Source organism: Kitasatospora sp. NPDC101447, from assembly GCF_044767225.1.
Taxonomy (GTDB): Bacteria; Actinomycetota; Actinomycetes; order Streptomycetales; family Streptomycetaceae; genus Kitasatospora.
The window spans coordinates 63,339-121,009 of record NZ_JBIWNL010000017.1 but is presented as its reverse complement, the minus strand read 5'-3'; the positions used below and the strand labels follow the sequence as shown (position 1 = coordinate 121,009).

Sequence of the window (57,671 nt, the reverse complement as noted above, 5' to 3'; positions counted from 1 at the left end):
CATCTTCGAGCTGCTGAACGTCGATCCGGTGCGGCTCGTGCTCCCGGGGGCGGAGGCCGAGGAGGTGCCCGTCCGGGTCCGCTCGGCGAAGTTCGGGCTGATGGTGACGCTGGAGTCCACCACCTCGGGGACCATCGGCAACGTCGAGTACCGGGCCGACCGCTACGACGCCGCGCACATCGCCCGGTTCGTCGAGCACTACCTGTCGCTCCTCGCGGCCGTGGTGCGGGATCCGGAACTGCCGGCCGACGGGTGGCTGCCCGTCGGGGAGCCGGTCGCGCCGGACCGGGCCGCCGGGGCCCCGCTCGGCGAGGACCGGGCCGCCGGGGCCCCGCTCAACGGGGCCCCGCTCGGCGAGGCCCCGACCCACGAGGACCCGGCCGCCGGTCCGGCCCCGGCCTCCGGGCGGCGCGCGGCCCTCGAAACCGTCCTGGCCGACATCTGGGCCGACGAGCTGGGTGTGGAGGCCGTCGGCGCCGACCAGGACTTCTTCGCGCTCGGCGGCTACTCGCTGACCGCGACCCGGATCGTGGCGCGGCTGCGGCGCGAACTGTCCGTCACGGTGCCGCTGCGCGTCCTGCTGGTCGACGGGACGGTCGCCGCGCTGGCGGCGCACATCGAGGCGCACGAGCCCGACCTGCCGGGCCTGCACAGGACCGTCAGGGTCATCCGGCTGGCGCGGGCGGACGAGCACCGGCAGCGGCAGACCGCCGATCAGGAAAGAGGTGCGGCGTCATGACCCACTCGACCCACTCGCTACCCGTGTCGCCGACCCAGCAGAGCATCTGGCTGGCCGAGCAGGTCAACCCGGGGCAGCCGGTGTACAACGTGCCGGTCGCGCTGCGCCTGCGGGGCGAGCTGTCCACGGACGGGCTGCGGGACGCCGTCGCGGCGCTCGTGCGCCGCCACCGCGCGCTGCGGACGAGGTTCTCCTCCGCCGCCGGCCTCCCCCGCCGGACCGTCCTCGACCACGGCGACGTCCCCGTCCGCGAGCTCCGGCTGACCGACGAGGCGGCCGCCCGGCGGGCCATGGCCGAGGAGATCGCGCGTCCCTTCGCCGTCGACGGCGACGCCCTGCTGCGGGTGACCGCCCTGCGGTACGCCGAGGACGAGTGCTTCCTGCTGCTGGTGTCCCACCACCTCGTGAGCGACGGCTGGTCGGTGGACGTCCTGCTGGAGGACCTCGCCACCCACTACCGGCCCGGCGCGGACCGCACGCCCGGACCCGACGAGGCGCCGCAGGAGCCCGAGCTCCGGCCGCTCGACGCCGCCACGGCCGAGGAGAACCTCGCCTTCTGGGAGCGGACGCTGCGCGACGCCCCCGCGGCGACGGAGCTGTTCGGCTCCGGCCGCCGGGCGACGGCCCGCACCAACCGGGGCACGACGTCCCGGTTCACCCTGCCCGACTCGCTCTGCGCCGCCGTGCGCGCCTTCGGCCGCACCCACCGGGTGAGCCCCGCCGTGACGCTCCTCGCCGGGTTCGCCGCGCTGCTCACCCGCTACAGCGGGCAGCCGGACGTCGTCATCGGGACGTCGCTGGCAGGCCGGGACGATCCGCGGACGGACCGGCTGGTGGACTGTCTGGTCAAGGTCGTCCCGCTGCGGATCGCCGCCCGCCCCGGCACCGACTTCACCGGGCTGCTCGACACCGCCCGGGACGCGTTCATCGACGCCCTGGAGCACCAGGACGTCGCCCTGGAGGACCTCGCCCGGCGGCTCGGCACCGACCGGGACGGCTCGCCGCTGTTCCGGATCCTGTTCGGCTACGCCCGCGGCCATGCGGCGCCCCCGATGGCGGGGCTGGAGACCGCCCACGTCCCGGTGAACACCGCGACCGCCAAGTTCGACCTCACCTGGAACGTCAACGACGACGGCGAGCGGATCGAGATCGAGGTCGAACACCGGACCGAGCTGATCGACGCGGAGCTGGTCGAGCGCCTGGTCGGGCACTGGCGCCGGCTGCTCGCAGCCCTCCTGGCCGAGCCGGACGCACCCGTGGCGCGCGCCGAACTGCTGTCGGCCGAGGAGCGGGCGCAGCTCGCCGGGACGGCTCCGGCGCCGCAGGTGCGGCCGTCGGCGCCGGAGCGGTTCGCCGCGCAGGTCGCGGCGGCCGGTGACCGCGTCGCGGTCACCGACGGCACCGGCGCACGGCTGACCTACCGCGGGCTCGACGAGCGCGCCGCCCGGCTCGCCGCGCTGCTCGCCGGGGCCGGGGTCGGGCGCGGGGACCGCGTCGGGCTCTGCCTCGGCCGCGGCGCCGACATGGTCGCCGCCGTCCTCGCCGCCTGGCGCCTCGGCGCCGCCTACGTCCCCGTCGACCCCGACAACCCCGCGGACCGGATCGCCTACGTCCTCGACGACGCCGGTGTCCGGCTCGTCCTCGCCGACCCGGACACCGTCGGCCGGGTCCCCGCCGGCGGCCGGCGCACGCTCCTCACCACCGCAGCGCCGGACGACCCCCGGCCCGGAGCCGTCCACCCCGGAGCCGTCCGCCCGGAGCCCGGCGAACCCGCCTACGTCATCTACACCTCGGGCTCCACCGGCCGGCCGAAGGGCGTCGAGGTCACCCACGGCAACCTGGCCGCGCTGCTGGACGCCGGCGAGCAGACCGTCGGCCTGCGCGACACCGACGTCTGGTCGCTGTTCCACTCGGTCGCCTTCGACTTCTCGGTCTGGGAGATCTGGGGCGCCCTCGCCCACGGCGGGCGCCTGGTGGTCGTCCCGCGCGACGTGACACGCGACCCGGCGGCCTTCCTCGACCTGCTGGTCCGCGAGCGCGTCACCGTCCTGAACCAGACGCCGTCCGCGTTCCGCCAGCTCGCGGCCGAGGCGGAACGCCGCCCGGAGGCCGAACCGAGCCTGCGCCTGGTCGTGTTCGGCGGCGAGGCGCTCGACCCGGCCGCGGTCCGCACCTGGTGGCGCCGACGGCAGCCCGGCCACCCCGTCCTCGTCAACATGTACGGCATCACCGAGACCACCGTGCACGTCACCTGGCAGGTCCTGGACGAGGAGCGGATCGAGGCCGGCAGCAGCCCGATCGGCCGTGCCCTTCCGGGCTACCGGGCGCTCGTCCTGGACGCCCACGGCGAGCCGGTACCGGTCGGCGTGCAGGGCGAACTGTACGTCGGCGGCGAGGCCGTGGCCCGCGGCTACCTCGGACGCCCGGACCTCACCGCCCAGCGCTTCGTCCCGGACCCGTTCGGCGGCGTGCCCGGCGCCCGTCTGTACCGCAGCGGCGACCTCGCCCGGTGGAACGCCCGCGGCGAACTCGAATACCTCGGTCGCAACGACGACCAGGTGAAGATCCGCGGCTTCCGGATCGAACTCGGCGAAGTGGCGGCCGCGATCGGCCGGCACCCGTCCGTCTGCGGCGCCACCGCGGTCGTCCGCGAGGACACCCCCGGCGACCGCCGGCTCGTCGCCTACGCGGCCTGCCCCGACGGAACCGACTCCCGTGCGCTGCGCGACTTCGCCGCCGCCCACCTGCCCGCCCACATGGTCCCCGCCGCGGTCGTCGTCCTGGACGCCCTGCCGCTGACCCGCAACGGCAAGGTCGACCGCGCCGCCCTGCCCGCACCGGACGTCTCCGGCGACGCCGCCTCCTACGTGGCACCGCGCACCCCGGCCGAGGAGGTCCTCGCCGAGGTCTGGGCCGAGGTCCTCCGGGTCGAGCGGGTCGGCGCCGACGACGGCTTCTTCGACCTCGGCGGCGACTCCATCCGCGCCGTGCAGGTGGCCGCCCTCGCCCGCGGGCGCGGACTCGGCATCGCCGTCGCCCAGATCTACCGGCACCGCACCCTCGCCGACCTCGCCGCCGCCGCCGACACGGCCGGCGACCGCGCGCGCACCGAGCCCTTCGGGCTGCTCTCCGCGGCCGACCGGGCCCGGATCGCCGACGGCCCCGGAGCCGACCTCGACGACGCCTACCCCATGACGGCCCTCCAGGTCGGAATGATCTACCACATGGCGTCCGACCTGCAGGCGCTGCCCTACGTCAACGCGGCGAGCTACCGCCTGCCGTACCGGTTCGACGAGGAGGCGTTCCGCCGCGCCGTCCGGGCCGTGGTCGCCCGGCACCCCGTCCTGCGGACCGGCTTCGACCTGACGGGCTACGACGAGCCGCTGCAGCTCGTCCACCGCGAGGCCGACGTGCCGCTCGTCGTCGAGGACCTGCGGGCGCTGAACCCGGCCGAGCAGGACCGGGCCGTCGACGAGCTGCTGGAGCGGGAGCGCCGCCCGTTCGACCTGGAGCGGCCGCCGATGCTGCGCCTGGGCGTCCAGGTGCTCACCGACGACAGCTTCCAGTGGACGCTGGTCGAGCACCACTCCATCCTCGACGGCTGGAGCCTGTGGTCGACGATCACCGAGATCCTCCTGCACTACACCCGGCTCCTGGACGGCGCGGGCCCGGCCGAACTCCCGCCCCCGGCCTCGGCCTACCGCGACTTCGTCGCCTTGGAGCAGCGCGCGTCGGCCTCGCCCGAGGCCGGGCGGTTCTGGTCCGAGACGCTCGCCGGGCACACCCTGCCGCAGCTCCCCGCGCTCGCCGAACAGGCGCCCCGGCCCGCCGGGCAGGCCCTGCGCGGCGACGGCGCCAGCGGCGTGGTCGACGGGTACGGCTGGCGCGACGCGCACCTGCCGGCCGGCCTCGGTCCGCGGGTCGGGGCGCTCGCCAGGCGCCTCGGCGTACCGGAGAAGACCGTCCTGCTCGCCGCGCACCTCCAGGTGATCGCGGCGCAGACCGGCCTCGACGACGTCTGCTGCGGCGTCACGCTCAACGGCCGGCTGGAGGAGACCGGCGGGACGGAGGCCCGCGGGCTGTTCCTCAACACCGTCCCGTTCCGGCTCGCGGTGGGCGGCGGGCGCCGGTCCGACCTGGTCCGCCGGGTCTTCGAGGCGGAGGCCGGGATCCTGCCCCACCGCCGGATGCCGTTGGCCCGGATCCGGCAACTCGCCGGCGGGCGCGACCTGTTCACCACCAACTTCACCTTCAACAACTTCCACGTCATGCGCGACACCATGGGCGACGGCGCGCACGCGGACCTGCTCAGCGGCCTGGGCGAACTGACCGCCAGCCGCCGGGTGGAGCCGGCCGACGTCCCGCTCACCGTCACGTTCTTCCGCAACCCGCTGACCGACGGCCTGCAGCTGTGCATCGACTACGACGCCCACCGGCTGACCCCGGCCCAGGTCGAGGAGATCGCCGGGCAGCACGTCCGGGCCGTCGAGGCCCTGGTCACCGACCCGGAGGGGGAGCTCGCCGGACCGGCCGCGGCCCCGGCCGCGGCACGCACCGCGACCCCCGCGCCGCAGGGCGTCCTGGCCCGGTTCGCGGCGCAGGTCGCGGCGAACGGCGACGCCACCGCCGTCGCCGACGCGGCGGGCGGACGGCTGACCTACCGCGGGCTCGACGAACGCGCGGCCCGGCTGGCCACCCTGCTCGCCGGGGCCGGGATCGGGCGCGGCGACCGCGTCGGGCTCTGCCTCGGCCGCGGCGCGGACATGGTCGCCGCCGTCCTCGCCGTGTGGCGCCTCGGCGCCGCCCACGTCCCGATCGACCCCGACCACCCGGCGAGCCGGATCGAGTTCGTCCTCAAGGACGCGGACGTCCCGCTCGTCCTCACCGACCCGGGCACCACCGGCCGCGTCCCGGACGGCCCCTGGCGCACGCTCGTCACCAGCAGGGCGGGGAACGCCGACCAGGCGCCGAACGCCGACCTCGGCGGAACCGTCCGCCCCGAGGGCGCCGAACTCGCCTACGTCATCTACACCTCGGGCTCCACCGGCACGCCCAAGGGGGTCGAGGTCGACTGGCGGTCGCTGGACAACCTGGTGGCCGTCACGGACGAGGTCATGGCCCTGCGCCCGGACGACCGGCTCCTCCAGTTCGCGTCGCTGAGCTTCGACGTGTCCGTCGCCGACCTGGTGTCCGCCCTCACCACCGGCGCCACCTTCGTCGTCTCCCCCGGCGGGGCCGACCGCGTCGGCGAGGGGCTGGTCGCGGCGATCCGCGCGCACCGGCCGACCGTCCTGTCGATGCCGCCGAGCGTCCTGGCCGGCCTGGACCCCGGCGACCTGCCCGCGCTGCGCCGGGTCGTCGTGGCGGGCGAGGCGCTCCCGGCGCCCCTGGCCGCGCGCTGGGCCGCGGCGGCCGAGCTGGTCAACGCCTACGGCCCGACCGAGGCCACCGTCTACGCGACCGCCCACCGCTGCGCCGCGGAGGGCGACGTCCTGATCGGCCGGGCCGTTCCCGGCGCCGTCGCCCACGTCCTGGACGGGGCGGGCCGGCCGGTGCCGCCCGGTGTCCGCGGGGAGCTCTGCATCGGCGGCGTCGGCGTGGCCCGCGGCTACCTCGGCCGCCCCGCGCTGACCGCCGAGCGCTTCGTGCCCGACCCGACCGGCGACGCGCCCGGGGCACGCCTGTACCGGACCGGCGACGTGGCCCGGTGGACGCCCGCCGGCGAGCTCGAATACCTGGGGCGCACCGACGACCAGGTGAAGGTCCGCGGTCTGCGGATCGAGCTCGGCGAGGTCGAGGCGCACCTGCGGGCGCACCCCGGGGTCGCCGCCGGTGCCGCCGCCGCGCTCGGCGAGGGCGCGGAGCGCCGGCTGGTGGGGTACGTCGTCCCGGCCGCCTCCGCCGCGGTCTCGGCCGACGAGGTGCGCGCCTGGCTGGGCCGCCGGCTGCCGGCGTCCCTGGTGCCGTCCGCGGTGGTGGTGCTGGACGCGCTGCCGCTGTCGCCGAGCGGCAAGGTGGACCGCGCCGCGCTGCCCGCACCCGTCCGCTCCGCCGCCGCGGCCGGGCACGTGGCGCCGCACACCCCGCTGGAGGAGGCCCTGGCCCGCGTGTGGGCGGAGATCCTCAAGGTGGAGCGCGTCGGCGCGGAGGACGACTTCTTCGACCTCGGCGGGGACTCCGTCCGGGCCGTGCAGATCGCCTTCCGGATCAAACGCGAACTCGGCCTCCCGCTCAAGCCGGTCGACGTCCAGCTCCACCCCACGGTCGCGGAACTCGCGCGCCACCTGTCGGCCTGACGTTCCCGACACCCCGCCAGCACACGGCGGGACCCGCACCATCCGTCATCCCAACCCCTTTCCCCCTGTGGAGGTCTGCCATGTCCGACGACGAACTCGACCTGGACTACAAGGTCGTGGTGAACGACGAGGAGCAGTACTCGATCTGGCCCCAGGACCGGGAGAACCCGCCCGGCTGGCAGGACGCCGGGGCCCGGGGCAAGAAGCCGGACTGCCTGGAGTGGATCGAGCGGAACTGGACCGACATGCGGCCCAAGAGCCTGCGCAGCGCCTAGTCACGGTCGTACGGGACGGAGTTGGAGGTACATCGGATGTCACACGGTCTGGACGCCCGGGAAGACGGGTCGACTCCCGCCCCGGCACCCCTGTCGCCGGACGCACCCGCCGCGGCGGGTGCCGGCCGGCTGCCGCTGTCACCGGCGCAGCAGCGGCTGTGGTTCCTTTCCAGGCTCGGGGAGTACCGGGCCGGGTACAACATGCCCCGGGTGGTGCGGATCTCCGGCCCGCTCGACCGGACCGCGCTCACGGCGGCGCTCGGCGACGTCGTACGGCGCCACGCGGCGCTGCGGACGGTGTTCCCGGAGATCGCGGGCGAGCCGTGGCAGCAGGTCGTGCCGCCCGGCGACGTCGCCGGGCGGTTCACGGTGGAGTCCGCCGAGTGCGCCGCCGGGGAGGTGCCGGGCCGGGTCGACCTCGCCTGCCGGCACGAGTTCGACCTGACCTCCGAACTCCCCGTCCGGGCATGGCTGTTCGCGACCGGCCCGGCGCAGCACGTGCTGGTGCTGGTGCTGCACCACATCGCGGCGGACGGCTGGTCCCTCGGGCTCGTGGAGCGCGACCTCGGGACGGCCTACGCGGCGCGCCTGGCCGGTGCCGAGCCGGCCTGGCCCGCCCTGCCCCTGGAGTACCCGGAGCACGCGGTGCGCCAGCGCTCGGCGCTCGGCGCGGAGGACGATCCGCAGAGCCTGGTCTCCCGGCAACTCGACCACTGGCGCGAGGAGTTGCGTGGCGCGCCGCAGGAGCTGGTGCTTCCCCGGGACCGGCCGAGGCCGCCCACGGCGGGCTCCTCGCCGGCCGGGACGGTGCACTTCGAGGTCGACGCCGACACCCACCGGGCGCTGACGCGGCTGGCCCGCGAGCACCGGGTCACGCCGTTCGTGGCGCTGCAGGCGGCGTTCGCGGCGCTGCTGAGCCGGCTGGGCGCGGGCACCGACATCCCGATCGGCTCGCCGGTGGACGGCCGGACGGACGAGGACCTGCAGGAGCTCGTCGGGTTCTTCGTCAACACCCTGGTGTTCCGGGTCGACTGCTCGGGCGACCCGACCTTCGGCGAGCTCCTGAAGCGGGTGCGCCGCACGGCCCTGACGGCGTTCGCCCACCAGGACGTCCCCTTCGACCGGGTGGTCGAGGCCGTCAACCCCGTCCGCACCGCGAGCGGCAACCCCCTGTTCCAGGTGAGCTTCTCGCTGGAGGCCGGCGGGGAGGGCGGCCTGGTCCTGCCCGGCCTGACGGTCGCCGAGGAGCCGTTCGGCGCCGGGGCGGCCAAGTTCGACCTCAGCCTCGGCCTGACCGAACACCGCGAGGACGGGCAGCCGGCCGGCCTGAGCGGCGTGCTGGAGTACGCGGAGGACGTCTTCGACCGGGCCACCGCGCAGGCCGTGGCCCGCCGCTGGCAGCTGCTGCTCGCCGGGGCGCTGGCCGATCCGGACCGGCCGGTCGGCGAACTCCCGGTGACGGACCGGGCCGAGCGGCAGCGGCTGCTCGACCTCGGCGGACCGGCGGGCGCGCTGCCCGACGTGCGGCCCTCGGCGGTCGAGCGCTTCGCGGCGCAGGTCGCGGCCGTCGGCGGGAACACCGCCGTCACCGACGGCAGTGGCACCCGGCTGACCTACCGTCAACTCGACGAACGCGCCGCCCGGATCGCCGCGCTGCTGGCCGGCGCCGGCGTCCGGCGGGGCGACCGGGTCGCGGTCTGCCTCGGCCGCTCCGTCGACATGGTCGCCTCCGTGCTCGCCGTCCTGCGGCTCGGCGCCGCCTACGTCCCCGTCGACCCGGACTACCCGCCGGCCCGCCTGCGGTTCATCCTCGACGACGCCCGGGTGCCGCTCGTCCTCACCGACCCCGGTACCGCTGCCCGCGTCCCGGACGGGCCGTGGCGCACCCTCGACGCCACCGGAACGACGGACGCGACCGGAACGACGGATGCCACCGGAACGACCGGCGCCGCCGACCCGGCCGACGCCCCCGGGCCTGCGCCCGTACGGCCCGGGCCGGCCGAACTCGCCTACGTCATCTACACCTCCGGCTCCACCGGCCGGCCCAAGGGCGTCGAGGTCACCCACGGCAACCTCGCCGCGTTCCTGGCCTCCGTCCAGGGCCTCGCGGACCCGTCGGACACCGACGTGTGGACGCTGTTCCACTCGCTCGCCTTCGACTTCTCGGTCTGGGAGATCTGGGGCGCGCTGGCCTTCGGCGGCCGCCTGGTCGTCGTGCCCCGCGAGGCGGGGATGGACCCGGACGCGCTACACGGGGTGCTGGCCCGCGAGCAGGTCACCGTCCTGAGCCAGACGCCGTCCGCCTTCCGGCAGTTCGTGGCCCGGGAAGCACAGCACCCGCTGGGCGCGCTGCGGCTGCGGCTGGTCGTGCTCGGCGGCGAGGCGCTCGACCTCGCGACCGTCGGCAGGTGGCAGCGCCGGCACCCGGCGGACTCCACCCGGCTGGTGAACGCCTACGGCGCCACCGAGAACACCGTGTTGACGACCTGGCGGGTGCTGGCCCCCGTCGGGACCGGGCCCGCCGCCGCGGCCGAGGGGAACGTCTCCCCCATCGACGGCACGATCCCGGGCTGGCGGCTGGTCGTCCTGGACGCCCGCGGCGAGCCGGTGCCCACCGGGGTCGTCGGCGAGATCCACGTCGGCGGTCCCGGTGTGGCCCGCGGCTACCTCGGCCGCCCCGCGCTGACGGCCGAGCGCTACCTCCCGGACCCGTTCGGCGACGTGCCCGGCGGCCGCCTCTACCGCACCGGCGACCTGGGCCGCTGGAACGCCGCCGGCGAACTGGAGTACTGCGGCCGCACCGACGACCAGGTGAAGATCCGCGGCTTCCGGATCGAACTCGGCGAGGTCGAGGCCGCGATCGGCCGGCACCCGTCCGTCCGGGGCGCCGCCGTGCTCGTCCGCGAGGACACCCCCGGCGACCGCCGGCTCGTCGCCTACGCGGCCTGCCCCGACGGGACGGACTCCCGCGCACTGCGCGACTTCGCCGCCGCCCACCTGCCCGCCCACATGGTCCCCGCCGCGATCGTCGTCCTGGACGCCCTCCCGCTGACCCGCAACGGCAAGGTCGACCGCGCCGCCCTGCCCGCACCGGACGTCTCCGCCGGGCCCGCCGGCCGCGAACCCGCGAACGCCACCGAGGAGGCGCTGTGCGGACTGTTCGCCGACGTCCTCGACCTGGAGCGGGTCGGCGTCGAGGACGCCTTCTTCGAGCTCGGCGGGCACTCGCTGCTGGTCATCCGGCTGGTGGACCGGATCCGCGCCGCCCTCGGCGTGGAACTGTCCATCCGGGCCGTCTTCGAGGCCCCGACCCCGGCCGGCCTGGCCGCCACCGCCGCCCTCGCGCAGCAGGCCCGCACGGCCGTGCGCCCCGCGGTGCGCCCGGAGCGCCTGCCGCTGTCCTTCGCCCAGCGCCGCCTCTGGTTCCTCAACGAGCTCGACGGCGGGGCCGCCTACAACATCCCGTACGCGGCGCGCCTCACGGGCGCCCTGGACGTCGAGGCACTGAACGCCGCCCTGGGCGACGTCGTCGACCGGCACGAGTCGCTGCGCACCGTCCTGCCCACCGAGGACGGCCACCCCTGGCAGAAGGTCCTGACCGGCCCGGAGGCCCGGACCGCCCTGACCGTCACCGACACCACCCCGGAGGCATTGGAGGCCGAACTCGCCGGGGAGAGCGGGAAGGTCTTCCGGCTCACCACCGAACCCGCCCTGCGCGCCCGCCTCTTCCGTCTCGCCCCGGACGAGCACGTCCTGCTGCTGGTGGTCCACCACGTGGCCTGCGACGGCTGGTCGCTGGAGCCGCTGCTCGACGACCTCGCCGAGGCGTACGCGGCACGCCGCACCGGCACGGCCCCGGCGTGGCCGCCGCTGCCCGTCCAGTACGCCGACTTCACGCTGTGGCAGCGGGACCTCCTCGGCGCCGAGGACGACCCGGCGAGCCGGCTCTCGCAGCAGACCGAGTACTGGCGCCGGACCCTCGCCGGCATCCCCGACCAGCTCGCGCTGCCCTTCGACCGGCCGCGCTCGGGCACGGTCGGCCTGCGCGGCGGGGAGGTCGCGGTCGAGGTCGGCCCGGCGCTGCACGCCGCCCTGGCCGCCACCGCACGGGCCCACGACTGCACCGTGTTCATGGCCCTGCAGGCCGCGGTCGCCGTGGTGCTCTCCCGCTGCGGCGCCGGGCCCGACATCCCGCTGGGCACGGCCACCTCCGGGCGCGCCGACGCCGTGCTGGACGGTCTGGTGGGCTTCTTCGCCAGCACCCTGGTGCTGCGCACCGACGTCTCGGGCGACCCGACCTTCGCCGAACTCCTCGGCCGGATCCGGGAGGCCGACCTCGGCGCCTACGCCCACCAGGACGTCCCGTTCGAGACCCTGGTCGAGGCGCTCAACCCGGCCCGGGTACCCGGCGCCAACCCCCTGTTCCAGGTGAGCGTCTCGATGCTGAACAGCATCAGCGCGGAACTCGCCCTCCCGGGGCTGGCGGTCGCCCCCCACGACCTGAGCATGGGCATCTCGGCCTTCGACCTGTCCTTCGTGTTCGGCGAGCGTCCGGGCTCCGACGACGCGTCCGGGCCGGCCGCCGGCCTGGTCGCCGCGATCGGGTACGACGCCGACCTGTTCGACCACGCCACCGTCGAGGGCATCGCCGACCGGCTGGTGCTGGTGCTGGAGGCGCTGGCCGCCGACCCGGGCCGCCGCATCGGCGAGGTCGGGCTGCTCTCCGCCCGGGAGCACCGGCAGGTCCTCCGGGACTGGAACGACACCACCACCGAGGTACCGGCGGGGACGCTGCCCGAGCTCTTCGCCGCCCGGGCCGCGCACACCCCCGCGGCCCCGGCGGTCCGCTGCCTCGGCACCGAGCTGACGTACGCCGAACTCGACGCCGGCGCCAACCGGCTGGCGCACGAGCTGATCGCCCGCGGCATCGGGCCGGGCCGCCTGGTGGCCCTCGCCCTGCCCCGCTCGGAGCAGGGCGTGGTGGCCCTGCTCGCGGTCCTGAAGGCCGGGGCGGCCTACCTGCCGGTCGACCCGTCCTACCCCGCCGACCGCGTCGCCTTCATGCTCCGGGACGCGGCCCCGGCGTGTGTGCTCAGCACCGGCGAGGTCGCCGCCGCCCTGCCCACCGCCCCCGGCCTGCCGGTCCTGGCGCTGGACGACGAACAGCTGCGGCGCTCGGTCGCGGACCGGCCGGCCGCGGCGCCCACCGACGCGGACCGGACCGCGCCGCTGCTCCCCGCCCACCCGGCGTACGTGATCTACACCTCCGGGTCGACGGGCCGTCCGAAGGGCGTGGTGGTCTCCCACCGCGGCGTCCCGAGCATGGTGCACGCCCAGGCGGCGACGCTCGGCGTCGACGCCGACAGCCGGGTGCTGCAGTTCGCCTCGACGAGCTTCGACGCCTCCGTCTGGGACACCTGGATGGCGCTGCTGACCGGCGGGTGCCTGGTCGTCGTCCCGGAGTCGGACCGCGTCCCGGGCCCGGCCCTGGCGGACTTCCTGCGCGTCCACGGCATCACCCACGCCACCCTGCCGCCGGCCGTGGTCCTCGCCACCGAGTTCGACGAGGACGTCGCCTGCGTCACGCTGATCACCGCCGGCGAGGCCTGCACCCCCGCCGTCCTCGACGCGGCCCGGCACTTCGCGAAGGTGGTCAACGCCTACGGCCCCACCGAGTCCACGGTGTGCGCGACCATGCGCACCGTCGACGGGGTGCCGCAGGCCGTCCCGATCGGCCGACCGGTGGCGAACACCCGGGTGTACGTGCTGGACGCGCGGCAGCGCCCCGTCCCGCCCGGCGTGCCCGGGGAGCTGTACCTCGCGGGCGCCGGGCTGGCCATCGGCTACCTGAACCGGCCCGCGCTGACGGCGGAGCGCTTCCTGCCCGACCCGTTCGGCGCTCCCGGCGAGCGCCTGTACCGCACCGGCGACCTGGTGCGCTGGACCACGGACGGCGAGCTGGTCTTCCTCGGCCGGACGGACGAGCAGATCAAGATCCGGGGCTTCCGGGTCGAGCCCGGCGAGGTCGAGGCGGTGCTCACCGGCCACCCGGAGGTCGCCCACGCCGCGGTGGTCGCCCGTGAGGACCGCCCGGGGGACGTCCGGCTGGTCGCCTACGCCGTCCTGGCGGCCGGCCTGCAGCCGCAGGACCGGGACCCCGCCGGCGCCCTGCGCCGGTACGCGGCCGAGCACCTGCCCGAGTACCTCGTCCCCGGCGATGTGGTGGTCCTCGACCGGCTGCCGCTGACCCCGAGCGGGAAGCTCGACCGCAAGGCCCTGCCCGCGCCGTCGGTGAGCGGCCCCGCCGCCGACGGCCGGGCCGGCGAGGACGCCCCGGACGACCCGCGCACAGCCGTGCTGGTCCGGCTCTTCGCGCAGGAGCTCGGCCTGGACCGGGTCGGCCCGGACGACTCGTTCTTCGAGCTGGGCGGTCACTCGCTGCTGGCGACCCGGCTGATCGGCCGGATCCGCGCCCTGCTCGGCGCCGAGATCGGCATCGCGACGCTGTTCGAGGCGCCCACCGCCGCGGGGCTCGCCGCCCGACTGGACGAGGCCCCGACCGACCCGTACGCCAGCGTCATCGAGCTCCGGCGCGGCCGGGCGAGCAGCCGCCCGGTCTTCTGCATCCACCCCATCGGCGGGCTCAGCTGGTGCTACAGCTCCGTCCTGCCCCACCTGGAGCGGGACCAGCCGGTCTACGGGATCCAGGTGACGGAGAGCCACGGCCGCTTCAAGGCGGTCGAGTCGCTCGACGCGCTGGCCCGGCGCTACGCGGACCTGATCACCGCGACGCACCCCGACGGCCCGTACGTCGTCATGGGCTGGTCGCTCGGCGGGGTCCTGTCCTACGAGGTCGCCCGCCTGCTGGAGGCCTCCGGACGGACGGTCGACCTGGTCGTCCTCTACGACGCCTGGCCGTACGAACGCCCGGTGACGCCCGAGGAGCTGGACGGCGACTTCGCCGCGTGGGTGACCGGCGAGGTCATCGCCGGCCCGTCCGCCGACGGCGCCCTCGACGCCCGCCAGAGCCGGGCCCTGGTCCGCGCGGCCAAGGGCGTCGCCGCCCTCCTCGGGCCGCCGCACCCGGACGGCTACCACGGGCGGGTCCTGAGCATCGCCGCCGCCAAGACCGTCGCCGAGCGGGGCTCCGCGGCGCAGGCCTGGCAGCCGTACCTCACCGCGGCCGAGCACCACGTGGTGGACTCCGACCACGACGCGATGATGACGCCCGCCGTCATGGAGCAGTCGGGGCCGCTGGTGACGGCCGCCCTGCGGGCCCCGCGGGACGACCGGGCGGCCGCACCGGAGGCCCGCCGTGACTGACCACCACGCCCCCGGGCCCGACGCCGACCCCGACCTCGACCCCGACCTGGACGTCCCGGACCCCCGCGATCCGCGTCCGCTCGGCGACGACCGCCTCGTCTTCATCCGCCCGGTGCTCGAACCGGACGGCAAGGTCGTCGCCGGGAACTTCTCCTACTACGACGCCTCCGAGGACACCGCCGGGTTCGAGGAGGCCCGGGTCCGCTACGCGTTCGGCACCGAGCGCCTGTTCATCGGCCGCTACTGCTCCATCGCCGCGGGCGTGACCTTCGTGATGGCCGGCGCGAACCACGTCTTCGACGGTCCGACGGGCTATCCGTTCCTCAGCTTCGAGGGCGACTGGCGCGACAGCCTGCTCGACGACCTGATCGCCCGGGGGCCGGGCCGCAAGGGCGACACCCGGATCGGCAACGACGTCTGGATCGGCCGCGGCGCCACCATCATGCCCGGGGTGACCGTCGGCGACGGCGCCATCATCGGCGCAGGCGCCCTGGTCGCCTCCGACGTGGCGCCGTACCGGATCGTGGGCGGCAACCCGGCCCGGGTGATCCGCGCCCGCTACGGCCCCGAGGACGTCGAGCGGCTGCTCACGGCCCGCTGGTGGGACTGGCCGGTGGCGGCCGTCTCCCGGCACCTCCCGGAGCTGGTCCTCGGCCGGCCCGAACGGATCCTGTCCATCGCGCGGGCCGAGCAGCTGCTCGGCCCGGCGCCGGCCACCACCCAGGGAAGCGCGTCATGACGAAAGCAACCGGCATCCCCGGCGCCCCGACGGTCGACCTCGCCGACCCGGCCCTGTACGGGGCCGGCGACCCGGAGGCGGTGTGGGCCGGACTGCGCCGCGACCACCCTGTCCACTGGAACGAGTCCCCGGACGGCGGCGGCTTCTGGGCCGTCACCCGGCACGCCGACGTCCAGCGGGTGCTCAAGGACACCGCGACCTTCACCTCCGCCCAGGGCATGCGGATCGGCCACAACCCGACCGCCACCGCCGAGGCCGCCGGGAAGATGCTCATCGTCACGGACGCGCCCCGGCACGCGAAGATCCGGCGGGTGATCAGCTCCGCGTTCACGCCGCGCACGGTCGCCCGCCTGGAACAGAACATGCGGACGATCGTCCGCGAGGAACTGGAGCCGGTGCTGGCCGGCGAGCCCTGCGAGTTCACCGACTTCGCCGCCGTCCTGCCGGTGGCCGTGATCTGCGACCTGCTGGGCGTGCCGAAGAGCGACTGGCGCTTCATGCTCGACTCCACCCGGGCCGCCTTCGGCGCCTCCGACGTCGACCCGATCGCCCGGCTCGAAGCACACGCCGGCATGCTCGCCTACTACGCCGACCTCGTCGACTTCCGCCGCGAGGAACCGGGCGAGGACGTCATCAGCGCCATGGTCAACGGCCTCGTCGACGGCGAGCCGCTCACCGACGAGGAGATCTTCCTCAACTGCGACGGCCTCATCTCGGGCGGCAACGAGACCACCCGGCACGCCACCGTCGGCGGACTCCTCGCCTTCGCCGCCGACCCCGACCAGTGGCGGCTCGCGGCCGCCTCCCCCGACCGGATGGACGGCGTCGTCGACGAGGTCCTGCGCTTCACCAGCCCGGCGATGCACGTGCTGCGCACGGCCTCCCGGGACGTCGAGATCGCCGGCCGCTCGATCCGGGCCGGCGACCCGGTGACGGTCTGGATGCCGTCGGCGAACCGGGACGAGACGGTCTTCGAGGCGCCCGAGCGCTTCGACGTCCGGCGCACGCCCAACCCGCACGTCTCCTTCGGCGTCGGCCCGCACTTCTGCCTGGGCGGGGCCCTCGCCCGCACCGAACTGCGGGTCCTGTTCACCGAGTTGCTCGCCCGCGCCGAAGGCGCCGAACCGGCCGGCCCGGCCCGCAGGCTGCACTCCAACCTCATCCGGGGCCACGAGTCCGCACCCGTCCTGCTGCACCCCCGCGACGGCCGGGAGAGGCGGTGAAGCCGCTCGCGGACCCCCGGTTCCGCCGCCTGCTCATCGGCCAGGCGCTCTCCGGCTTCGGCAGCAGCGCCCTGTTCCTGACCCTGGGCATCTGGGCCAAGGACCTCACCGGCAGCAACGCCGCCGCCGGTGGGGTCGAGGCCGCCCTCGGCGCGCCCATGGTGCTGTCGCCGCTCTTCGGTCACCTCGCCGACCGGGTGCGGCGGCGTCCGCTGCTCATGGCCACCAACGCCCTGATGGCGCTGGCCGTGCTGTCCCTGCTCGCGGTGCACGGCGGCGAACAGCTCTGGATCATCTACCTGGTGGCGGTCTGCTACGGCGTCGCCTTCGGCGTCCTCGGCGCCGCGTCCGCCGGAATCCGCCGCGACCTCCTCCCCGACGACCAGCTGACCGGCGCCAACGCCCTGCTGCAGACCGTCGCCCAGGGGCTGCGCATCATCGCCCCGCTGGTCGGCGTGGCGGTCTACGCGGCCGCCGGGGCCGGAACGCTCGCCGTGCTCAACTCCCTCACCTTCCTGGCCGCGATCCTGGCGCTCGCCGGCCTGCGGGTCGAGGAGTCGGTCGGACCGGAGTCGCCACGGGAGCCGTTCCTCCGCAGCGCCCTCGCGGGCGTGCGGCACATCGGCGCCACACCGGTGCTGGCCCGGATCGGCTACGCGGCGGCCTGCGCGTTCTGCGTCATCGGCCTGAGCCAGACCGTGATGTTCGCGGTGGTGGACGAGGGGCTCGGCCGGCCACCGTCGGCGCTCGGCCCGCTGAACGCCGTCCAGGGCGTCGGTGCGGTGGTCGGCGGGCTCACGGTCTCCGCGCTGATCCGGCGGGTCGGCATGGCGCGCACCGCCGGCCTCGGGATCGGCGCGTTCACGGTGGCGGCGCTCGCCTACTGCGCGCCGAACCTGGCGTTCGTCGTCGCGGGCGAGGTCGCGGACGGGATCGCCATCACCTGGATCATGGTGGTGCTGTCGTCCGCGGCGCAGCTCCACACGCCGTCCCGGCTCCAGGGCCGCGTCAACGCCATCTGCACGATGCTGGTGCTGGTCCCGCAGTCGCTGTCGCTGGCCGCCGGCACGGTCCTCATCGACCGCTTCGACTACCGGACGCTGCTGATCGCGATGGCGGCGGTCACCGCGGCCTGCGCCGCCGCGCTGGTGCTGAGGCCGGTCCCCGCGGTCACCGAGCGGACGTTCGTGACCTCGGCGCCGACCGGCCCGGCCGACCGGGCCGACACTGCAGACCGGGACACCGCCGGCTCCGGTCCCCCGGCGCAGCGCTGAGGCCGCCGACCGGGCCCGGACGCCACCCCGCGGGGGAGTCGCGTCCGGGCCCGGTCGGCGTTCGACCGCCGGCATGCCGCGGCGACACCCGCCGCGCCGACACGCCGCGTACTCGCCGTATCGACGGAGCGCCACCGCACCGCCGCCGCCCGCCCGTCCATGCGAAGCGGCCGTTCTCGGCACCCCGCACCGCCCGCCGGAGTTACTCGCGATCCCAACTGTGCTGCTGGGCAAGCGAATTGACCGGATCCACACCCACCGGAGATCGGCTCCACGAGGACCCGCCCCGACCGACTCGATCGTATGCTCTTGCGGTCCTCTGCAAATCTATGCCAGAGTTCGGGGCATCGGATCGAGTACGCCGAATCCCGTCACACAACGCTGAATCAGGGGCCCGCCCGCGCGGGTCATAGGGTGCATCCATGTCGAAGGTCTTGAGCAAGCTGCCGGTCGGTGAACGGATCGGCATCGCATTCTCCGGTGGGTTGGACACCTCCGTCGCCGTCGCGTGGATGCGCGAGCACGGTGCCTTCCCGTACGCCTACACGGCCGACATCGGCCAGTACGACGAGCCGAACCTCGCCGACGTCCCCGCCCGCGGCCGCGCGTACGGCGCCGAGCAGGCCCGGCTGGTCGACTGCCGGGCCCCGCTGGTCGAGGAGGGCCTGGCCGCCCTCGCCTGCGGCGCCTTCCACATCCGCTCCGCCGGGCAGACGTACTTCAACACCACCCCCCTCGGCCGCGCCGTGACCGGCACCCTGCTGGTCCGCGCCATGCAGGAGGACGGGGTGTCCATCTGGGGCGACGGCTCCACCTACAAGGGCAACGACATCGAGCGGTTCTACCGCTACGGCCTGCTTGCCAACCCCAGCCTGCGGATCTACAAGCCGTGGCTGGACCAGGCGTTCGTCGACCAGCTCGGCGGCCGCAAGGAGATGTCCGAGTGGCTCGCCGAGCGCGACCTGCCCTACCGGGACTCCGCCGAGAAGGCCTACTCCACCGACGCCAACATCTGGGGCGCCACCCACGAGGCCAAGCGGCTGGAGTACCTGGACACCTCGATGGAGATCGTCAGCCCGATCATGGGCGTGGCCTTCTGGGACCCCGAGGTCGAGATCCCGACCGAGGACATCACCGTCGAGTTCGAGTTCGGCCGCCCGGTCCGGATCAACGGCCAGGAGTTCGCCAGTGCCGTCGACCTCGTCCACGAGGCCAACACCATCGGCGGGCGCCACGGCCTCGGCATGTCGGACCAGATCGAGAACCGGATCATCGAGGCCAAGAGCCGCGGCATCTACGAGGCCCCCGGCATGGCGCTGCTGCACATCGCCTACGAGCGGCTGCTCAACGCCATCCACAACGAGGACACCCTCGCCACCTACCACACCCAGGGCCGCCGCCTCGGCCGGCTGCTGTACGAGGGCCGGTGGTTCGACCCGCAGTCGCTCATGCTCCGGGACAGCATGCAGCGCTGGATCGGCCACCCGGTCACCGGCAGCGTCACGCTGCGGCTGCGGCGGGGCCAGGACTACTCGGTCATCGACACCCAGGGCCCCAACTTCAGCTACCACCCGGAGAAGCTGTCGATGGAGCGCAGCGTCGACGCCGCGTTCGTCCCCGACGACCGCATCGGCCAGCTGACCATGCGCAACCTCGACATCGCCGACTCGCGCAGCAAGCTGGAGCAGTACGCGGTCCACGGCCAGCTGGCGCCGTGGAGCGGCCTGATCGGCGAGCTCGCCCCCGGCGGGGCCGCGCCCATCGCCGCGGGCAACGGCGACGCGGAGGAGTCCACCGCGCTCGACCACGCCGCGATCGAGTCCGGCACCGACTGACGCGTCGGCCCGGCCGACACGTCCGGCCCGACCGACGCGCCCGGCCCGACCGACGGCCCGGAGTCGCCCACGGAGGCCGCCGCACCACACCGGTGCGGCGGCCTCCGCCGTCCCCGACCGACCCGACGGCCCCACCCGCCCCGCCGTAGGATGACGGACGTGCGCCCGGCGACGGGAAGGCAGGACCCGCCATGGGTGAAGCGGTCGGTTCGATGCTGGCCTCCGCGGTGGCGCTCGCGATCAGTCCGCTGCCGCTCATCACCGTGATCCTCGTCCTGGCCACCCCGCGCGGGCGGACGAAGGGCCTCGCCTTCGCGGCCGGCTGGGTGCTCGGCCTCGCCGTGCCGGTGATCCTCGTCCTGGTGGCCGGACGCGCACTGGGCGGGGTCGGGGCCGCCCCCACCTGGCCGTCCTGGCTGAAGCTCGCCCTCGGCACGCTGCTCCTGCTGTCGGCCGCGCGGCAGTGGCACGACCGGCCGCGCGCGGGCCACGTCACGGCGCCGCCCGCCTGGCTGCAGTCGATCGAGCGCTACTCGCCCGCGAGGTCCGCCGGCCTCGCCCTCACACTCGTCGCGAGCGGCCCGAACACCCTGCTCCCGGCCGTCGGCGGCGCCGCTTCGATCGCGGGCACCGCGGCCGGCCCCGGCACGTGGGCGGTGGCAGCGGCCCTGTTGGTGTCGATCGGCTCGCTCGGCTCCCTCGTGCCCCTGGCGGTCCGGATGCGCGGCGGAGCCCGGACCCTCGGCGAGTGGCGGGCCTGGACGGCCGCCCACCAGGCCGCGATCGTGACCACCGTCGCTGCCGTGCTCGGCGCCGGGTACCTGGGCGACGCCGTCTCCGCGCTCGGGTGACCGAAGGCTGTCCTCGGACTCGGACTCGGGCTCGGACTCGGACTCGGGCTCGGACTCGGGCTCGGACTCGGACTCGGACTCGGACTCGGACTCGGGCTCGGACTTGGGCTCGGGCTTGGGCTCGGGCTCGGACTCGGCTGACGGCAGGCCGCCCCCTTCACCGGATCCGCACCACCCCGCGCCCTCGGACCGCGCGGACGCCCAACCGCGCGGGATCCGCCCTCGGCCGCGCCGCGACCGCGTCCCGGAGCGTCAGCAGGATCTCCCCGTCGTAGCGTTCCGCCAGCACCCGGGCCAGCTCGGCCGGACCGCCCGGCCGCACCTCCGGCGCCAGATCGGGCAGCCGCCCCGGGGCGCTGAGGTCCTGTGCCTGGGCGGCCCAGCGTGCCGCGTCGCGCCGCTCGCCCTCGGCGCTGTAGTGCACGGCCAGGCAGTGCACGGCCAGCTGGTCGCCGTACTGGGCGGCGATCCGCCACCAGAAGACGCCGTCCGCCGTGCGGCCCATCCCGTACAGCAGGCAGCCGAGGGTGCGGAAGGCGGTCTTCTCGGCGAGTTCGAGGTCCAGGGCCAGTTCTCCGGGCTTCGCGGCGCCCGCCACGCCGGCGCACAGGTGCCGCAGGTCCCTGCGGAGCTCCGCCCGTCCGCCGGCCCAGGGGGACTGCGCGGTCCCCGTGCCCGCGCCGGTGCCCGGCACCCCGCCCGGGAGCGAGCTCCAGGCCTGCCCCGGGCCCGGCCCCGGACCGCCTCCCGATCCCAGCCCCGCCCCCGGGCCGGCCCCCGAGGCCGGTGCGTGCGGTGGCCGGGCTCCGGCCGGCGGACGGGCGGGGCGTTCGCGCACGGCCGGGGCGGGCCGACGGGCGGCGGCGAGCCGCTCGGCCAGCCGCCGGGTGAACGCCACCGGATCGTGGTCGTCGAACTCCCGGTCCAGCTCGGCGGATTGCGCGCGCAGCAGGTCCCCGACCCTCATGTCTCCGCCCTCATGCGTCCGCCCTCACGTCACGGCCCTCACGTCACGGCCCCCATGTCACGGCCCTCATGTCTCCGCTCCGTCGTCTCCCGGGTGTTCCAGCAGGTACTCCAGGTGGCGCCGCCCGAGGCTGTAGTAGGTCCGGGCGGTGGTGTGCGCGATGCCGAGCGACCGGCCGATGTCGGGGTACGACAGGCCCGCCTGGCGCAGCCGGACGACGTCCGCCTGGACCGGCGCGGCCCGTGCGAGTTCGTCCATCGCCCAGTCCAGGGCGTCCAGTTCGGCGAGTTCGTCCAGCTCGTCCTGGCTGGTGTCGGGGCGGCGCTGGGCGATCACCCGCAGCCGCTTGCGTTCGGTGCGCCGGCGGTCGCGCAGGACGTCCACCACCGCGTCTTTCACGACTTTGAAGGCGAAGGCCTGCGGATCGGCGCTGGCCAGGGCGCGACGCCAGTTCTTGTAGAGCGTCGTGCCGGCGTTCTGGACCGCGTCCTGCGCGTCCTCGCGGTGCCGCAGGCGTTGCTGGGCGTAGCGGAGGTAGCCGGAGTTCTCGCGGGTGAAGAAGGCCTCGAAGTCGTTCGGCAGGTCGCCGAGCGGGTCCGCCCGGAGGCCCCGCTCCTCGCCCGGCCCGGGAGTGTTCACGCACGCCCCCCTTTTCGTGGGTCAGCTGGCCGGCCCACCGGGTGGCACGCCGACGGCCCCTTGGGGGCTCGTGGTGTAACCGTCCGGGAGGCGCGGGATGTTGACCGGATCGGGCGGACAATTGGCGAACGTTTCCGCCCACTTTTGAACAGCGCCACTGACCTGCCGATTCGGGCCCACCGACGTCCTCGGCAGGCCGGGCGAGTGACCCAGATCACACCGCGCGCGACGCCGGCTTGACAAGCCCCCCGCCACCGACCACACACCCACCCCACGGGGCCACCCCCGCGCCACCGGCACCGTGCCACCGCCCGGGCAGCACAGGTCTCGCCGCACTCACCCCGCAGCACACGCCGCGCGACGTCGGTACCGCCGCACCTACGGCGCCGGTTCCACCGCCGCCGAGTCCAGTGCGGCGGTCACCCGCTCCAGCAGCCCGCGCAGCTCCGCCAAGTCCTCGACCGGCAGCCCGGTCGCGGCGAGCAGCCGACGCGGGACCTGCCCGGCCCGCTCGCGCAGCGCCGACCCCTCGGCCGTGAGCGCGACGGTGACGGACCGCTCGTCCTGCGCGCTGCGCTCGCGGCGCACCAGCCCGGCCGCCTCCAGCCGCTTGAGCAGCGGGGAGAGCGTGCCGGAGTCGAGCCGCAGGCGCTCGCCGATCCGCTTGACGGACAGTTCGCCGTCCTCCCAGAGCACCAGCATCACCAGGTACTGCGGGTAGGTCAGCCCGAGGTCGCGGAGCAGCACCCGGTAGACGCCGCCGAAGGCCCGCGAGGCCGCGTTGAGCGAGAAGCAGATCTGCTGGTCGAGGCGGAGCAGCTCCTCGTCCGCCATGCCGAAAAGCGTGGTCATGGCTCCATGGTACCGATCACACTCGCACCATTGAGTTGTGCGCAATTGAATTGCGTGCTCTACTTGTCGCAGGGCGGGAACCCGGGCGGGTCGCGGAAACGAAGGCGACGCACCCCGGACCCACCCGCATCCGAGCAACCGAAGCACCACGAAGGGGACCGACCATGGACGCGCTCTACACCGCAGCCGCCACCGCCAACGGCCGGGAGGGCCGTGCCGTCAGCTCCGACGGGCAGCTGGACCTCGCGCTGGCGATGCCGCCGGCGCTCGGCGGCAACGGCCAGGGCACCAACCCCGAGCAGCTGTTCGCGGCCGGCTACGCCGCCTGCTTCGCGAGCGCCCTCGGCCTGGTCGGCCGGCAGGCCCGGGTCGACACCAGCGAGGTCTCGGTGACCGCCGAGGTCTCCATCGGCAAGGACGGCGCGGGCTTCGGCCTCGCGGTCGTGCTGCGCGTCGAGCTGCCCGAGTCCCTGTCGGGCGAGACCGGCGAGCTGCTGGTCAAGCAGGCGCACGAGGTCTGCCCCTACTCCCGCGCCACCCGCGGCAACATCCCGGTCGAGCTCGTCGTCGAGTAGTCGCCCGGGGCACGGGGACGCCGGTCGCCACGACCGCGTCGAAGCCCCCTCGCAGGCGCGCACCGGGCCCGCCGCACACCCCGTGCGGCGGGCCCGCCCCGTTTCCCGGGCCGGCGCCCCTACCCCGCCGCGCCGGGCGGAGGCCCACCACCCGCCGGGCCGGCCACACCCGGTCCGCCGGCACCCGGTCCGGCACTGCCGGGCCATCCGCCGCCCGGCCCTGCGCCACCGTGCCCGCTCGCCGAGCGCAGCGTCTCCAGTCTGTGTCGGTACTCCTCCGCGTCGATCTCACCCCGCGCGAACCGATCCGCGAGCACCTGCTCCGCGGGCGGTCCCGCCCCCCAGCCGCCGGGGCCGCCCGGCCCCTGCCCGCCCACACCCGGTGCCGCCGGACGGCCGGGCGGGACCGGCTGCCGCGAGCGCGAGACGTACCGGAAGAGGGCGACGGCGAGGAGCACGAGCAGGGCCAGGACCAGCAGCGTCCCGATCACCATCAGCCCGATGCCCCAGCCGCTCATGCCGTGGCCGTGCCCGTATCCGTGCCAGTGCCTCATCAGGACCTCCTCCTCCGGCCCCACCTGGGGCCGAGGTGATCAGCGCCTTACCACCATCCTGCGCCCGGCACCGGTGAAAGCGCTGTGAAGAAAGCCTGAGAAAACGTTCCGGCGCACGAGCGCGCATCCACGGGGTAGCGTGCCGCTCGTGACCCGGCACCCGCGCATGACCCACCACCCGCCCGACGACGCCCGCTCCCCCGAGCAGCTCGTCGCCGCCGGAGTGCTGCGGCGCCACGCCGACCCCAGCCCCCACCCGACGCTCGGCCACTCCCCGATCGCCTACGTCGCCACCGCGCTCTGGGCCGAACTCACCGCGCTCGCCATCGCGCCGTCCGCCGCCGAGGCCACCGCCACCGCCCTGCTGCACGCGCTCGCGGACCGGGCCGTGGACGCGGCCCTCGCCCCGGGCAACGAGCGCGCCCCGCACGACGACCTGTACGTGACCGATCCCGCCCACATCGGCCGGAACCGCCGCACGGTGTGGTTCCAGCGCTACGGCCCGCACGGCCCGATCACCGCCGCCTTCGCGCCGTGAACCCCACGCGCGGAGCCGGCCCTCGGTACCGGCGGCCTCAGCGCTCGACCTGCAGGCTGTGGCAGACCCAGCTGAGCCGGTCCGGCCCGGAGACCGGCGGCCGGGCGTGGTACGTCCCGTCCGCCACCGACAGGTTGACGATCAGGTAGGCGTGCCAGCCCGGCCCCACGCCGTGCAGGTCCGCGTAGACGAGCTCGTCCTCGACGTACCAGTCCACCGAGTTCGCGCCGAGCACCACCCGCAGGCCGAAGGTCGCCCCCGGGCCGATCCCGGCGCCGCCGCCGTGCCAGTACCGGTAGCCGCCCCGGACGTGGTTGGAGATCTCCAGCAGGTCGGGGTTGTCGGGGTGGTACTCGAAGACGTCCACCTCGTTGCCGCCGTCCCGCCAGGTCCAGATCGCCGGCCAGGCGCCCAGCCCGGTGGGCAGCGTCACGCGCGCCGACAGCACGTCCCCGGTGCGGACCTGGAACCCGTCCGGACTGCCCTCGGTGGTCAGCAGGTTGCAGCTCCACAGCCCGCCGCTGTGCCGCCGGGTGGCGGTGAACACCCCGCCCGGGCAGTACCCGCGGACGAGGTAGTCGAGCTTGTGGTCGCTCCGGTTGGTCGGCCCCATCCGGGGGTAGGCGCTGCTACGCCCGGTGATCCACTGCCTGGTCGAAGTGAAGTCCGCGTCGAAAACGACGGTCACGGCCGCCTCCCCGGTGCTCCGGCGCCCCGGCAGTCGGATCGGCCGGGCACACAGAGTGAGTTACCCGGTACGGTCCGCTGTATGCGAAGCGGACCCCCCGGGTCCGTGCCGGGACCGGGCGGACCCCTGAGGCGACGGTCGGCCGCGGGGCCCGGGCCGGCTCAGCCGACCGCCGCCGCACCCCCGGCGCCGAGCCGGTCGGTCACCGAGACCACGCCGTCCACCGCGCGGCACAGGTTGAGCACGATCGGCACCAGGTGCGGCTCGGGCACGGTGCCGCTGAGCACCACCCGGCCCTGGTTGACCTCCACCCCGATCTCCGCCGGGCTCACGCCCTCGATCCGGCCGAGCACCTCCTCGACGATCTCCCGCCGGATCACCCCGTCCTCGCGCAGGAACACCCGCAGCAGGTCCCCGCGGCTGACCATGCCGACGACCCGCCCCTCCTCGTCCAGCACCGGCAGCCGCTTGAGCCCGTGCCGGCTCATCGTGCGGGCCGCCGCGACCACGCTGGTGCCGGGCGAGGTGCAGACCGGTTGGCCGGTCATCAGGTCGGCGGCGGTGACCTCGCCGTTCGGGCCGGCCTGCGGCGACTCCGGCGCCGGCAGCAGACTGCCCGGGTCCTCCTGCGCGGCCAGGGTGCGCAGCAGGTCGGCCTCCGACACGACGCCGAGCGGCCGCCCTTCCGGGTCCACCACCGGTACTCCGGTGATGTCGTACTCGCTCAGCAGCGTCACGATCTCCCGGAACCCGGTCTCGGGGGAGACCAGGACCACGGGGCTGGTCATCACGGATTCGACGGTGGCATGCCGCACGCCGGTTCACCTCGTCCAACGGTGCTGGTCCGACCGGGCGCGGATCGTCCCGGCCGGTTACCGGCAGCATGGCGCGCGGCGGCGCGGATCGCCAGGGGCCAAGGGGCCGAACGGGTGGGTCCTTGGACCCCGGTGCACGAACACGCCTCCGACGGGCCGGACCGGGGGCGGGACGTGCACCGTCGCCCCGCGGGCGGGGGCGGCGGGCGGCCGGAGGACCCGTCGCGCGCCTCCCGGTGGCACGCCGGTCGCCCGGACAGCGCAACCATCACATGATCGACTCGTTGGACCGTCCACCACTCCAGCACCACGCACGGTTCCCGGGAGGACCCTTTGCCAGGACGGACGGTGGGCGCGGCGGCGCCGGCCCAGAGGGTCGCCGCGCGTCCGGTGGCCCGGGCGGAGGCGGTGCTGGTGCGCCACTACCGCAGGCTGGTCCGCCTCGCGTACCTGGCGCTGCCGGCCGGCCGGGACCGGCACAGCCGGGTGCTCGCCGCCCACGCCGCCGTCCACCGCGCCCTGCCCTTCCGCTGGACCCGCCGTGACGAGGGGGCCCGCCACGACGGCACGACCCTCCAGGACGGCACAACCCGCCACGACGCACCGGGCGCCGACGGACCGGTCGCCGCCGGGGCGGACCCGCTGTACGCCGCCCTGCGCCTGCGGGTCCTGCGCACCGCGCTCCGCCCGCACCCGGCCGCCCGTCTGCTGGCGCCCCGGGTCTGGGGGCTGCGGTTGTTCACCCCGCACGGCGGCGAGGAGGACGCGGGGCTCGACCACGCGCTCGCCGCGCTCGACGCCCCGGCCCGGGCCGCGTTCGCCCTGCGGACCGTGGAGGAGCTGTCCGCCGGGCAGGCGGCCGAGGTGCTGCGGCAGGCCGGGGTGGCCCGGCCTGACGACGCGGTCGCCGCAGCCGCGGCCGTCCCCTGCGGCGGGGACCGGGAGCCGCCCGCCTTCGACCCGTGCGCGGTCCGGGTGCAGCCCACCGACCTGCTGCGCCGCCGTCGCACGCTCACCGCGGCGCTGGCGGTCGGCGTGCTCGGGCTCACCACCACGGCCGCCGTACTGGGCGGTTCCGGCCCGGCAGCGCCGGCAGGTCCGGCGTCCGGTGGCGCGCCGGGTGCCGCCGATCCGGCCCGGCTGGTCCGGGTGGCGCCCGACGCCTGGCAGCACACCGCACGGGTCGACTTCTCCGCCTGGCCCGCCCGGGGCGACCGCCGCGAGGACGGCGCACTGCTCGGCCGCGCCCTGGCCGCCTGGGCGCAGCCCGGCCCGCAGACCCGCGCCGAGCCGGGTACGGACCCCGCCCCACCCGTCGAGCCACCGCAGCTGCTGTTCGCGGGGACGGTGGAGGGCACCGGTGTGGTGGTGCTGTACGACGGCCGGCGCCTGGCGCGCTACACCGACGGTCGCGACGGCGGTCTGGACCTCGCCCGGGCCGACGACTCGGACCTCACCACGGCGGGCGCGGTGGCGCTGCGCCGTCGGGGCTCCGACGTCCGGTACCTGCTGGCGCCCTGGGTGGAATCCGCCGAGACCCGCCGGATCGACCAACCCGACGCCCCGGCCCGCCCGTTGGAGCACCCCGAGGGCGTCACCGCGCCGGCTCCCGGGGGTGGGCTCGCCGACTGCCAGGGCGCCACCCTGCTCCAGCTGCGGTCCTCCCCCGTGGTCGCCGAGAAGCACGCCTTCCTGCTGGCCGACCTGGGCGGCCTCGTCCCCGCGCACCTCACCTACCTCCCGCCGCCGGACCGCTCCCCCTCCGCGCAGTCCGCCCAGTCGGCGCAGTCGGCCCGCGAGCCCCGCGAGGCGACCGCCCAGGACGCGCTGCAGGCCTGGGCCCGGGCGGGCTGCGCCGTCCCGGACGGCAGGCCGGGCGTCAAGCAGCTCGACCTGTGGGCCTTCGCGGTGCAGCCGCTGCCGCAGAACGCGGGCTCGGCCGCCTGGGTCTGTCTGCGCGCCGACCGCTGGAACGGCGAGGGCAGCGCGGCCACCGCCGTCGTCCTGCCGACCGCCCGCGGCCCGCAGCGCACCGGCGGCGGTCCGGGCCGGGCGTGCAGCCGGTTCGAGCGGGACACGGTGGCCTGGACGTGGTGGCGCTCCCCGCAGGGCACCGAGTACCTGCTCGCGGCGGGCAGCCGCCGGGTCACCCGGCTCACCGTCAAGGGCCCGGACTGGTCCGCCGACCGGCCCGTCGCGGACCACACCCTCGCCGTCGAGCGCCCCGCCCGCTCGGCCGTCCGGGTGGAGGCGGTCCTCGACGGCGGCAGCCACATCGGCCCGCCGCCGTGAGCCCCGCCCCGGCGCGTGCAGCCGCGCACCGTTTCGCCGCCCGGTCCGCTCAGCCCGCCCGGCCCGCACGGCCGATCGTGCCCGACAACTCCGCCTCGTAGTCCGGCAGTTCGACGCTGCTGACCTCCTTCCCCAGCTCCAGCATCTTGTCCAGCGCCCACCGCCGGTTCAGCAGCGCATTGCGGAACCGCAGCCCGGTCGCGGTGCGCGGCGCCAGGAACGGCCCGGTGCGGTCGCCGCCCTTCTGGCAGCCCTGGGCGTAGCCGCGCAGCAGCCGCTCGTACCGCTCGAAGGCGGTGCGGTGGTCACCGCGTGCCCGGGCCAGCTCGCCCGCCAGGACGTACGCGGCCACCACCGCCGTCCCGGTGCCCATGCCGCCGATGGTCGCGCCGCAGGCGGCGTCGCCGATGAGGGCGATCCGGCCGTTCGACCAGGCGGGCACATCGGCCCGGCTGATGGAGTCGAAGTACAGCTCGGGGGCGGCGTCCAGGCTCTCCAGCAGCTGCGGGACCCGCCAGCCGAGGCCCGTGAAGGCGGCTCGGACGAGCGCCTTCTGCTGCGCCTGGTCGTGGCGGTCGTAGCGCAGCTCGGGCGAGGCGAACAGGGCGAAGGCGCCAGCCCGGCTCGGGTCCCGGTGGCCGGCGCCGACCGACATCAGCCGGCCGGGGACGTTCAGCCCCACCGAGCCGACGGGCAGCCCGAGGTCGTTCGGCAGCTGCCAGGTGGCCGCGTAGTAGCCGAGGTGGCGCACGTAGCGCTGCTCCGGGCCGAAGGCGAGTCGGCGGACGTTGGAGTGCAGCCCGTCGGCGCCGATCACCAGGTCGAACTCCCGCGGTGCGGCGTGCCGGAAGGCGGCCCGGACCCCGCTCGGAGTCTCCTCCAGCGCGGTGATCGAGTCACCGAAGAGGTACTCGGCCCGGGCGCTGCTGTGCCGGTGCAGCAACCGGGCGAGTTCCCCGCGCGGGACCTCCACGTCGCCGCCCGCGAACTCGGCGGGCAGGTGCAGCAGGCGGCGCCCGTCGGCGGCCACGAAGGTCATCGGGCTGCCGCCGGTGCCGAGTGCGCGCAACTCGTCCAGCACGCCCATCCGTTCCAGCACGGTCAGGTGGGTGCGGCCGCGGAAGTCGACGTCCTGGCCGCCGTCGCGCAGCGCGGGCGCCGGCTCGACCACGGTCACCTCGAAGCCGTACCTGCCCAGCCAGTGGGCCAGCGCGGGGCCGGCGATGCTCGCGCCCGAGATCAGGATCCTGGTGCTCATGGGAACCGCTCCGTCCGTCGATCGAGAAACTGTGTCTCGCAGACACGGTTTGTTGCTGTGTACGGTAGACACAGTTGGCGCGCGGGGCAACCCCCGAGGCAGGAGCCGACGACGAGCCGGGGACGACCCCCGGCGGACCCGATACGGAACCCCAGGACGGGAGCGGACGATGGGCGAGGCGGCGAACGACACGGTGCGGCTGCTCTGGGGGCCGCCGGCCAAGCCGACCCGGGGGCCGAAGCCGGCCCTCACCCTGGAGCGGATCGCCGCGGCGGGCGTCGAGGTCGCCGACGCCGAGGGCCTGGCCGCGGTCTCGATGCAGAAGGTGGCCGGGCTGCTCGACTTCACCAAGATGTCGCTGTACCGCTACGTCCCGGGCAAGGCCGAACTGATCGCCCTGATGGTCGAGTCGGCCGTCGACGAGCCGCCGCGCCCTGCCGAGGGCACCGGCTGGCGGGAACAACTCACCGCCTGGTCGGGCCACTTGGCCGACTCCTTCGCCCGGCACCCGTGGCTGCTGGACGCCACCGTCGGCCCCCGCGTGGTCGGCCCGAAGGAACTCACCTGGCTGGAGCGGGTGGTGTCCGCGCTCGACGGCCACGGACTGACCGGCCCCGAGCGGATGGACGCCGCCGTCCTCCTCGCCGGACACGTGCGCGGGATCGCCGCGCAGTCCCGCGCCACCGGGCCCGCCGGCTCCCCCGAGGCCGAATTCCTCACCGTCTTCGGCCTCGTGATGCAGCAGCACGCCGACCGCTACCCCGCCGTCGCGGCCGCCGTGGCCGAACCGGGTGGGCGCGACCAGGCACTCGACTTCGGCCTGGAACGCATCCTGGACGGCCTGGCCGCCCTGATCGAGCGCCGCACGGCGCAGCCCTGACGCCGCGGCGCGGCCCCGGTCGCCGGCGCACCCGCGCGTCATCGCGCCTTCGCGCCTTCGCGCCTTCGCGCCTTCGCGCCTTCGCGCCTTCGCGCCTTCGCGCCTTCGCGCCTTCGCGCCTTCGCGCCTTCGCGCCCGGAAAACCCTTCGGAGCCACGCCCGCCCGGGCGCTAGCATCGAGCCCCATGGCGATGTTCGTGCACCTGACCGCCGCGGCCAACGCGCCGCGCATCCGCCGCGCCGGGATCCGGGCCGACAGCCGGGGCCAGGGCGGGGCCCGCGGGCTCTACTGCTTCCCCGTGCTGCCCTCGTACACCCTGACCCACCAGTGGCTGCGCGAGCTGGCCCGGTTCGGCCCCAAGGGCTCGCTGGTCGCGGTGCACGTCCGGCTGGACGACGCGCAGGAGGTCCTGGCCGGGCACTACCGGGACCGCGCCCGGGACGCCCAGCAGCCGGTGTCCGCGGCCGAAGCGGTCCGGCGGATCGGCGCACTGCCCGACCCGCGCGGCTGGGAGGTCTTCCTGCCGCGTGCCGCGGGCGCCCGCGAGGTGCACCGGATCCGCACCGTGCCGCAGGTCGCCGGCTGGCGCTACCGGCCGGGCGCCCACGGCACCCGGCCCTGCACCTGCTTCGGCTGCCGGATCCGCGGCGAGTACGGCGGCCGGCGCCTGCGCGAGCGCCACCCGCACCCGCTGGACGGCCCGCCGCCGCCCGTCCCCGTCCTGCTCGCCCGGATCGCGGCGGCCGGCGAACCGGGCGAGCCGGCCGAGCTGCGGGAGGCCCTGCACTGGTTCGGGATGCGCCGCCGCGGCCCGGTGGACCTCCTGGCGCCCCTGGCCGCCCATCCCGACCCGCGCGTGCGCGAGGACCTGGTCTGGACCGTCGGCCCCTGGTCCACCCCGGGCGTCGCCGAACTGCTGGACGGCCTCGCGGACGACCCGCACCCGGACGTCCGCGAGGCCGTCGAGGCGGTGCGGGACCGCTGAGGCCCCGCACCGCCCCGGGTCGTGCGCGGCCCGCCGTCAGGACACGCGCTTCAGCTGCCAGCTGTTCTTGTCGAAGCTCGGCACCGCGGAGTACTGACAGCCGGCGCTGTAGAAGCTGCTGACGATCGTCCAGCCGGCCGGCGGCCAGGTCGAGGCACAGGCGTTGACCACGGTGCCGACCGGGTAGCCGGTGAGCTGCATGATCTTCTTGGTGTTCGGGTTGAACCCGGAGCCGCAGCCGCCGCTGTTCCACCACTGGACGTCCACGTAGCCGCCCGGCGTGAGCGCGGAGGAGCACATGGTGGTGGTGTCACCGGGCGCGGCCTGGGCCGTCCCCATGGTCAGGGTGAGCGCGGCGGCGGCAGCGCCGATGGTCAGCGCGGCGGCGCGGAGGCGTATCACGGGGGCGGGCTCCTCTCGGTGACGCGGCACCTCCGCGTCACCGCCCATTCCTATCGGTGCCGCCGCCTCGACGGACAGCGACTTTCCGGCCCGACCGGCGGCGCATTCTCGCCCCTCCGTACCCGACCCACCGCCACGCCGCGCCCGTGGCCGGCGCCGTCCGCCGCCGACGTGCCCGTCCGGCCGATCCGGGTGATCATGGGACGACACGCGTCTTCGACGATTCGGCGCACCGGCCGGCTCCGGTGGCGCCGGGAAGGTGGACTGCGATGTTCCAGCTCCTGTGGATTCTGCTCATCGGCTTCGTGCTGGGCGTCATCGCCAAGCTGTTCCTGCGCGGGCCGCAGTCGATCCCCTGGTGGCTGACCATGCTGCTCGGTGCCGCCGGGGCGTGGCTCGGCAACGCCGTGTCCGGCTGGATCGGTGTCCGCCACACCTCGGGCATCGACTGGATCCGCCACATCCTGCAACTCGCCTTCGCGATCGCCCTGGTGGCCCTCGCCTCGCCCGCCTGGAGCAGGTCCCACCCGAGCCGCTGACCCCGCCGCCCCGCCGCCCCGTCGCCGGCACCCGCGGCGCAGCGGCCCGCAGCAACGTGCAGCGGCCTGCAGCGCCGCGCACCGCCGTGCCGCTCAGCCGACGTGCACGGCCGGCCGGCGCGAGCGGTCCGGCTCGGCCTCGCGCAGCACCTCACGGGTGACCGGCGCGATCTCGCCCTGCCCGAACAGGAAGAACCGCAGGAACTGGGCGAACGGGTTGCCCTCGGTCCACTCGAAGTAGATGTGCGGCTGCTGCCCGGTCAGGTCGCGCACGTGCAGCAGCAGGGCGGCGATGGCGTTGGGCACGCTGGAGCTCTCCAGCGACAGCACCCGGTACCGGCCGTGCAGCACCTCGCCGTGCACGGTCAGTTCGGACTCGAAGTCGGACGGGTCGAGCACGGTGACCTCGACGAAGACCAGGTCGTCCTCGGCCGGGATGTCGTTGTCGGTGCGGATCTGGCGGATCTTGTCGCGGTACTCGGCGAGGTCCCGGCTGTTCGGCTCGTTGGCGATCAGCCGTAGCGGGCGGTGCATGTAGTCCCGGACGAACCGCTCGGCGACGTCGTCCAGCGTCACGTCGGTGACGCGCAGTTCGAAGGCCCGCTTGAGCCGGGAGAGGAAGGAGACCAGCATGATGCCCGCGATGAAGCAGGCACCGATCTTCACGCCGTCCGGGCGCTCGGCGATGTTGACCCCGGTGGTGTAGAGGAACACCGCGGCGATCACCGCGAAGCCGGCCCGCCAGCGGCGCTGCCCGGCCTTGTGCGCGGCGATGGTGACGGCGATCGCGGCGGAGCTGATCAGCACCAGCACACCGGTCGCGTACGCGCCGCCCTGGGCGTCCACGCTGGCGTCGAAGATCCAGGTGACCAGGAAGGCGATCAGGGTGAGGACGATGACGGTGGGCCGCACCGCGCGGGCCCAGTGCGGCGCCATGCCGTAGCGGGGCAGGTAGCGCGGCATCAGGTTGAGCAGCCCGGCCATCGCGGAGGCGCCGGCGAACCAGAGGATGGCGATCGTGGACAGGTCGTAGATGCTGCCGAAGGTGTTGCCCAGGTACTCGTGGGCGAGGTAGGCGAGCGCCCGTCCGTTGGCCTGGCCGCCGGGCTTGAACTGGTCGGGCGGGATCAGCAGCGTGGTGATGAGGCTGGTGGTGATCAGGAAGACGCTCATGATCGCGGCGGCGGTGGTGAGCAGTTTGCGGGCGCCCCGGATCCGGCCGGTGGGCTTCTCCTCGGTGTCGTCGGGGTCGCCCTCGATGTGCGGCATCACGGCGACGCCGGTCTCGAAGCCGGACAGGCCGAGCGCCAGCTTGGGGAAGACGATCAGCGCGACGCCGACCACGGCGAGCGCGTTGCCGTGCTCGGCGGTGAGCGCGTCGGTCCAGGCGGTGAACAGGTGCGGGGCCTTGAGCACGTGCCAGAGCCCGTTGACCACCACCACGACGTTGAGCGAGAGGTAGACCGCGACGAGGACCACGGCCAGGCCGATCGCCTCGCTGAAGCCCTTGAGGAAGACCCCGCCGAGCAGCGCGATCATGATGAGGGTCAGCATGACCTGCTTGCCGGTCAGCGCGCTGTGCAGGTGCGGGTTCTCGACCAGGTGGGCGCTGGCGTCGGCGGCGGACAGGGTGATGGTGATCATGAAGTCGGTGGCCGCGAAGCCCAGCAGGGTGAGCACGAAGAGCTTCCCCTGCCAGAACGACAGCAGACGCTCCAGCATCGCGATCGAGCCCTCGCCGTGCGGGCTCTCCTGGGCGACCCGCCGGTAGACGGGGAGCGCGCCGAGCAGGGTGACGATGACCAGCACGACCGTGGCGATCGGGGAGACCAGGCCGGCCGCGAGAGCGGCGATGCCGGGCTGGTAGCCGAGCGTCGAGAAGTAGTCGAGGCCGGTCAGGCACATGACCCGCCACCAGCGCTGGCCCTTCACGTGCGGAACCTGCGCGTGCGGGCCGGGATGCTGCTTGGCCATGTCCGCCAGGCCTTCCAGCATCCACGCCCGGAAGCGCCCGCCGCTGTTCCGGGACGGTACCCCCGGTGCGGCCGAACCCGACGAGACCACGTACACCCCTGTCCACGACTCGGCCGGCCGCGTGCGGCCCGGCCCCCCGGCGGCCCGCCGGACGGCGGGCCTGGTCAGGCTAGGTGACCGGGCCACCACCACCCGGGCACCGCGCGGGCCAACACGCCAGGGTGCGCCCGTACGGCCCTCCCGGCGCGCGGGCGGCACCCGGCCGTGCCGCGAAGCCCGGCGCGTCGGTCCGTACCCGACCTTGGGAGGAGTGAGGATGTCCGCGCGCGTTGACGCACTAGGTTGACGCCCGGGACCACGTCGACGGGCCTGACCCGTCGTCGGACCCGACCTGACCCGACCTGACCTGACCCGATCAGACCGGACCGGCGCTCCGGATCGCCGCGGACCGGTCGACACGACTGCGAACGACAGGGAGGCCGCAGTGGCGGTACCGAGCCGGCGGGGGATTCTGGGCCTGGGCCTGATGGCGGCCGCCGTCACCTCCTGCGGTGCCCGGCGCCCGGAGGCGGCGCCCGCCCCGCACACCTCCGCCGACGGACCGCCCGGTCCCACCGGGGCCGGGCCCGGCAGCGGCACCCCCGGCGCCGCCGGGAACACCGGGAAGGCCGGGCCGGGGCACGACCTGGCACACGAACAGGCCCTGCCCGGCACGCCCGGCTGGGAGATCACCGACCCCGGCCCGGACTCCGCCGTCGAGGGCTTCGCCGACCGGGTCAGCGTGCTCCCCGGCGAGTCCTTCGGCCTGCACGTCTCCACCCCCGCCCCGGCCTTCACCGTCTCCGCGTACCGGATGGGCTGGTACGGCGGCGCCCGCGCCCGGCTGGTCTGGCGCCGCCAGAACGTCCCCGGCGGCAGACAACCCGCGCCGCACGTGGACCCGACGACCCGCACCGTGCTGACCGGCTGGCAGCGCAGCCTCGCCGTGGACACCACCGGCTGGCCCGAGGGCGCCTACCTGCTGCGCCTGGACGCCGAGGACGGCTCCGGCCGCCGCTACGTCCCGCTCACCGTCCGCTCCGCCGTCACCGCCGGCCGGACCGTGGTCATGAGCGCCCCGGCGACCTGGCAGGCCTACAACGAGTGGGGCGGCCACAGCCTCTACAACGGCCCGACCGGCGGCCTCGCGACCCGTTCACTGAAGGTCGTCTTCGACCGGCCGTACGACTACGCCCACGGCGCCGGGCTGTTCCTGGTCTACGAGGCGCCGCTGATCGCCTTCGCCGAGCGGCTGGGCCTGCCGCTCGCCTACACCACCGGCGTCGACGTGGCCCGCGAGCCCGGCCTGCTGACCGGCGCGACCACCGTCGTCTCGCTCGGCCACGACGAGTACTGGTCCCCCGAGCAGCGCGCCGCCGTGGTCGCGGCCCGCGACGCCGGCACCAACCTGGCGATCCTGGGCGCCAACTGCTGCTTCCGCCGGATCCGTTACGAGCCGACCGACCTCGGCCCGGAGCGCACCGTGGTCTGCTACAAGGACGCCTGGGCGCAGGACCCGGGCCACCAGGCGGGCGCCCCGGCGACCACCGACTTCCGGGTGGGCCCGGGCGCCGATCCGGAGAGTTCGATGCTCGGCGTGATCTACGACGGCTACCCGGTGGACGCCCCGTACGTGGTCACCTCCCCCGAGCACTGGGCCTTCGAGGGGACGGGCGTCGCCGCCGGGGCGTCCTTCCCGCACCTGGTCGGCGTCGAGTACGACCGGGTGAACACCGCCTTCCCCACCCCGCGCCCGGTCGAGGTGATCGCGCACTCCCCCGTGGTCTGCGACGGCCGACCCTCCCACGCCGACACGGCCTACTACACCGTGCCGAGCGGCGCCGGGGTCTTCGCCTCCGGCACCATGCGCTGGGTCGAGACCCTGGACGCCCACGGCCCCGGCGCCGGCCCCGCCGACCACGGCATCGACGCCCAGGCGGGGGACCTGGTCCGCAGGGTCACCGAGAACGTCCTGCGCACCTTCGCCGCCGGACCGGCCGGCCGCACCCACCCGGCCCGGGACAACCTCGCCGCCGTCTACGGCACCGCGTAGGGCCCGTCTTCAAACCCTCGCCCGGCCGGAGGCCGGGTCAGCCGGACCGGAGGCCGGGTCAGCCGGGCCGGGTCAGCCGGGGGCGAGCGGCGGTGCGAAGGTCTCGGGCGGGCCGAAGTCCGAGAAGCGGTCGTCCGTCACGGTCCGCGTGCCGTCGACCACCATCGCCTGCTCGACGCGGACGGGCCGGCCGAGCCGGTCGATCCACAGGTCGCAGTCGGCGGGCGCGCCCCCGCCCTGCGCCCCGGCGTCGACCGACGGGTCCGCGCGGCGCATCAGGTCCGGCGAGAGCCGGGCGCCCAGGTGGAACACCGGCACACCCGACTCGGTCTCCATGCCCTTGCGCGCGGCGGGGCCGGAGTCCAGCAGGAGTTCGGCGTAGGCGGCGACCACGTCCGGGTCGGTCCGGAAGCCCGCGGCGGACTCCGGGTCGCGCCGCCACCCCGTCCCGCCCGCCCGGTCCCGCTGGTAGACGACCCCGTCGACGGTCAAGGTCTCCGTCCAGGCCACCACCTCGGCCCCGCCCCGGACGGTCCGCTCCTCCGTGTGGGAGCCCCAGGCCGGGGTGTTGTGGTTCACCCGGCCCGTGACGGTGAAGACCTCCCGCGCGTCACCGTCGCCCGTCTCGGAGGTCAGTGTCTCGGAGGTCAGCGCGAGGGTCGCGGCGTACGGCTCCTTCGAGCGGTGGGCGATCGCCACCGCCGGGTCGAACGCCCCGGTCGCGTCGGCGGGTGCGCCGACCGTCGCGGCCGGGGCGGGTGCCGGCGCCGCCCCCTCCGCGCCGCAGCCGGCGAGGACGGGCAGGGCGAGGGCCAGGGCGGCGACCGACCGGGCGGCGGAGCGTCGGGTCGTCAAGGAATTTCTCCGGTTCTGCGTTCGGGACGGCGGTAGCCTGCCACATCGGCCGATCGCGGTCGAACGGATGCCCGGAGCCCGCTGGAGCCGGTCCGGCGGTCCGCCCCCGTACGGGACCGGGCCCGCACCCCCGATACACTCGCACGGTCCAACCAGCGCAGGTCGTCCAGGCAAACCGACCGGTGCGGCACGGGGTGCCCGCCGGCGAGGGCACGAGGGAAACAGAACATGGTCGAGGCCTCTCCCAAGGTCGTTGTGGTCGTCCCCACGTACAACGAGCGGGAGAACCTCCCGGTCCTCGCGGGCCTGCTCGCCGAGCTTCCGGTGCCGAACCTGCACCTGCTGGTCGTCGACGACAACTCGCCCGACGGCACCGGCGAGGTCGCCGACAAGCTCGCCGCGAACTCCGACGGCACCGTCGGCGTGCTGCACCGCACCGAGAAGAACGGCCTCGGCCGCGCCTACCTGGCCGGCATGGAGCGGGCCCTGGACGAGGGCGCCGACGTCGTGGTCCAGATGGACGCCGACCTCTCCCACCCGGCCTCGGCGATCCCCGAGATGGTGCGCACCCTGCTCACCGACGGCACCGCCGTGGTGCTCGGCTCCCGCTACGTCCCCGGCGGCTCGACCGCCGCCGAGTGGCCCTGGCACCGCAAGGCCCTCTCCGCCTGGGCCAACTTCTACGTCAACACCATCCTCGGCCTGGGCGTCCGGGACGCCACCGCCGGGTTCAAGGCCTGGCGCGCGACCACCCTGCGCGCCATCGACCTGCCCACCGTGCAGAGCAACGGCTACTCCTTCCAGGTCGAGATGAACTACCGGGTGGTCAAGCAGGGCATGACGATCCGCGAGGTGCCGATCCGCTTCGAGGAGCGGATCGAGGGCGCCTCGAAGATGAGCATGGGCGTGCAGGTCGAGTCCGCGCTGGCCCCCTGGAAGCTTCGCTTCAACCGCGGCGACTGACCGGACGACGGGCGGAAACCGGCCGACGGGCGGCAACGCCCGCCCGGACCGCCGGGCGGAACCGGTGGTGACCGCCGGACCGAACCGGTGGCAACCGGCCGCTCCGGCGGGTTCATACGGGTGCCGGACGGGCCGCGGAACGGTGTGAAGGGCGGCGGCGGGGAAAGAAGGGCGACATGGCCCTTCTCCCGGAGTCACTCACGGCCCTGATCCGCCGCTTCGCGCGGGAGCCCTTCGTCGTCCAGACCGTGCGGGCCACCGTCGCGGCGACCATCTCCTACGCGGTGGCGACGCAGCTCAGCAGCGAGCCCGCCCCGCTGACGGCGCCGCTGACCGCGCTGCTGGTGGTCCAGGTGACCGTCTACTCGACGCTCAAGACCAGCATCCGCCGGGTCAACTCGGTGGTCGTCGGGGTGCTGATCGCGATCGGCTTCAGCGCCGTGGTCGGGCTCTCCTGGTGGAGCCTCGGGCTGATCATCCTGGCCTCGCTGGTCGTCGGCCGGTTCGTCCGGGTCGAGGAGTTCGTCCAGGAGGTCGCGATCAGCGCGATGCTGATCCTGGGCGTCACCAAACTGGCCTCGCAGGCCTGGGACCGCGTGCTGGAGACGCTCATCGGCGCCGCCGTCGGCCTGCTGTTCAACCTGGTGTTCGCGCCACCGGTCTGGGTGGACACCGCCGGGGAGTCGATCGAGGACCTCTCCCGGCGGGCCCGCCAGCTGCTGCTCGACATCGCCGAGGAGCTGGGCCGCCCCACGCCGGTCGCCCGGGCCGCCGAGCGGCTGCACGAGGCCCGCCGGCTGGACCAGGCGATCGCCGAGGTGGACGCGGCGCTGCGGCAGGCCGAGGACAGCCTGCGGTTCAACCCGCGGATCAGCGAGGGGCTGCTCTCCCGGCTGGTGCTGCGCACCGGGCTGGACACCCTGGAGATCTGCGTCGTGGTGATCCGGGTGCTGGCCCGCTCGCTGACCGACCTGGCCAAACGGCGCGCGCCCGGCGAGCGGCTGTTCCCGCCGGACGTCGCGGTCGACCTGGAGGAGCTGCTGGACCACGTCGGCGGGGCGATGGTGAGCTTCGCGGTGCTGGTGACCACCCAGGTGAGCAGCAGCGCCGAGGAGGCGGAGACCCGGCTGACCTCCGAGCTGGCGGCGGCCTGGGCCTGCCGGGAGAACGTCGCCCAGGTGCTGCTGCGCAAGGTGCAGGAGCACCCGGAGGCCTGGCAGCTGCACGGCTCGATGCTGGCCGAGGTGGACCGGATCCTGGACGAGCTGGACCTGGAGCACCGCAGCCGGCGGCTGATGGAGGAGCTGGACCGGGCGTCGGTGGCCAATCGGGAGCGGTTCGCGCGGTTCGCCCGGCTGCGCCGGTTCCTGCGCGGCGAGCGGGAGCGGGGACGGGAGACGACGGCGCGCCCGGCGGCGGAGGCCGGGCGCTGACCGGACGGTCGGGCCCCGACCGGATCGGGGCCCCCGGGCTGTCAGGCCGTCACGGGGTTCAGGGCGTCGCGGCGTTCAGGGCGTCGCGGGGTCAGGGCGTCGCGGGGTCAGGGCGTCAGGGCATCAGCCAGGGCTGCTGCGGGAGCGGGTGTCCGGTCTCCAGGTAGGTCTTCAGGTTGGAGAGCACGGCCGACCAGCCCTGCTCCGCGTCCACCCGCTCGGCCTCGTCGGCGAGGTTCCCGTGGGTGACGGTGAGCCGGGTGAGGTCCCGCCAGCCGCGGATGTCGAAGGTGACCACGGAGGGCCCGCCCGGGCGCCGCTCCTCCGGCCCCGCCCAGGTGGTGACCAGCCGGTGCGGCCGGTCGACGGCCTCGACCGTGCCGACCACGTCGGCGATCCCGGAGTCGTCGGTGCGCCGGTGCTCCCAGGGCGCGCCGGGCAGCCAGGTCGAGACGTTGCGGTGGCCCCAGTACAGGCCGGACTCGTCGGCGTTGGTGAGCGCGTGCCAGACCCGCTCGGGGGTGGCCCTCAGGTAGAGGACGGCGCGGTGGGTGGCGGCGGTCACGGCATCAGCCCTCGGCCGCGTCGAGCAGGGGCTGGATCTCCAGCTTCTGCATCCGCAGCATGGTCGCCATCACGCGGTCGGCCCTGGCCCGGTCCTCACCGCCGATCAGGTCGAGCAGGACGCGCGGAGTGATCTGCCAGGACAGGCCGTAGCGGTCCTTGAGCCAGCCGCACGGCCCGGCCTGGCCGCCGTCGGCGGTGAGCTTGTCCCAGAGCTCGTCGACCTCCCGCTGGTCCTCGCACTCCACCTGCAGCGAGACGGCCTCGGTGAAGGTGAACTCGGGGCCGCCGTTGAGGGCCACGTACGCGCGGCCGGCGAGCTCGAAGTCGACGGTCATGACCGAGCCGGCCGCACCGGGACCGGTCTCGCCGTAGCGGGTGACCCGGGTGATGCGGGAGTCGGGGAACAGCGAGGTGTAGAAGGCGGCGGCCTCTTCGGCCTGGTCGTCGAACCAGAGGAAGGTGCTGATGTTCTGCATGCGCCCGACGGTAGCGGCGGGGTCCGACGGGTGGGCCGAGCCACGGCCGGGGGTCACCGGTTCGGCGCCCCCGGCCGCGGCCCGGCCGCGGATCAGTGCACCCAGCCCGCGTAGCGCCGGGTGAAGCGCTGACCGGTGTGGGCGGTCACGACGACGTCGTAGCGGCCCTGCTTGTCCAGCGGCCAGGCCAGGTTGGCCTGCTTGCCCGGCTTGACCCAGACGGTCTGCGCGGTGCCCGCGAAGTCGTTGGGCGCGGCGGTGAAGGCCACGTCGGTCATGCCGTCGTTGGCGAGCTGGAGGCTGAACTTCCCGTTGCCGCGCAGGTCGGCGGTGACGATCGGCACGCCGATGTCGTTCTGGCCGTCCTGGCCGTCCCGGACCACCGTGCCGCTGAAGCGGCGGACGAAGCCGTCCGGGCCGTGGACGGTGAAGTCGTAGCGGCCGTCGGTGGCCGCCGCGTCCCAGACGTACCGGGCGGTGGCGCCGGGGGCGACGGTGTACGGGGTGCCCGCGAACGGGAGCACGATGTTCGGGTAGACGGTGTACGGGAAGGCCACCGAACCGTCGTTGCTCATCGTGCAGGTGACCTTGCCGGTCTTGCGGTCCACCTCCACGTCGGCCCAAGGCTGGTACGGCAGCGGGCGGTGCGGGCGGTCGCCGCGCTCCTGGACGGGCATGGACTGGGCGCCGACCGCCGGCAGCGCGACGCCGGGCAGCTTGGCGCCCGCGTCGGCCTTGGCCATCAGGGCCTTGGTGTCGGGCAGCGTCGGGATCGAGTACTCGGGGGCGGCGAAGTCGAAGCAGCTGGTGAGGTCGCCGCAGACGGCCCGGCGCCAGGCCGAGATGTTGGGCTCGGCCACCCCGGTGACCTGCTCCATGAAGCGCAGCACCGAGGTGTGGTCGAAGACCTGGGAGTTGACCCAACCGCCGCGCGACCAGGGCGAGATGACCCACAGCGGGACGCGGTTGCCGAGGCCGATGGCACGTCCCTGGGTGAACTCCTCGGGGGTGCCGGGCTCGGGGGTGGGCGGGACCATGTGGTCGAAGTAGCCGTCGTTCTCGTCGTACATGACGAGGAACACGGTGTGCCGCCAGACGTCCGGGTTGGACATCAGCGACTGCAGCGCCTGGTCGACCCAGTGCGCGCCGTAGGCCGGGCCGGCGTCCGGGTGCTCGCAGAACAGGTAGGGCGCGACCAGCCAGGAGACGGTCGGCAGGGTGCCGTCCTTGCAGTGCTCGTCGAAGTCGGTCGGGTCGAACTTGGTCATCGCGTTGACGTACCGCGGGTCGTCGTGCGGGAACGCGTGGAACTGCTTGAAGTACGAGAGCGCGTTGTCGTCGTAGTCGCCGGTGCGATCGTCCTTGCTGGGGTTGTGGTAGACGCGCCAGGTGACGCCGGCCGCCTCCAGGCGCTCGGCGTAGGTGGTCCAGTCGGCGACGGGGTTGTCGGTGACCGGGGTGTTGTCGATCCACGGGCCGGTGGTGCCGTCGCGGCCGGGGCCGGAGGTGCCGGTCCACAGGTAGAGGCGGTTGGGGTCGGTGGGCCCCGCGAGGGAGGTGAAGTAGGCGTCGCAGATGGTGAACGCGTCGGCCAGGGCGTACTGGTAGGGGATGTCGTCCCGGTTGAAGTAGCCCATGGTGCGCTCGCCCTTGGCGGCGATCCACTTGTTCATCGCACCGTTGTTGATGGCCTGGTGGCCGGTCGCCCAGTCGTGGGCGAGGCCGCCGGCGTTCTGCGCGTTGTACTTGGCGGTGTCCATCCGGTACGGCAGCATCACGCCGCCGTCGCTGCGCCGGCTGTCCGGCTGGCGGAACACGTCGGTGCCGTCCGGGAACTGCAGCGCCTGCTTGTCGCCGAAGCCGCGGACACCGGCGAGGGTGCCGAAGTAGTGGTCGAAGGAACGGTTCTCCTGCATCAGGACGACGACGTGCTTGACGTCCTTGACGGTGCCGGTGAGCGGGGCGGCTGCGGTGGTGCCGGGCGCGGGGGCCGGGGCGGCTTCGGCCGGCGCGCCGGCCAGACCGGTCAGGGCGGTGGCGCCGGCCGCGGCGGTGGCGCCGACGAAGGTACGGCGGGAGAGCTCGGGCATGACGAACTGGCCTCTCGGGGCTGTGGGTCTCAGAGCTGGAAGGTGGCGACGGCGGCGGCGGTGTCGGACGGCCACTCGTTGCCGGCCGCGTTCGGCTCGGGCTGCGGCCAGTCGGCGACCAGCGTGTGCGCCTCGACCAGCTTCAGCGGGCCGGCGTACTGCACGTAGTCGATCCGGTCCTGCGGCTCGGGCCGGTCGCCGCGCCGCTTGCGGGTGGGCGACCACGTGGCGCCCGGGGCCTTGGCCGGGTCGCGGTTCTCCTCGCGGAAGGTGTCGGTCAGTCCGGCGGCCTGCAGCGCCACGGTGACCGGCCAGCCGAGCGGGCCGACCCCGCCGTGCGCGGCGGCGGTGGCGGCCGTCCAGTCCAGGTGGGAGGGCGAGGAGAGCGCGCCGGCGAGGACGACCGGGAGGCCCCGGGTTGCGTCCGCGCGGACCGCGGCGGCGAGCGCCGTGGCCTGCTTCAGCCGCAGCGAGCCGTTCTCGGCGGCCACGACCTGGGCGGCGGTGCTGCCGTCCTGCACGGCGTACGGGCCGTAGCCCGCCTCGTCCAGGTGCGCGGCCCAGAAGCGGACGGCCCGGCCGCCGGGCAGCTGCAGGGTGGCCGCGGCGGCGGGCAGGTCGGCGGTCGGCGGGGTGACGTCGGCGAGCGGGTGGCGGCTGAGGATGCCGACGCTGCCCGGGCTCTGGTAGGCGTACCAGCCGAGGGCGTCGGCCAGGGTCCTGGCGCGCTCGCCCGCCGTCTCCTGCAGGGCGAGGACGTCCAGGCCCTGGGCGAGGACCACGCGCAGCTGCTTCTCCAGCGCGTCGGAGTAGCCGGATCCCGCGTCGTGCAGGTTCCAACTCGCGGCCTTGAGACGGGGCTTGGCCGCCGGGTCGACGACGGGGACGAGCACGGTGACGGTGTCGACGGCGCCCGCGCCGTCCTTGACGCCGACGACGACCACCTCGGGGTTCTTCCCCGCGGTGGCGGGCGCGGTGCCGGTCAGCATGCCGTCCGCGCTGACGGACGCCCAGGCCGGGCCGCCGACCTTGCGGAAGGTGGCGGAGCCGGGCGCGTTGCCGACCGGGCGGGACCAGAGGCCGCCGAGCTTGACCTGCACGGCGGCGCCCGGGGCGACGGGCGTGGCGGTGAGCGAGTCGACGGCGGCGTGCGGGCGGACGACCGCGGGCTTGGGGCGGAAGCTGAACGGGGCGCTCTGGGCGAGGATGCCGTAGCCGTCCTTGGCGAGCAGGTAGGCGGTGTACGGGCCGCCGGTCAGCGCGGAGGTGTCGAGCTGGACGTCACCGGCGGCGGCCGGGGTGTACTTCCACAGCAGCGAGGAACCGGTGCCGGGCTGGCGGCTGCCGTCGTAGATGCCGACCCAGTTCTTGGCGTCGGGCGCGTCGGTGCTCCAGTGGAAGGTGAGCCGGTCACCTTCGGTGGGGTTGGAGGAGGAGGTGAGGGTCAGGGCGCTGCCTGCGGCCACGGTTGTCCTGTCCGCCGTGCCCGGAGGCCGGTACCGCCGGGGGACGGTGCACGGGTCGGGTACGGCTGGTCACGGAGTCAGGGAGGGAGGGTTCGCCGCGGTCGGCTGTGCGGACAGTTGCGGGCTGTCCGCACAGTTGGCTGTACAACTGCGGGCGACCTCATTCACCTGGAGATCAGCGACCGGGACATGAACGACGCATGACGGGTCATCGGGCGGCACGGGAACTTCAGCGGGCGCACGAAGAGGGCCGCGACGGATGAACCGTCGCGACCCTCCGGTACGTGGAGCACTGCGCGTGCGCGCCCGTCGGGGGGCGCGCCCTGCCCCGACTCGCCACGCCGACGCGTCAGGCCGGAGCCTCGGGCCGACGCGTCAGGCCAGGGCCCCGGGCGGGGGCGCCAGGCCGGAGCCTCGGGCCGACGCGTCAGGCCAGGGCGAGGAAGAGCTTCTCCAGCTCGGCCTCGCTCATCGGCGCGGCGTCCTCGTCGGCGGCGGCCATGCACTGGCGCATCCCGCTGGCGACGATCTTGAACCCGGCCCGGTCCAGGGCCCGCGAGACGGCGGCGAGCTGGGTGACCACGTCCTTGCAGTCCCGGCCCGCCTCGATCATCGCGATCACTCCGGCCAACTGGCCCTGGGCGCGACGCAGCCGGTTCAGGACCGCGCCGACCGCCTCCTCGTCCACCTGCATGTCGGGGCCGCCTTTCGCATCGACTGTCGATGGACAAGTGTACCCCGCGGGGTATTCGTTCCCGGGTGGACTGAGCCCATACCGACCGCTTCCGGCCCTGGGCGCTCGGCTCAGCGACGAGCCAGCCGCCGCTCACCGCCGGCGCCGGTCGCGTACGGCACCTCGTAGTGCGCGAACACGGCGGGCTCGTCCTCGGCGGGCAGGACGTCGTCCGTCCCGATCGCCGGGGCCCCCTTGACCTGGCTCTTCGGGTAGGCCACCCGGACATAGTCCGGCCCGACCACGGCGCCCACCAGCGGGACGAACACCAGGCGGCGCCGGCCGGCGAAACCCACCGTGACGGTGGCGAAGAACGCCTCGTCACTGGCCGTCTCGACGTAGACCGCCTCCAGCTTGCCGATGCGGTGGCTCTTCCGGTCGACCACCGCGTGGCCGCGCCACTCCCGGATGTCTGCCATTGCGATTCCCACGGCCCGGACCTCCCGTCGCCGGATGTTCCACTGCCACTCCCCGATCCTCCATCCTGCGCCGCGACGGGCGACCCCGCGCGGCGGCCTCCCGGCCGCGAGCCGGCGTGAGCGGCCGGCTCCGCGCCGTGAGCCACCCGTTCCGTGGTGCAGGCGGCCGGCTCCGCGGCAGCACTGCGAGACGAAGCGGCAGCACTGCGAGACGAAAGGGACATACGGGGGTGACCCGACCAACCGGCGCCGGGGGCCATGACCCGGGCCCTAGGCTGGCCGCCGGCGAGGCCGCGAGCGGATCATCGGAATCTCGCGGGCGAGGTTGACGGGTGGAGGGGGCAACAGCCGTGGGATACGAGTCCATGTGGGGGCCGGGCGGGGTCGGGCACCCGGCCGACCTGCGGCCCGACATCCCGCACCCCGCCCGGATGTACGACTACTACCTGGGCGGCAAGGACAACTTCCCCGCCGACCGCGCCGCCGCCGAGAAAGCGCTCGCCGCCAACCCGGAGTTCCGCTCCACCGCCCGCGCCAACCGGGGCTTCCTCACCCGCGCGGTGCGCTGCGTCGCCGAGCTCGGCATCGACCAGTTCCTCGACGTCGGCACCGGCATCCCGACGGTCGGCAACACCCACGAGATCGCCCGGGCCGCCGACCCGGGCGCCCGCGTCGTCTACGTCGACAACGACCCGATCGTGCTCAGCCACGCCCGCGCCCTGATGGCCGGCCCCGGGCACGGCCGCACCACGGTCATCCGGGCCGACCTGCGGCAGCCCGCCGCCCTGCTGGACGCCGTCCGCGCCGTGGAACTGCTCGACCTCTCCCGGCCGGTCGGACTGGTCCTCGCGGCCGTCCTCCACTTCCTGCGCGACGAGGACGAGCCGTACCGGGCCGTCACCACCCTGCTGGACGCCCTGCCCTCCGGCAGCCACCTGGTCATCTCGCACGGCACCGCGGACTTCATCCCGGCCGTGGTCCGCGACCGCGTCACCGGCGTCTACGACAAGGCCACCGCCCCGCTCGTCGGCCGCACCCGCGCCGAGGTGCGGACCTTCCTCGACGGCCTCGACCTGCTCGACCCGGGCGTGGTCACCGTCCCGCTCTGGCGCCCCGACACCGCCCCCGCCCCTGGCGCCGACCGCGTGAGCATGTACGGGGCGGTGGCCCGCAAGCCCTGAGCCCGGGTGGACACCGGCCGCATCCGGCCCGCGTGTCCGGCCCGAGGGGCCCGTCTTCAAACCCCCGTCGTCCGCCCGCAGGGCGGTGCCGGCCACCGCGCGGACTCGCCCGTGGCCCGCTGCGGCCATGACTGGCGCTACGACGGCGGCTACGGCTCGCGGCCACCGCTGTGGAATCCCGTTCGCCTCCGGGCCGGTGCTCCCGTAGCGTGCGCGGGTCGTGGTCAGGAAGAGGGCGGTTCGGAACGTGGTGGCACGCGGGGTGGTCGGGCGGGAGCAGTTGGCGGGTGCGGCGCGGGCCGCGCTGGGCGGCGGACGGCGGCTGGCGGCCGTCGAGCGGCTCGCCGGCGGCAGCAGGAAGGGCGTCTACCGCCTGGTGATGGACGACGCCACGACGGCGATCGCCTACCGGTGGAGCGACGCCGAGAACTACTGGCCGGCGGCTGCGGGCGACGCCGACCGCAGCGATCCGTTCTCGCCCGGTCTCGGACCCGACCTGTTCGAAGGCGCACACGCCCGGCTGCACGCGCTCGGGGTCCGTGTCCCGGCGATCCGCTCGCTCGACCGCGGGGGCGTCCACGGCCCGGACGACCTGGCGATCGTCGAGGACGTCCGGGGCGGGAGCCTGGAGGAGCTGATCGCGCGCGATCCGCGTGCGGCCGCCCCGGTCCTGGCCGGGCTCGGCGAGGCGCTGGAGGCGATGAGGGGTCATCGGGCGGCCGGGTACGGCAAGGTGGCCGTGGTCGACGGCGGCGGGGCCGCGCGCGGGACGTCCTGCGAGGGGGTCGTGCTGGACCGCGCCCTGGGGGACCTCGCCGAGGCGTCCGCGCGGGACGGGCGGATCGCCCGGGCCCGAGGCCGGCTGGAGGAGCGGCTGCTCGACCTGGCGGCGGCGGTGCGGCCGCGCGCGGAGTACGCGGTGGTGCACGGCGAACTCGGGCCCGACCACGTCCTGGTGGGCGCGGACGGGCACCCGGTGGTGATCGACGTCGAAGGCACGATGTACTTCGACGCGGAGTGGGAGCACGTCTTCCTGCGGATCCGCTTCCACGACGCCTACCGGCCCCTCGCGGTGGACGGACTCGACGAGGACCGGCTCGCGTTCTACGCCCTGGCGCACCGCCTGTCGCTGACGGCGGGCCCGCTGCGGCTGCTCGACGGTGACTTCCCCGACCGGCCGGCCATGGCCGGCATCGCCGAGCACAACCTCCGGCAGGCCCTGGCCCTGCTGTGACGTGCCGCGTTCCGGCGTCCCGCCGGAAGCGCTCAGCCGGCGAAGAGCCGGCGCAGCACGGGCCCGAGGTGGTCCGCGTGCGGGCCGGGGAGGGCCGCGGCCTCGGCCGGGGAGCCGATCAGGGCGATCCGGTCGAACTCGGGCTCCGCGCCGAGCGACCGGTGGGCGGCGCACAACTCCGCGTGGCGCTCGGCCAGTTCCCGGGCCGGGCGGGGCGGGGCGAGGTGGAGCACGCCGACGCTGCCGTGCTCGCCGCGGACGAGCAGCCAGCGGGTGAGCCGTTCCGGGGGCGTGAACACGCCGGTCTCCTCGACGAGTTCCCGGGCGGCGTAGCGGCGCAGCGCGGGCGGGTCGAGCGGTTCGCCGGGCGGGGGCGGTTCGACGCAGCCGCCCGGCAGGCCCCAGCGGCCGGGGCGGGCGGTCGGGCCGGCCATCCGGCCGACCAGGATCCGGCCGTCGTCGGCGGGTTGGACGACGGCGACGTACAGGGAGCTCGCCCGGGCGGTGGCGCCCGGGACGAGGCGCAGGGCGAAGCGGCGGTAGCCGATGCGCGCCCAGTGGACGACGAGCGTGTCGGGGCTGTCCCGGACGAGGCCGGTGCAGGCGACGACCGGGCCGTCGAAGAGCCCGGGGTTCGCCCGGACGGCCTGCCTCCAGGCGCGGTCCATCGCGGCCCGCTCCGGCTCCGGGAGGGGTGGCGCGGGGGTTTCGACCAGGCGGATGCCCGCGGGTTCGAGGAGTTCGACGTCGACGGGCCCGGTGGTCGCGGCCGCGGGCTTCAGGTCTTCGGTCATCCCGCCATGGTGGCAGGGCCCCGGGTTCGACGGCGGCCGATCGGAATTGTCATGACCGGACGACAAGCCCATGAATCGTGGGGCGGAGAAAGCCAGTTGGGGCGCGATTCGCCGAATCGTGGGCGAATTGACCGGCCGCGCGGGAAATCCCGCTCCGGGTACACACGTCGGCGCGTGCACCCGGAGCGCGGGCGACCGGAGGTCAGAGGCCGACCTGGATCTCGGCGCGGTGCCGGATGTACTCGTCGGGGTGCGAGCGGGCGATCGCGACCGCCGCCTCGACCAGGCCGTGCAGCGCCGCGGGGTAGGCGCGCGGCACCAGCGGGAGGCCGGGGAGGATGCAGCGGCGGACGTCCAGGTCCTCGTTGGCGACGAACTCCCGCAGCGCGGTCTCGTACCAGGTGTCCCGGACGCTCGCGCCCTCGTCGGCGGCGGCGCCGTTGCTGCCGTCCCCGATCGACAGGGCCGTCCAGTACCAGGCCCGCGCGGCGCCCGCCCGCTCGGGGTCGGTGCCGGTGCGCAGGTAGCCGAGCAGGGCGAGGCGGACCCGGCGCTGCCCGAAGGCGAGCAGGGCCGGCTCGACGAAGCGCCGGTTGAAGCTCGGGTTGGGGTCGTGGACCGCCGCCTCCAGCAGCGCCTCGAAGTACTCCTCGGGCAGTTCGGACCGTCCGGCGACCGCCTTGTGGACCTCCCACCGGGCCGCGCTCTGGTAGTCGGGGCCGGCCGCGACCTCCGCCCCTATCAGGCGGAGCAGACGTGCGAGCCGGAGGTCGAACGCCTGCGATTCGTCCGCCGTACGCCCGGGCAACGGCTGGAGAATCCGCACCTCGCCTGCCGTGTCCTTGGTTTCCACGAACATCCTCCTCATTCTGAGTCATCGGCAGACTACTCGCCGATACACCAGTTCGGAGGTCGTTTTCGGCCAGGCCCGGGCTTTGATCGGTTTCCGGTGAGGAATTTTGACGAACACTCAGCCCTCAATCGGCTCAAACCGCGCGAGTCGGCCGGCCCGGATCCGGCGGGAGCACCCGGAGAGCCGGGAACGCCGGGCTCAGGACGGACGGCCGGGCGGGACGAGTCCGGACTGGTAGGCGATCGCGACGAGTTGGGCGCGGTCGCGGGCGTCGAGCTTGGACATCGCCCGGTGCACGTGGGTCCGCACGGTGAACGGGCTGACGAACATGCGCTCGGCGATCTCCTCGTTGGTGAGGCCGGTGGCGGCCATCGACATCACCTCGCGCTCGCGGGCGGTGAGGACGGCGAGGCGCTCGCTCGTCGGACCGCCGGCGCCCGGGTCGGGCTGGGCCAGCAGCTGGTCGATCACGGCCCGGGTGGCGGCGGGCGAGAGCAGGGCGTCGCCGGCCGCGACGGTCCGGACGGCGGCGAGCAGTTCCTTCGGGTCGGCGCCCTTGCCGAGGAAGCCGCCGGCGCCCGCGCGCAGCGCCTGCGCCACGTACTCGTCGATCTCGAAGGTGGTGAGGATGAGCACCCGGGTGCCGGACAGCTCCTCGTCGCCGCAGATCGCGGCGGTGGCGCCGAGGCCGTCGGCGCCGGGCATCCGGATGTCCATCAGGACGATGTCGGGCCTGGTCGCCCGGGCGAGCTCGACGGCCTCGCGCCCGTCGGCGGCCTCGCCCACCACCTCCATGTCCTCCTCCGCGTCTATCAGCATGCGGAAGGCACCGCGCAGCAGGGCCTGGTCGTCGGCGAGCAGTACCCGGATGGTCATGCGTGGTCCCTGTCCTCTCGAACGGCGCGAACCTGTCGGGCGGCGCGGTCCTGTCCTTCGGTTTCGTGCGTACGGGTGGCGCGGGCGCCCCGGGGGCCGCAGAAGGGCGTCACACCGCTCCCCCGGACGGCGCGGTCCGGTTCGCCGGCCCTCGGTGCCCCGGCCTCTCGGACTCCTGCCCCGCGGGGTTCGGCTCCCCGGGGTTCGGTTCCGCGGGGATCGGTTCCGCGGGCTCCGGCCGCGGCGGCCGGGTCGGGGGCGTCGTCGCGGGCGCCGGTGCGCAGCGGCAGCTCGGCGGTGACCAGGAAGCCGCCGTCGGGCCGTTCGTCGGCGGCGAGCCTGCCGCCGACCGCGCCGGCCCGCTCGCGCATGCCGATCAGGCCGAAACCGCTCTCGCCCGGGGCGGGCTGGGGCAGCGGCGCGGCGCGGGGGCGTCCGGTCGCGGTCGGGCGCCCGTTGGCGACGCTGACCGACACCCGGCTCCCGCTGTAGGCGAGGGTGACCTCGGCGTCGGCGCCGTGGGCGTGCTTGGCGACGTTGGTCAGCGACTCCTGGACGATCCGGAAGGCGGTGAGGTCGACGCCGGGCGACAGCGGCCGGGCCTCGCCCCGGACGGTGAGCCGGACCGGCAGCCCGGCCCGTTCGAAGGAGCCGAGCAGCTCGGGCAGCCGGTCCAGGCCCGGGGTGGGTTCGAGCGGGGCGGGTTCCTCGGCGCGGCGCAGCAGGCCGACGGTGGCCCGCAGCTCCTGCAGGGCCGAGCCGGTGGCGTCGGTGATGTGGCTGAGCACCTCGCGGGCCTGGACCGGGTGGCTGTCCATGAGGTGGACGGCGATGCCGGCCTGGGCGTTGGCGAGGGCGATGTGGTGGGCGACCACGTCGTGCAGGTCGCGGGCGATCCGGATCCGCTCGTCGGCGACCCGGCGGCGGGCCTCCTCCTCGCGGGTGCGTTCGGCGCGTTCGGCGCGCTCCTCGATGGCCGCGAGGTGGGCGCGGCGGTTGCGGATGGAGTCGCCGAGGGCACCGGGCAGCAGGGCCCAGGCCAGGACGCCGAGCCGTTCGCCGAGGGATGCGCCGGTGCCGACGGACAGGGCGATCCCGGTGAGCAGGACGGCGCTGCCGATGGAGGCGCGCAGCGCGGTGGCGCGGTCGGTGCGGACGGCCAGGTAGTAGAGGGCGCAGAGCAGCGGGGCGGCCAGCGCGACGGTCAGCCGGGGGCTGGTGAACGCGAGCAGGACGGTGCAGGCCAGGGTGACGGCGGTGACCGCCCGGGGGTGGCGGCGGTGGGCGAACAGGGCCAGCGCGGAGACCAGCCCGAGGAGTCCGGAGACGGGTTCCAGGCTGCTGATGTGGCCGGTCTGGTCGATCGTGGCGCCGACTCCGACGACCGCGATCAGGACGGCGCCGCCGATCACGTCGAATCGTCGGGGGTGGTTCCGGCGCATGCGCTGCCAGGTGGTGGTCATGGTGCTGGTCTCCGGGTCGCGAGTCAGGGGGGGGGGGGGGGCGCGGGGCCCCCCCGCGCCGTGGTGCAGGGGTGCGGGTGGTGCGGATCAGACGGGCAGGTTCCACTTCTGGTTGGCGGCGCCATTGCAGTCCCAGATGCCCAGCTGGTTGCCGTTGGTGGTGGAGAAGCCCAGGTCGTCCAGGCAGCGGCCGGACTGCGGGTTGACGATGGAGCCGTCGGGGCGGGGCTGCCACTGCTGGGCGCCGGTGCCGTTGCAGTCGTAGGTCTGGACCAGGGTGGCGTTGCCGGTGTGTCCGCCCTGGACGTCCAGGCACTTGCCGAGTGCACGGATGGTGCCGTCGGTGCCGATCTTCCACTGCTGGGCGGCGTTGCCGACGCAGTCGTAGATCTGAACGGGGATGCCGTTGCCCATGACGCCGCCGCGCACGTCCACGCACTTGTTCGCGTAGCCGCTGATCGGGCCGACCGGGCCCGCCGGGACCGCAGGGCCGTTGGCGATCCAGCCGCCGGTCGGAATCATCGGGTAGAAGCAACCCGCCCCGACACTCCCGTCGCCGGAGGCCCAGACGCTGGCCGCACCCGAGTAGGTGGGGAACCCGTTGGCGTCGAAGCCCTGGCAGGAGACCACGACGCGCCAGGTCTGCATCGGGTCGATGCCCGAACAGGTGCCGACGAAGCCGGCACCTGTCCTGACGACCGAACAGCCTCCGGCGGTCTGGGCGGACGGCGCGGACGGGGTGGCGCTCTCGGCGGCGACGGCGCTCGGCGCGGTGAGCGCGGCGGCTCCGGCGAGCAGGGCGGTGGCGAACAGGGCGGCGGTACGGCGCATGGGGGGTCCTTCCGGGGAGAGGGTGAACCGGCCGACCCGCATGTGAAGCATGAGTGATGACGGTGTGACATTTGTGCGGGCCGCGCGAAAGCATCGGGCACCGCCTGTTCACGGTCAACGGGCGGGGTGGCGGATCACGCCACCGGTTCGTCCACGGAGAGATGGTGTACGACACGGTCCGGGACCGGTTCGGGCAGGCCGGGCGGGCCGCCGATTCGGCCGGATCGCACACGGCTCGACTCCCTGTTCGAGCGGGAGCCGAGCCGTGGTCCACCTGTCCGGGCCCCCGACCGGGCCCGGATCCGGGTCAGACCCGCCGGAGGGTGAACGAGTCCGTCGGGTGGCCCGCGAGGGCGTCGGCGAGGCCCCCGGAGAGCTGGTAGGAGCGGCCCGCCGGGCCGTCGAGGAGCGCGGTGGGGGCGGGGTCGACCGAGGGGCGGACGGCGGTGAGACGGGCGGTGCGCCAGTGGTCGTCCGAGCGCAGCTCGACCTCGGCGTCGCGGCCGGCCCCCAGGAGGGCGTTGGTGACGCCCGCGACGGAGCCGTCCGGTCGCCCGAGCAGGCCGTCCAGGTGGAGCAGGGACGCGCCGCCGCCGGCCACCTCGACCCGGCGCAGCCCGGCCGGGTTCCACAGCGGGACCTGCCACAGCGTGCCGTCGTCCCACTTGCCGAGGACCAGGCGGCCCTCCCGGTAGACGATCCCGTTGAGGCCGTACGACCCCGGGACGGGGGCCAGCCGCGGGTCACGCAGCAGGACGGAGGCCGTGCCGTCCGGCGTCACCCGGTAGACGACGGGGGCGAAGGAGTCGGTGACGTAGGCGGTGCCGTCGGGGCCGACCGCGATGTCGTTGGCCAGGTGGCCGCTCCCGTCGGCGGCGACGGCGGCGAGGTCGGTGTAGAAGATCCGCCGGCCGGTGTCCAGGTCGTAGGCGCCGATCCCGGCGATCCTCCCCAGGGTGGCGGCGCTGCTGCGCTCGCCGACGCCGTTGTCGAGGTCGGTGACCAGGACCCGGCGGTGGACGGGGTCGATCCGCAGGCCGGCGACCTCAGTCAGCGCGGGGTCCTGCACCAGGGTGCGCACGCTCCCGTCGGTGCCGACGGCGGAGACGGTGCCGTGCCGCAGCGAGCCGAGCAGGAAGCGGTGGTGGGCGGCGTCCCAGGCGCCCGCCTCGGGCACCAGGGTGGGCGCGTGGCCGACGATCACGGCCGGGGCCGGGCGGTCGGCGGACGCGGCGGCGGGCAGTGTACCGGCCGTGCCCAGCAGGGCGGTGAATGCGACCGCGGCCAAGGTGCGGCGGACGGTACGGTGCTGACGGTTGCTCATCGGAATTCCTCTGCGCGTGCGATCCGTTGACGTGATCGACTCTCGCGCGCCCGGGCGGGCCGCAGCAGTGCGTGGGAATACCGGTAGTACGACTACCAGGGAGGACGGGGGGAGATGGTCGAGGTGGAGGACGTCCAGGAGCGCCGTACGGCGCTGTCGAGTTTCCTGCGCAGCCGCCGGGCGCGGCTGGCGCCGAAGGACGTGGGGCTGGCGCCGGGGGTGCGGCGGCGCACGCCGGGGCTGCGCCGGGAGGAGCTGGCGCTGCTCGCCGGGGTGGGGGTGACCTGGTACACGTGGCTGGAGCAGGGGCGGGACATCCACCCCTCCCCGGAGGTGCTGGCGAGCCTGGCCCGGACGCTGCGGCTGGACCGCGCGGAGACGGCGTACCTGTTCCGGCTGGCCGGCAGCCACCCGCGGGACGGCGAGGTGGCCGCGCCGGGGGACGTGCCGGTCCCGCTGCTGCGGCTGATGCACGCGCAGTGGCCGGCGCCGTCCTTCGTGATGGACGCCAACTGGGACATCCGGGCGTGGAACCCCGGCGCGGACGCGCTGTTCGGCCTGACCGGCCGGCCGCCGGAGGAGTGCAACCTGGCCTGGGTGGTGTTCGGCAACCCCGTGCACCGGGCCCGGGTCGAGCACTGGGAGGAGCACGCCCGCCGCTTCCTGGCGCAGCTGCGCTCCGCCTACGCCGAGCGCGGCGGCGAGGCGACGGCCGTCGGGCGGCACCTGGCCCGGATGATCCAGCAGGTGCGCGGCGAGTACCCGGAGGCGGACCGCTGGCTGGACGAGCACCAGGTCGCCGAGCGCTCCGGGGCCGAGAAGGTCATCCACCACGAGGCGGTGGGCGCACTGCGGATCGACCAGCACGTGCTGCTGGCCTCCGAGGGCCTGCAGCTGATCGTGATGGCCCCGCGCGACGCCGAGACGCAGGAGCGGCTGCGCGCGCTGGCCCCGACCCCGGCGGTGGCGGCGGTCTGAGGGCGTTCGGGCGCCGGACGACAGCCGCGCGCCCCGGGACCCCTCGTGGTGAGGGGCCCGGGGCGCGCGGCTGTGGAGCGTCGGGGACGCGGGTGCGGAGCGTCAGTCGAACGTGCGGCGCTGGCGACCGGTCCCGTAGTTGGAGCCGGACTTGGAGCCGCTGCCCGGCTTGGCCCGGCCGGCGGAGCGGCCGATGAAGCCGGCCGCCTGCGGACGCTCGCCGTTCTGGGCGGCGGCGCCCATCCGCTGCTTGGGGCGGGGGCGGCGCGGGTTGCCGTTCATGTCGACGTCGGTGGGCAGCCCGGAGCGCTTGCCGGGACGGCGGCGCGGGGCGCCGGCCTTGGAGCCCCGCTTCTCGTCCGCCGAGCCGGCCGCGTCGGCCGAACCCGCCGCAGCCCCGGCGGCCTGGACCACGGGCACCGCCAGGGTGACCGGGACGCCGCTCGGCGTGCGGGCGCCGGTGATCCGCGCCAGGTCGGCGTCGCCGGGGCGGATCTTGGTGACGGTCGGGCGGATGCCGGCCACCGTCATCAGCCGGTTGACCTCGCGGCGCTGCTCGGGCAGCACGAGGGTGACGACCGTACCGGACTCGCCGGCGCGGGCGGTGCGGCCGCCGCGGTGCAGGTAGTCCTTGTGGTCGACCGGCGGGTCGACGTTGACGACGAGGTCCAGGCCGTCGATGTGGATGCCGCGCGCGGCGACGTTGGTGGCGATCAGCGCGGTGACGTGGCCGTCGCGGAACTGGTCGAGGACCCGGTTGCGCTGCGGCTGGGACTTGCCGCCGTGCAGGGCGGCCGCCTTCACGCCGTTGGCGAGCAGCTGCTTGGCGAGCCGGTCGGCGCCGTGCTTGGTGTGCACGAACATGATCACGCGGCCGTCGCGGGAGGCGATGTGCGCGGTGGCGGAGGCCTTGTCGGTCTGGTCGAGCTGCAGGACGTGGTGGTCCATGGTGGTGACCGCGCCGGCCGACGGGTCGACCGAGTGGGTCACCGGGTCGGTCAGGAAGCGCTTGACCAGCCGGTCGACGTTGCGGTCCAGGGTCGCGGAGAACAGCATCCGCTGCCCGCCCTCGGCGACCTGCTCCAGCAGCTTGGTGACCTGCGGCAGGAAGCCCATGTCGGCCATCTGGTCGGCCTCGTCCAGGACGGTGATCGTCACGTCGGAGAGGTTGACGTCGCCGCGCCCGATCAGGTCGTCCAGCCGGCCCGGGGTGGCGACCAGGACCTCGGTGCCGCGGCGCACCGCGTTGGCCTGCCGGTTGATCGACATGCCGCCGACGACGGTGGTGATCCGCAGGTTGACGGCGGTGGCGTACGGGGTCAGCGCCTCGGTGACCTGCTGGGCCAGCTCGCGGGTGGGCACCAGGACGAGCGCCAGCGGGTGCCGGGCGACGGCGCGGCGCCCGGCGGTGCGGGCCAGCAGCGGCAGGCCGAAGGCGAGGGTCTTGCCGGAGCCGGTGCGGCCGCGGCCGAGCACGTCGCGCCCGGCGATCGAGTCGGGCAGCGTGGCGCCCTGGATCGGGAACGGCTCGGTGACGCCCTCGCGGGTCAGCGCGGAGAGGATCGCCTTGGGCAGGTCCAGCTCGGCGAAGGTGGCCGCCGGGGGCCGGGCCGGGGTGCCCTGGACGACGGTGAAGTCGGCGGCCTCGGGCGCGGTGGCCCGGGTCTGCTTGGGAGCACCGTTCCGGGGAGCGCCGCTGCGGTTGCGCGGCTTGCGCGCGCGGTCGCCGCCGGCGTTGCTGCGGGACTGGTCGGTGCTGCGGGAGCCGCGGTCGCGCGGCGGGCGGGCAGGGTTGGTCACGGGATCTCCGTCCGTAGGTCGGCAGCCCGCGTCGCGGGCTGGTCGGCCGTCGGCATGGAGTGCGCCGCCCCGGCCGTTCGGCGGCATGAGCGGGGGCCCGCACCGTGCGGTGCGGGCCCCGCTTCGCGATTATCGCGAGTCAGCGTGGGCTGACGTCAGCCGATGATCTGGATGTTCTCGGCCTGCGGGCCCTTCTGGCCCTGGGTCACGTCGAACTCGACCTTCTGGCCCTCGAACAGCTCACGGAAGCCCTGAGCCTGGATGTTCGAGTAGTGGGCGAACACGTCGGCGCCGCCGCCGTCCTGCTCGATGAAGCCGAAGCCCTTTTCGCTGTTGAACCACTTCACGGTGCCGGTAGCCATAACCGTCTCCTCTAACTGGGGCATCAGGGATCCACACCTCGTGAATCCCCAAGTAGCCGCGATCCCCATCCGGAGACTGAAACACCGGACAAAACAAATGCGCCTGTTGGTTGGAACCAGCAGGCGCACATACACGTTCATGGGAACCAAAACTGCAACTGACTCGACTGTAGCACGGTGACACCCCGGGCGACCGGGGATTTTCCGCTGAACAGATCACGTTTGGCGCCCCCGACGAGCGGGCAGGGGGGGGGCCCCCCCCGGGGGGGGGGCGCGGGGGGGGGGGGGGGGGGGGGGCCCCCCCCCCCCCCGCCGGGGGGCCCGCCCCCCCGGGGGGGGGGGGGGGGGGGGGCCGCCCCCCGCGCGG

Annotated in this window: 45 protein-coding genes (1 of these 45 only partly in view); 21 read left to right on the top strand and 24 right to left on the bottom strand. The window is 75.0% G+C overall.

All coding sequences use genetic code 11. From position 1 onward, the window contains the following. The 9 genes from ACIRST_RS24150 to ACIRST_RS24110 form a co-directional block, all read left to right on the top strand. Nucleotides 1–739: the final stretch of a condensation domain-containing protein gene (locus tag ACIRST_RS24150; RefSeq protein ID WP_402804241.1), read on the top strand. The gene continues 1,964 nt to the left of window position 1, outside the view; the window shows 739 of its 2,703 coding nt (coding positions 1,965–2,703); the start codon falls outside the window, past its left edge; it ends in the stop codon at nt 737–739. Then, on the top strand, nt 736–7,035 hold the full coding sequence (locus tag ACIRST_RS24145; protein ID WP_402804239.1) for an amino acid adenylation domain-containing protein: 6,300 nt from the start codon (nt 736–738) through the stop codon (nt 7,033–7,035). The genes ACIRST_RS24150 and ACIRST_RS24145 overlap by 4 nt, the downstream gene beginning before the upstream one ends. Nucleotides 7,036–7,115: 80 nt before the next feature. Continuing rightward, nucleotides 7,116–7,310 carry an MbtH family protein gene (locus ACIRST_RS24140; RefSeq protein ID WP_350522721.1) on the top strand — a complete coding sequence of 65 codons (195 nt, stop codon included), beginning with the start codon at nt 7,116–7,118 and terminating at the stop codon, nt 7,308–7,310. Between the two features lie 36 nt (nt 7,311–7,346). Continuing rightward, nucleotides 7,347–14,633 carry an amino acid adenylation domain-containing protein gene (locus tag ACIRST_RS24135; protein WP_402804237.1) on the top strand — a complete coding sequence of 2,429 codons (7,287 nt, stop codon included), beginning with the start codon at nt 7,347–7,349 and terminating at the stop codon, nt 14,631–14,633. After that, nucleotides 14,626–15,372, top strand: coding sequence for a CatB-related O-acetyltransferase (locus ACIRST_RS24130; protein ID WP_350522723.1), 747 nt, complete (start codon nt 14,626–14,628; stop codon nt 15,370–15,372). The genes ACIRST_RS24135 and ACIRST_RS24130 overlap by 8 nt, the downstream gene beginning before the upstream one ends. After that, complete coding sequence (locus ACIRST_RS24125; RefSeq protein WP_402804235.1) at nt 15,369–16,595, top strand: cytochrome P450; 1,227 nt, start codon at nt 15,369–15,371, stop codon at nt 16,593–16,595. The genes ACIRST_RS24130 and ACIRST_RS24125 overlap by 4 nt, the downstream gene beginning before the upstream one ends. After that, nucleotides 16,592–17,869, top strand: coding sequence for an MFS transporter (locus ACIRST_RS24120; protein WP_350522725.1), 1,278 nt, complete (start codon nt 16,592–16,594; stop codon nt 17,867–17,869). The genes ACIRST_RS24125 and ACIRST_RS24120 overlap by 4 nt, the downstream gene beginning before the upstream one ends. A 422-nt stretch (nt 17,870–18,291) precedes the next feature. Beyond that, complete coding sequence (gene argG, locus ACIRST_RS24115) at nt 18,292–19,704, top strand: argininosuccinate synthase (RefSeq protein WP_350522726.1); 1,413 nt, start codon at nt 18,292–18,294, stop codon at nt 19,702–19,704. Between the two features lie 191 nt (nt 19,705–19,895). Next, entirely contained in the window at nt 19,896–20,555 is a 660-nt protein-coding gene (locus ACIRST_RS24110; protein WP_350522727.1) for a GAP family protein, read from the top strand. 157 nt (nt 20,556–20,712) lie between these two features. On the opposite strand, the gene ACIRST_RS24105 is transcribed toward ACIRST_RS24110, so the two are convergent. The 3 genes from ACIRST_RS24105 to ACIRST_RS24095 form a co-directional block, all read right to left on the bottom strand. Next, on the bottom strand, nt 20,713–21,522 hold the full coding sequence (locus ACIRST_RS24105) for a hypothetical protein (protein ID WP_350522728.1): 810 nt from the start codon (nt 21,520–21,522) through the stop codon (nt 20,713–20,715). Between the two features lie 66 nt (nt 21,523–21,588). Next, nucleotides 21,589–22,161, bottom strand: a complete 573-nt coding sequence (locus tag ACIRST_RS24100) for a sigma-70 family RNA polymerase sigma factor (RefSeq protein ID WP_350522729.1) — start codon at nt 22,159–22,161, stop codon at nt 21,589–21,591. A gap of 378 nt (nt 22,162–22,539) precedes the next feature. Further along, a complete protein-coding gene (locus ACIRST_RS24095; RefSeq protein ID WP_402804232.1) occupies nt 22,540–23,013 on the bottom strand; it encodes a MarR family winged helix-turn-helix transcriptional regulator in 474 nt (157 codons plus the stop codon). Nucleotides 23,014–23,177: 164 nt separating this feature from the next. On the opposite strand from ACIRST_RS24095, the gene ACIRST_RS24090 reads away from it, so the two are divergent. Further along, complete coding sequence (locus tag ACIRST_RS24090) at nt 23,178–23,588, top strand: organic hydroperoxide resistance protein (RefSeq protein WP_402804230.1); 411 nt, start codon at nt 23,178–23,180, stop codon at nt 23,586–23,588. A gap of 119 nt (nt 23,589–23,707) precedes the next feature. On the opposite strand, the gene ACIRST_RS24085 is transcribed toward ACIRST_RS24090, so the two are convergent. Continuing rightward, nucleotides 23,708–24,142 (bottom strand): hypothetical protein, encoded by a 435-nt coding sequence (locus ACIRST_RS24085; RefSeq protein WP_402804228.1) that lies wholly within the window; start codon nt 24,140–24,142, stop codon nt 23,708–23,710. A gap of 148 nt (nt 24,143–24,290) precedes the next feature. Here ACIRST_RS24085 and ACIRST_RS24080 point away from each other — a divergent pair, with 148 nt between their 5' ends. Next, nucleotides 24,291–24,680: a hypothetical protein gene (locus ACIRST_RS24080; protein WP_350522732.1), complete on the top strand. Its 390-nt coding sequence runs from the start codon at nt 24,291–24,293 to the stop codon at nt 24,678–24,680. 37 nt (nt 24,681–24,717) lie between these two features. Here ACIRST_RS24080 and ACIRST_RS24075 read toward each other — a convergent pair whose 3' ends face one another. After that, a complete protein-coding gene (locus tag ACIRST_RS24075) occupies nt 24,718–25,368 on the bottom strand; it encodes a beta-glucanase (protein ID WP_350522733.1) in 651 nt (216 codons plus the stop codon). A 161-nt stretch (nt 25,369–25,529) separates the two neighbouring features. Further along, complete coding sequence (locus tag ACIRST_RS24070; RefSeq protein ID WP_350522734.1) at nt 25,530–26,156, bottom strand: CBS domain-containing protein; 627 nt, start codon at nt 26,154–26,156, stop codon at nt 25,530–25,532. A 360-nt stretch (nt 26,157–26,516) separates the two neighbouring features. Between ACIRST_RS24070 and ACIRST_RS24065 the strand changes: the two genes are divergently transcribed. Next, nucleotides 26,517–28,475: a hypothetical protein gene (locus ACIRST_RS24065; protein ID WP_402804225.1), complete on the top strand. Its 1,959-nt coding sequence runs from the start codon at nt 26,517–26,519 to the stop codon at nt 28,473–28,475. Between the two features lie 49 nt (nt 28,476–28,524). Here ACIRST_RS24065 and ACIRST_RS24060 read toward each other — a convergent pair whose 3' ends face one another. Then, a complete protein-coding gene (locus ACIRST_RS24060; RefSeq protein WP_402804223.1) occupies nt 28,525–29,733 on the bottom strand; it encodes an FAD-dependent monooxygenase in 1,209 nt (402 codons plus the stop codon). A gap of 169 nt (nt 29,734–29,902) precedes the next feature. Between ACIRST_RS24060 and ACIRST_RS24055 the strand changes: the two genes are divergently transcribed. Next, a complete protein-coding gene (locus tag ACIRST_RS24055; protein ID WP_350522737.1) occupies nt 29,903–30,613 on the top strand; it encodes a TetR/AcrR family transcriptional regulator C-terminal domain-containing protein in 711 nt (236 codons plus the stop codon). 185 nt (nt 30,614–30,798) lie between these two features. Beyond that, entirely contained in the window at nt 30,799–31,599 is an 801-nt protein-coding gene (locus ACIRST_RS24050; protein WP_402804221.1) for a HEAT repeat domain-containing protein, read from the top strand. A gap of 36 nt (nt 31,600–31,635) precedes the next feature. Here the strand turns inward: ACIRST_RS24050 and ACIRST_RS24045 are convergent, their stop codons facing one another. Next, a complete protein-coding gene (locus tag ACIRST_RS24045; RefSeq protein ID WP_350520845.1) occupies nt 31,636–32,001 on the bottom strand; it encodes a hypothetical protein in 366 nt (121 codons plus the stop codon). Nucleotides 32,002–32,270: 269 nt separating this feature from the next. On the opposite strand from ACIRST_RS24045, the gene ACIRST_RS24040 reads away from it, so the two are divergent. Further along, nucleotides 32,271–32,540, top strand: coding sequence for a GlsB/YeaQ/YmgE family stress response membrane protein (locus ACIRST_RS24040; protein WP_402804219.1), 270 nt, complete (start codon nt 32,271–32,273; stop codon nt 32,538–32,540). 93 nt (nt 32,541–32,633) lie between these two features. Here ACIRST_RS24040 and ACIRST_RS24035 read toward each other — a convergent pair whose 3' ends face one another. Further along, nucleotides 32,634–34,514 (bottom strand): amino acid transporter, encoded by a 1,881-nt coding sequence (locus ACIRST_RS24035; protein ID WP_402804217.1) that lies wholly within the window; start codon nt 34,512–34,514, stop codon nt 32,634–32,636. Between the two features lie 484 nt (nt 34,515–34,998). Here ACIRST_RS24035 and ACIRST_RS24030 point away from each other — a divergent pair, with 484 nt between their 5' ends. Beyond that, on the top strand, nt 34,999–36,606 hold the full coding sequence (locus ACIRST_RS24030; RefSeq protein ID WP_402804215.1) for a N,N-dimethylformamidase beta subunit family domain-containing protein: 1,608 nt from the start codon (nt 34,999–35,001) through the stop codon (nt 36,604–36,606). A 72-nt stretch (nt 36,607–36,678) separates the two neighbouring features. On the opposite strand, the gene ACIRST_RS24025 is transcribed toward ACIRST_RS24030, so the two are convergent. Then, nucleotides 36,679–37,461, bottom strand: a complete 783-nt coding sequence (locus ACIRST_RS24025) for a hypothetical protein (RefSeq protein WP_402804213.1) — start codon at nt 37,459–37,461, stop codon at nt 36,679–36,681. A 228-nt stretch (nt 37,462–37,689) separates the two neighbouring features. On the opposite strand from ACIRST_RS24025, the gene ACIRST_RS24020 reads away from it, so the two are divergent. Beyond that, entirely contained in the window at nt 37,690–38,424 is a 735-nt protein-coding gene (locus ACIRST_RS24020) for a polyprenol monophosphomannose synthase (RefSeq protein ID WP_350520849.1), read from the top strand. Nucleotides 38,425–38,600: 176 nt separating this feature from the next. Beyond that, nucleotides 38,601–39,857 carry an aromatic acid exporter family protein gene (locus tag ACIRST_RS24015; protein WP_350520850.1) on the top strand — a complete coding sequence of 419 codons (1,257 nt, stop codon included), beginning with the start codon at nt 38,601–38,603 and terminating at the stop codon, nt 39,855–39,857. Between the two features lie 115 nt (nt 39,858–39,972). Here the strand turns inward: ACIRST_RS24015 and ACIRST_RS24010 are convergent, their stop codons facing one another. From ACIRST_RS24010 to ACIRST_RS23985, 6 genes are all read right to left on the bottom strand, one after another. Beyond that, nucleotides 39,973–40,422, bottom strand: coding sequence for an SRPBCC domain-containing protein (locus ACIRST_RS24010; protein ID WP_350520851.1), 450 nt, complete (start codon nt 40,420–40,422; stop codon nt 39,973–39,975). 4 nt (nt 40,423–40,426) lie between these two features. After that, nucleotides 40,427–40,900 carry a VOC family protein gene (locus ACIRST_RS24005; RefSeq protein WP_396546309.1) on the bottom strand — a complete coding sequence of 158 codons (474 nt, stop codon included), beginning with the start codon at nt 40,898–40,900 and terminating at the stop codon, nt 40,427–40,429. A gap of 92 nt (nt 40,901–40,992) precedes the next feature. Further along, on the bottom strand, nt 40,993–42,990 hold the full coding sequence (locus ACIRST_RS24000) for a phosphocholine-specific phospholipase C (RefSeq protein ID WP_402804210.1): 1,998 nt from the start codon (nt 42,988–42,990) through the stop codon (nt 40,993–40,995). A 29-nt stretch (nt 42,991–43,019) separates the two neighbouring features. Beyond that, nucleotides 43,020–44,456, bottom strand: a complete 1,437-nt coding sequence (locus ACIRST_RS23995; protein WP_402804208.1) for an endonuclease/exonuclease/phosphatase family protein — start codon at nt 44,454–44,456, stop codon at nt 43,020–43,022. 427 nt (nt 44,457–44,883) lie between these two features. Further along, nucleotides 44,884–45,150 carry a metal-sensitive transcriptional regulator gene (locus ACIRST_RS23990; RefSeq protein WP_188303232.1) on the bottom strand — a complete coding sequence of 89 codons (267 nt, stop codon included), beginning with the start codon at nt 45,148–45,150 and terminating at the stop codon, nt 44,884–44,886. A 110-nt stretch (nt 45,151–45,260) separates the two neighbouring features. Continuing rightward, the gene (locus ACIRST_RS23985; protein WP_402804206.1) at nt 45,261–45,608 is read right to left on the bottom strand and encodes a PRC-barrel domain-containing protein; all 348 of its coding nucleotides are present in this window, start codon (nt 45,606–45,608) and stop codon (nt 45,261–45,263) included. Nucleotides 45,609–45,958: 350 nt separating this feature from the next. Here ACIRST_RS23985 and ACIRST_RS23980 point away from each other — a divergent pair, with 350 nt between their 5' ends. After that, on the top strand, nt 45,959–46,789 hold the full coding sequence (locus ACIRST_RS23980; protein WP_402804204.1) for an SAM-dependent methyltransferase: 831 nt from the start codon (nt 45,959–45,961) through the stop codon (nt 46,787–46,789). Nucleotides 46,790–47,036: 247 nt separating this feature from the next. Beyond that, nucleotides 47,037–48,023: a phosphotransferase family protein gene (locus tag ACIRST_RS23975; protein WP_402804202.1), complete on the top strand. Its 987-nt coding sequence runs from the start codon at nt 47,037–47,039 to the stop codon at nt 48,021–48,023. A gap of 32 nt (nt 48,024–48,055) precedes the next feature. On the opposite strand, the gene ACIRST_RS23970 is transcribed toward ACIRST_RS23975, so the two are convergent. The 6 genes from ACIRST_RS23970 to ACIRST_RS23945 form a co-directional block, all read right to left on the bottom strand. Beyond that, nucleotides 48,056–48,817 carry an NUDIX hydrolase gene (locus ACIRST_RS23970; protein WP_402804200.1) on the bottom strand — a complete coding sequence of 254 codons (762 nt, stop codon included), beginning with the start codon at nt 48,815–48,817 and terminating at the stop codon, nt 48,056–48,058. Between the two features lie 202 nt (nt 48,818–49,019). Next, nucleotides 49,020–49,670 (bottom strand): hypothetical protein, encoded by a 651-nt coding sequence (locus ACIRST_RS23965; protein WP_396546302.1) that lies wholly within the window; start codon nt 49,668–49,670, stop codon nt 49,020–49,022. 198 nt (nt 49,671–49,868) lie between these two features. Continuing rightward, nucleotides 49,869–50,546: a response regulator transcription factor gene (locus ACIRST_RS23960; RefSeq protein ID WP_350520860.1), complete on the bottom strand. Its 678-nt coding sequence runs from the start codon at nt 50,544–50,546 to the stop codon at nt 49,869–49,871. Next, nucleotides 50,543–52,009 carry a sensor histidine kinase gene (locus ACIRST_RS23955; RefSeq protein WP_402804198.1) on the bottom strand — a complete coding sequence of 489 codons (1,467 nt, stop codon included), beginning with the start codon at nt 52,007–52,009 and terminating at the stop codon, nt 50,543–50,545. Before ACIRST_RS23955 ends, ACIRST_RS23960 begins: the two co-directional genes overlap by 4 nt. Nucleotides 52,010–52,096: 87 nt before the next feature. After that, nucleotides 52,097–52,840: a ricin-type beta-trefoil lectin domain protein gene (locus ACIRST_RS23950; protein ID WP_350523586.1), complete on the bottom strand. Its 744-nt coding sequence runs from the start codon at nt 52,838–52,840 to the stop codon at nt 52,097–52,099. A 307-nt stretch (nt 52,841–53,147) separates the two neighbouring features. Then, nucleotides 53,148–54,164 (bottom strand): hypothetical protein, encoded by a 1,017-nt coding sequence (locus ACIRST_RS23945; protein ID WP_350523585.1) that lies wholly within the window; start codon nt 54,162–54,164, stop codon nt 53,148–53,150. Between the two features lie 114 nt (nt 54,165–54,278). On the opposite strand from ACIRST_RS23945, the gene ACIRST_RS23940 reads away from it, so the two are divergent. Further along, nucleotides 54,279–55,142 (top strand): helix-turn-helix transcriptional regulator, encoded by an 864-nt coding sequence (locus ACIRST_RS23940; protein ID WP_396553056.1) that lies wholly within the window; start codon nt 54,279–54,281, stop codon nt 55,140–55,142. 102 nt (nt 55,143–55,244) lie between these two features. Here the strand turns inward: ACIRST_RS23940 and ACIRST_RS23935 are convergent, their stop codons facing one another. Both ACIRST_RS23935 and ACIRST_RS23930 read right to left on the bottom strand, forming a co-directional pair. After that, a complete protein-coding gene (locus ACIRST_RS23935; RefSeq protein ID WP_402804196.1) occupies nt 55,245–57,029 on the bottom strand; it encodes a DEAD/DEAH box helicase in 1,785 nt (594 codons plus the stop codon). A gap of 68 nt (nt 57,030–57,097) precedes the next feature. Then, nucleotides 57,098–57,304, bottom strand: a complete 207-nt coding sequence (locus tag ACIRST_RS23930) for a cold-shock protein (protein WP_030060364.1) — start codon at nt 57,302–57,304, stop codon at nt 57,098–57,100. Nucleotides 57,305–57,671: the final 367 nt, after the last annotated feature.

What these genes read in the sequence shown, in the direction of transcription:
- ACIRST_RS24145 (WP_402804239.1), top strand. Translation starts at nt 736, where the DNA reads ATGACCCACTCGACCCACTCGCTACCCGTGTCGCCGACCCAGCAGAGC.
- ACIRST_RS24140 (WP_350522721.1), top strand. Translation starts at nt 7,116, where the DNA reads ATGTCCGACGACGAACTCGACCTGGACTACAAGGTCGTGGTGAACGAC.
- ACIRST_RS24135 (WP_402804237.1), top strand. Translation starts at nt 7,347, where the DNA reads ATGTCACACGGTCTGGACGCCCGGGAAGACGGGTCGACTCCCGCCCCG.
- ACIRST_RS24125 (WP_402804235.1), top strand. Translation starts at nt 15,369, where the DNA reads ATGACGAAAGCAACCGGCATCCCCGGCGCCCCGACGGTCGACCTCGCC.
- argG (WP_350522726.1), top strand. Translation starts at nt 18,292, where the DNA reads ATGTCGAAGGTCTTGAGCAAGCTGCCGGTCGGTGAACGGATCGGCATC.
- ACIRST_RS24110 (WP_350522727.1), top strand. Translation starts at nt 19,896, where the DNA reads ATGGGTGAAGCGGTCGGTTCGATGCTGGCCTCCGCGGTGGCGCTCGCG.
- ACIRST_RS24105 (WP_350522728.1), bottom strand. Translation starts at nt 21,522, where the DNA reads ATGAGGGTCGGGGACCTGCTGCGCGCGCAATCCGCCGAGCTGGACCGG.
- ACIRST_RS24095 (WP_402804232.1), bottom strand. Translation starts at nt 23,013, where the DNA reads ATGACCACGCTTTTCGGCATGGCGGACGAGGAGCTGCTCCGCCTCGAC.
- ACIRST_RS24090 (WP_402804230.1), top strand. Translation starts at nt 23,178, where the DNA reads ATGGACGCGCTCTACACCGCAGCCGCCACCGCCAACGGCCGGGAGGGC.
- ACIRST_RS24085 (WP_402804228.1), bottom strand. Translation starts at nt 24,142, where the DNA reads ATGAGGCACTGGCACGGATACGGGCACGGCCACGGCATGAGCGGCTGG.
- ACIRST_RS24070 (WP_350522734.1), bottom strand. Translation starts at nt 26,156, where the DNA reads ATGACCAGCCCCGTGGTCCTGGTCTCCCCCGAGACCGGGTTCCGGGAG.
- ACIRST_RS24060 (WP_402804223.1), bottom strand. Translation starts at nt 29,733, where the DNA reads ATGAGCACCAGGATCCTGATCTCGGGCGCGAGCATCGCCGGCCCCGCG.
- ACIRST_RS24055 (WP_350522737.1), top strand. Translation starts at nt 29,903, where the DNA reads ATGGGCGAGGCGGCGAACGACACGGTGCGGCTGCTCTGGGGGCCGCCG.
- ACIRST_RS24050 (WP_402804221.1), top strand. Translation starts at nt 30,799, where the DNA reads ATGGCGATGTTCGTGCACCTGACCGCCGCGGCCAACGCGCCGCGCATC.
- ACIRST_RS24040 (WP_402804219.1), top strand. Translation starts at nt 32,271, where the DNA reads ATGTTCCAGCTCCTGTGGATTCTGCTCATCGGCTTCGTGCTGGGCGTC.
- ACIRST_RS24035 (WP_402804217.1), bottom strand. Translation starts at nt 34,514, where the DNA reads ATGGCCAAGCAGCATCCCGGCCCGCACGCGCAGGTTCCGCACGTGAAG.
- ACIRST_RS24020 (WP_350520849.1), top strand. Translation starts at nt 37,690, where the DNA reads ATGGTCGAGGCCTCTCCCAAGGTCGTTGTGGTCGTCCCCACGTACAAC.
- ACIRST_RS24015 (WP_350520850.1), top strand. Translation starts at nt 38,601, where the DNA reads ATGGCCCTTCTCCCGGAGTCACTCACGGCCCTGATCCGCCGCTTCGCG.
- ACIRST_RS24005 (WP_396546309.1), bottom strand. Translation starts at nt 40,900, where the DNA reads ATGCAGAACATCAGCACCTTCCTCTGGTTCGACGACCAGGCCGAAGAG.
- ACIRST_RS24000 (WP_402804210.1), bottom strand. Translation starts at nt 42,990, where the DNA reads ATGCCCGAGCTCTCCCGCCGTACCTTCGTCGGCGCCACCGCCGCGGCC.
- ACIRST_RS23990 (WP_188303232.1), bottom strand. Translation starts at nt 45,150, where the DNA reads ATGCAGGTGGACGAGGAGGCGGTCGGCGCGGTCCTGAACCGGCTGCGT.
- ACIRST_RS23985 (WP_402804206.1), bottom strand. Translation starts at nt 45,608, where the DNA reads ATGGCAGACATCCGGGAGTGGCGCGGCCACGCGGTGGTCGACCGGAAG.
- ACIRST_RS23970 (WP_402804200.1), bottom strand. Translation starts at nt 48,817, where the DNA reads ATGACCGAAGACCTGAAGCCCGCGGCCGCGACCACCGGGCCCGTCGAC.
- ACIRST_RS23960 (WP_350520860.1), bottom strand. Translation starts at nt 50,546, where the DNA reads ATGACCATCCGGGTACTGCTCGCCGACGACCAGGCCCTGCTGCGCGGT.
- ACIRST_RS23955 (WP_402804198.1), bottom strand. Translation starts at nt 52,009, where the DNA reads ATGACCACCACCTGGCAGCGCATGCGCCGGAACCACCCCCGACGATTC.
- ACIRST_RS23950 (WP_350523586.1), bottom strand. Translation starts at nt 52,840, where the DNA reads ATGCGCCGTACCGCCGCCCTGTTCGCCACCGCCCTGCTCGCCGGAGCC.
- ACIRST_RS23945 (WP_350523585.1), bottom strand. Translation starts at nt 54,164, where the DNA reads ATGAGCAACCGTCAGCACCGTACCGTCCGCCGCACCTTGGCCGCGGTC.
- ACIRST_RS23940 (WP_396553056.1), top strand. Translation starts at nt 54,279, where the DNA reads ATGGTCGAGGTGGAGGACGTCCAGGAGCGCCGTACGGCGCTGTCGAGT.
- ACIRST_RS23935 (WP_402804196.1), bottom strand. Translation starts at nt 57,029, where the DNA reads ATGCCGCCGAACGGCCGGGGCGGCGCACTCCATGCCGACGGCCGACCA.
- ACIRST_RS23930 (WP_030060364.1), bottom strand. Translation starts at nt 57,304, where the DNA reads ATGGCTACCGGCACCGTGAAGTGGTTCAACAGCGAAAAGGGCTTCGGC.